At 64.6% G+C, this 57,068-nt stretch carries 51 protein-coding genes, 1 tRNA gene and 3 pseudogenes (1 of these 55 running past the window's edge); 31 read left to right on the forward strand and 24 right to left on the reverse strand.

Annotated elements, in window-relative coordinates; genetic code table 11:
* The 3 genes from nhaD to AC54T3_RS08950 all read right to left on the reverse strand — a co-directional run.
* On the reverse strand, positions 1-413 hold a 413-nt coding region (nhaD, locus tag AC54T3_RS08940; protein ID WP_496624103.1), incomplete at its 3' end, for a sodium:proton antiporter NhaD.
* Between the two features lie 472 nt (positions 414-885).
* Positions 886-1,767: a universal stress protein gene (locus tag AC54T3_RS08945; RefSeq protein ID WP_496624104.1), complete on the reverse strand. Its 882-nt coding sequence runs from the start codon at positions 1,765-1,767 to the stop codon at positions 886-888.
* A gap of 73 nt (positions 1,768-1,840) precedes the next feature.
* The gene (locus tag AC54T3_RS08950) at positions 1,841-3,322 is read right to left on the reverse strand and encodes a SulP family inorganic anion transporter (RefSeq protein ID WP_496624105.1); all 1,482 of its coding nucleotides are present in this window, start codon (positions 3,320-3,322) and stop codon (positions 1,841-1,843) included.
* 306 nt (positions 3,323-3,628) lie between these two features.
* Between AC54T3_RS08950 and AC54T3_RS08955 the strand changes: the two are divergent.
* From AC54T3_RS08955 to ilvC, 4 genes and pseudogenes are all read left to right on the forward strand, one after another.
* Positions 3,629-3,757 (forward strand): annotated as a pseudogene (locus tag AC54T3_RS08955) (metal-independent carbonic anhydrase family protein); the annotation flags it as partial.
* Positions 3,758-4,107: 350 nt separating this feature from the next.
* Entirely contained in the window at positions 4,108-5,868 is a 1,761-nt protein-coding gene (locus AC54T3_RS08960; protein ID WP_496624178.1) for an acetolactate synthase 3 large subunit, read from the forward strand.
* Between the two features lie 15 nt (positions 5,869-5,883).
* Positions 5,884-6,375, forward strand: a complete 492-nt coding sequence (gene ilvN, locus AC54T3_RS08965) for an acetolactate synthase small subunit (RefSeq protein ID WP_496624106.1) — start codon at positions 5,884-5,886, stop codon at positions 6,373-6,375.
* A 35-nt stretch (positions 6,376-6,410) separates the two neighbouring features.
* Complete coding sequence (ilvC, locus tag AC54T3_RS08970) at positions 6,411-7,427, forward strand: ketol-acid reductoisomerase (protein ID WP_496624179.1); 1,017 nt, start codon at positions 6,411-6,413, stop codon at positions 7,425-7,427.
* A gap of 102 nt (positions 7,428-7,529) precedes the next feature.
* Here ilvC and AC54T3_RS08975 read toward each other — a convergent pair whose 3' ends face one another.
* The 6 genes from AC54T3_RS08975 to argA form a co-directional block, all read right to left on the reverse strand.
* Positions 7,530-8,183 (reverse strand): cytochrome b/b6 domain-containing protein, encoded by a 654-nt coding sequence (locus tag AC54T3_RS08975; RefSeq protein WP_496624107.1) that lies wholly within the window; start codon positions 8,181-8,183, stop codon positions 7,530-7,532.
* Positions 8,183-9,841 (reverse strand): tetrathionate reductase family octaheme c-type cytochrome, encoded by a 1,659-nt coding sequence (locus AC54T3_RS08980; protein WP_496624108.1) that lies wholly within the window; start codon positions 9,839-9,841, stop codon positions 8,183-8,185. Before AC54T3_RS08980 ends, AC54T3_RS08975 begins: the two co-directional genes overlap by 1 nt.
* A 316-nt stretch (positions 9,842-10,157) precedes the next feature.
* On the reverse strand, positions 10,158-10,571 hold the full coding sequence (locus AC54T3_RS08985) for an SCP-2 sterol transfer family protein (protein WP_496624109.1): 414 nt from the start codon (positions 10,569-10,571) through the stop codon (positions 10,158-10,160).
* A 184-nt stretch (positions 10,572-10,755) separates the two neighbouring features.
* A complete protein-coding gene (locus AC54T3_RS08990) occupies positions 10,756-12,294 on the reverse strand; it encodes a Ppx/GppA phosphatase family protein (protein ID WP_496624110.1) in 1,539 nt (512 codons plus the stop codon).
* Between the two features lie 75 nt (positions 12,295-12,369).
* The gene (locus AC54T3_RS08995) at positions 12,370-15,894 is read right to left on the reverse strand and encodes a mechanosensitive ion channel domain-containing protein (RefSeq protein ID WP_496624111.1); all 3,525 of its coding nucleotides are present in this window, start codon (positions 15,892-15,894) and stop codon (positions 12,370-12,372) included.
* 41 nt (positions 15,895-15,935) lie between these two features.
* Entirely contained in the window at positions 15,936-17,357 is a 1,422-nt protein-coding gene (argA, locus tag AC54T3_RS09000; RefSeq protein ID WP_496624112.1) for an amino-acid N-acetyltransferase, read from the reverse strand.
* Positions 17,358-17,594: 237 nt separating this feature from the next.
* Here argA and sucC point away from each other — a divergent pair, with 237 nt between their 5' ends.
* The 3 genes from sucC (at position 17,595) to AC54T3_RS09015 (ending at position 20,102) form a co-directional block, all read left to right on the forward strand.
* The gene (sucC, locus tag AC54T3_RS09005; RefSeq protein WP_496624113.1) at positions 17,595-18,791 is read left to right on the forward strand and encodes an ADP-forming succinate--CoA ligase subunit beta; all 1,197 of its coding nucleotides are present in this window, start codon (positions 17,595-17,597) and stop codon (positions 18,789-18,791) included.
* The gene (gene sucD / locus AC54T3_RS09010; protein ID WP_496624114.1) at positions 18,788-19,660 is read left to right on the forward strand and encodes a succinate--CoA ligase subunit alpha; all 873 of its coding nucleotides are present in this window, start codon (positions 18,788-18,790) and stop codon (positions 19,658-19,660) included. Before sucC ends, sucD begins: the two co-directional genes overlap by 4 nt.
* A gap of 103 nt (positions 19,661-19,763) precedes the next feature.
* Positions 19,764-20,102 (forward strand): P-II family nitrogen regulator, encoded by a 339-nt coding sequence (locus AC54T3_RS09015; protein WP_496624115.1) that lies wholly within the window; start codon positions 19,764-19,766, stop codon positions 20,100-20,102.
* Between the two features lie 86 nt (positions 20,103-20,188).
* Here AC54T3_RS09015 and AC54T3_RS09020 read toward each other — a convergent pair whose 3' ends face one another.
* Positions 20,189-21,010: an outer membrane protein assembly factor BamD gene (locus AC54T3_RS09020; protein ID WP_496624180.1), complete on the reverse strand. Its 822-nt coding sequence runs from the start codon at positions 21,008-21,010 to the stop codon at positions 20,189-20,191.
* Between the two features lie 175 nt (positions 21,011-21,185).
* On the opposite strand from AC54T3_RS09020, the gene rluD reads away from it, so the two are divergent.
* The 4 genes from rluD to gshA all read left to right on the forward strand — a co-directional run bounded on the left by rluD (position 21,186) and on the right by gshA (position 26,828).
* A complete protein-coding gene (gene rluD / locus AC54T3_RS09025) occupies positions 21,186-22,130 on the forward strand; it encodes a 23S rRNA pseudouridine(1911/1915/1917) synthase RluD (protein ID WP_496624181.1) in 945 nt (314 codons plus the stop codon).
* Positions 22,111-22,887, forward strand: coding sequence for a peptidoglycan editing factor PgeF (pgeF, locus tag AC54T3_RS09030; RefSeq protein ID WP_496624117.1), 777 nt, complete (start codon positions 22,111-22,113; stop codon positions 22,885-22,887). Before rluD ends, pgeF begins: the two co-directional genes overlap by 20 nt.
* Before the next feature lie 93 nt (positions 22,888-22,980).
* On the forward strand, positions 22,981-25,158 hold the full coding sequence (locus tag AC54T3_RS09035) for a carboxy terminal-processing peptidase (RefSeq protein WP_496624118.1): 2,178 nt from the start codon (positions 22,981-22,983) through the stop codon (positions 25,156-25,158).
* 11 nt (positions 25,159-25,169) lie between these two features.
* Positions 25,170-26,828: a glutamate--cysteine ligase gene (gshA, locus tag AC54T3_RS09040; RefSeq protein WP_496624119.1), complete on the forward strand. Its 1,659-nt coding sequence runs from the start codon at positions 25,170-25,172 to the stop codon at positions 26,826-26,828.
* A gap of 1 nt (position 26,829) precedes the next feature.
* Here the strand turns inward: gshA and AC54T3_RS09045 are convergent, their stop codons facing one another.
* Complete coding sequence (locus tag AC54T3_RS09045; RefSeq protein WP_496624120.1) at positions 26,830-27,678, reverse strand: SDR family oxidoreductase; 849 nt, start codon at positions 27,676-27,678, stop codon at positions 26,830-26,832.
* Positions 27,679-28,192: 514 nt separating this feature from the next.
* On the opposite strand from AC54T3_RS09045, the gene AC54T3_RS09050 reads away from it, so the two are divergent.
* Together AC54T3_RS09050 and AC54T3_RS09055 are read left to right on the forward strand one after the other, a co-directional pair.
* A complete protein-coding gene (locus AC54T3_RS09050; RefSeq protein WP_496624121.1) occupies positions 28,193-28,789 on the forward strand; it encodes a nicotinate-nucleotide--dimethylbenzimidazole phosphoribosyltransferase in 597 nt (198 codons plus the stop codon).
* Positions 28,790-28,798: 9 nt separating this feature from the next.
* A complete protein-coding gene (locus AC54T3_RS09055) occupies positions 28,799-31,033 on the forward strand; it encodes a Tex family protein (protein ID WP_496624122.1) in 2,235 nt (744 codons plus the stop codon).
* On the opposite strand, the gene AC54T3_RS09060 is transcribed toward AC54T3_RS09055, so the two are convergent.
* Positions 31,005-31,190 carry a hypothetical protein gene (locus tag AC54T3_RS09060; protein ID WP_496624123.1) on the reverse strand — a complete coding sequence of 62 codons (186 nt, stop codon included), beginning with the start codon at positions 31,188-31,190 and terminating at the stop codon, positions 31,005-31,007. The genes AC54T3_RS09055 and AC54T3_RS09060 overlap by 29 nt on opposite strands.
* An 81-nt stretch (positions 31,191-31,271) precedes the next feature.
* Entirely contained in the window at positions 31,272-31,961 is a 690-nt protein-coding gene (locus tag AC54T3_RS09065) for a Bax inhibitor-1/YccA family protein (protein WP_496624124.1), read from the reverse strand.
* A gap of 363 nt (positions 31,962-32,324) precedes the next feature.
* On the opposite strand from AC54T3_RS09065, the gene AC54T3_RS09070 reads away from it, so the two are divergent.
* From AC54T3_RS09070 to AC54T3_RS09080, 3 genes are all read left to right on the forward strand, one after another.
* Positions 32,325-32,414, forward strand: a tRNA-Ser gene (locus tag AC54T3_RS09070).
* A 51-nt stretch (positions 32,415-32,465) separates the two neighbouring features.
* Entirely contained in the window at positions 32,466-32,627 is a 162-nt protein-coding gene (locus tag AC54T3_RS09075) for a hypothetical protein (RefSeq protein WP_496624125.1), read from the forward strand.
* A gap of 164 nt (positions 32,628-32,791) precedes the next feature.
* On the forward strand, positions 32,792-33,829 hold the full coding sequence (locus tag AC54T3_RS09080) for a 7TM diverse intracellular signaling domain-containing protein (RefSeq protein ID WP_496624182.1): 1,038 nt from the start codon (positions 32,792-32,794) through the stop codon (positions 33,827-33,829).
* Here the strand turns inward: AC54T3_RS09080 and AC54T3_RS09085 are convergent.
* On the reverse strand, positions 33,782-34,363 hold the full coding sequence (locus tag AC54T3_RS09085; protein ID WP_496624127.1) for a Uma2 family endonuclease: 582 nt from the start codon (positions 34,361-34,363) through the stop codon (positions 33,782-33,784). The two genes, AC54T3_RS09080 and AC54T3_RS09085, sit on opposite strands and share 48 nt — an antisense overlap.
* Before the next feature lie 224 nt (positions 34,364-34,587).
* A complete protein-coding gene (locus tag AC54T3_RS09090) occupies positions 34,588-36,141 on the reverse strand; it encodes an ATP-binding protein (protein WP_496624128.1) in 1,554 nt (517 codons plus the stop codon).
* Between the two features lie 283 nt (positions 36,142-36,424).
* On the opposite strand from AC54T3_RS09090, the gene AC54T3_RS09095 reads away from it, so the two are divergent.
* The 10 genes from AC54T3_RS09095 to AC54T3_RS09140 all read left to right on the forward strand — a co-directional run bounded on the left by AC54T3_RS09095 (position 36,425) and on the right by AC54T3_RS09140 (position 46,591).
* Entirely contained in the window at positions 36,425-36,733 is a 309-nt protein-coding gene (locus AC54T3_RS09095) for a PepSY domain-containing protein (RefSeq protein WP_496624129.1), read from the forward strand.
* 92 nt (positions 36,734-36,825) lie between these two features.
* Positions 36,826-37,488: a response regulator transcription factor gene (locus AC54T3_RS09100; RefSeq protein WP_496624131.1), complete on the forward strand. Its 663-nt coding sequence runs from the start codon at positions 36,826-36,828 to the stop codon at positions 37,486-37,488.
* Positions 37,485-38,825, forward strand: coding sequence for an ATP-binding protein (locus AC54T3_RS09105; protein WP_496624132.1), 1,341 nt, complete (start codon positions 37,485-37,487; stop codon positions 38,823-38,825). The genes AC54T3_RS09100 and AC54T3_RS09105 overlap by 4 nt, the downstream gene beginning before the upstream one ends.
* Before the next feature lie 196 nt (positions 38,826-39,021).
* The gene (locus AC54T3_RS09110; RefSeq protein WP_496624133.1) at positions 39,022-40,437 is read left to right on the forward strand and encodes a TolC family protein; all 1,416 of its coding nucleotides are present in this window, start codon (positions 39,022-39,024) and stop codon (positions 40,435-40,437) included.
* A 194-nt stretch (positions 40,438-40,631) separates the two neighbouring features.
* Entirely contained in the window at positions 40,632-41,795 is a 1,164-nt protein-coding gene (locus AC54T3_RS09115) for an efflux RND transporter periplasmic adaptor subunit (RefSeq protein ID WP_496624135.1), read from the forward strand.
* Positions 41,795-44,986, forward strand: coding sequence for an efflux RND transporter permease subunit (locus AC54T3_RS09120; RefSeq protein ID WP_496624136.1), 3,192 nt, complete (start codon positions 41,795-41,797; stop codon positions 44,984-44,986). Before AC54T3_RS09115 ends, AC54T3_RS09120 begins: the two co-directional genes overlap by 1 nt.
* A gap of 39 nt (positions 44,987-45,025) precedes the next feature.
* The gene (locus AC54T3_RS09125; protein ID WP_496624138.1) at positions 45,026-45,328 is read left to right on the forward strand and encodes a DUF3240 family protein; all 303 of its coding nucleotides are present in this window, start codon (positions 45,026-45,028) and stop codon (positions 45,326-45,328) included.
* A 73-nt stretch (positions 45,329-45,401) separates the two neighbouring features.
* Positions 45,402-45,809, forward strand: coding sequence for a hypothetical protein (locus AC54T3_RS09130; RefSeq protein ID WP_496624140.1), 408 nt, complete (start codon positions 45,402-45,404; stop codon positions 45,807-45,809).
* 96 nt (positions 45,810-45,905) lie between these two features.
* Positions 45,906-46,184 (forward strand): hypothetical protein, encoded by a 279-nt coding sequence (locus AC54T3_RS09135; RefSeq protein WP_496624141.1) that lies wholly within the window; start codon positions 45,906-45,908, stop codon positions 46,182-46,184.
* A complete protein-coding gene (locus tag AC54T3_RS09140; protein WP_496624143.1) occupies positions 46,181-46,591 on the forward strand; it encodes a hypothetical protein in 411 nt (136 codons plus the stop codon). The genes AC54T3_RS09135 and AC54T3_RS09140 overlap by 4 nt, the downstream gene beginning before the upstream one ends.
* On the opposite strand, the gene AC54T3_RS09145 is transcribed toward AC54T3_RS09140, so the two are convergent.
* Positions 46,497-47,075 carry a cytochrome C gene (locus AC54T3_RS09145; RefSeq protein WP_496624145.1) on the reverse strand — a complete coding sequence of 193 codons (579 nt, stop codon included), beginning with the start codon at positions 47,073-47,075 and terminating at the stop codon, positions 46,497-46,499. The genes AC54T3_RS09140 and AC54T3_RS09145 overlap by 95 nt on opposite strands.
* A 39-nt stretch (positions 47,076-47,114) precedes the next feature.
* Positions 47,115-47,741 carry a cytochrome b/b6 domain-containing protein gene (locus tag AC54T3_RS09150; protein WP_496624146.1) on the reverse strand — a complete coding sequence of 209 codons (627 nt, stop codon included), beginning with the start codon at positions 47,739-47,741 and terminating at the stop codon, positions 47,115-47,117.
* Between the two features lie 231 nt (positions 47,742-47,972).
* Between AC54T3_RS09150 and AC54T3_RS09155 the strand changes: the two genes are divergently transcribed.
* The 5 genes from AC54T3_RS09155 to AC54T3_RS09175 all read left to right on the forward strand — a co-directional run bounded on the left by AC54T3_RS09155 (position 47,973) and on the right by AC54T3_RS09175 (position 51,460).
* Positions 47,973-48,341 carry a DUF1924 domain-containing protein gene (locus AC54T3_RS09155; protein WP_496624147.1) on the forward strand — a complete coding sequence of 123 codons (369 nt, stop codon included), beginning with the start codon at positions 47,973-47,975 and terminating at the stop codon, positions 48,339-48,341.
* Positions 48,342-48,414: 73 nt separating this feature from the next.
* Positions 48,415-48,945: a cytochrome C gene (locus AC54T3_RS09160; RefSeq protein ID WP_496624149.1), complete on the forward strand. Its 531-nt coding sequence runs from the start codon at positions 48,415-48,417 to the stop codon at positions 48,943-48,945.
* 79 nt (positions 48,946-49,024) lie between these two features.
* Entirely contained in the window at positions 49,025-49,390 is a 366-nt protein-coding gene (locus tag AC54T3_RS09165) for a PepSY domain-containing protein (protein WP_496624150.1), read from the forward strand.
* Entirely contained in the window at positions 49,390-50,067 is a 678-nt protein-coding gene (locus tag AC54T3_RS09170; RefSeq protein WP_496624151.1) for a response regulator transcription factor, read from the forward strand. The genes AC54T3_RS09165 and AC54T3_RS09170 overlap by 1 nt, the downstream gene beginning before the upstream one ends.
* 25 nt (positions 50,068-50,092) lie before the next feature.
* A complete protein-coding gene (locus tag AC54T3_RS09175) occupies positions 50,093-51,460 on the forward strand; it encodes a sensor histidine kinase (RefSeq protein WP_496624152.1) in 1,368 nt (455 codons plus the stop codon).
* Positions 51,461-51,691: 231 nt separating this feature from the next.
* On the opposite strand, the gene AC54T3_RS09180 is transcribed toward AC54T3_RS09175, so the two are convergent.
* From AC54T3_RS09180 to AC54T3_RS09210, 7 genes and pseudogenes are all read right to left on the reverse strand, one after another.
* On the reverse strand, positions 51,692-51,925 hold the full coding sequence (locus AC54T3_RS09180; protein ID WP_496624153.1) for a thioredoxin family protein: 234 nt from the start codon (positions 51,923-51,925) through the stop codon (positions 51,692-51,694).
* Positions 51,922-52,124, reverse strand: a pseudogene (locus AC54T3_RS09185) (GDCCVxC domain-containing (seleno)protein). The gene AC54T3_RS09180 and the pseudogene AC54T3_RS09185 overlap by 4 nt, the downstream one beginning before the upstream one ends.
* 12 nt (positions 52,125-52,136) lie before the next feature.
* Complete coding sequence (locus tag AC54T3_RS09190; RefSeq protein WP_496624155.1) at positions 52,137-53,099, reverse strand: permease; 963 nt, start codon at positions 53,097-53,099, stop codon at positions 52,137-52,139.
* Positions 53,100-53,895: 796 nt separating this feature from the next.
* Positions 53,896-55,188: pseudogene (gene arsJ, locus AC54T3_RS09195) on the reverse strand (organoarsenical effux MFS transporter ArsJ); the annotation flags it as partial.
* 13 nt (positions 55,189-55,201) lie between these two features.
* Positions 55,202-56,263, reverse strand: coding sequence for an ArsJ-associated glyceraldehyde-3-phosphate dehydrogenase (locus AC54T3_RS09200; RefSeq protein WP_496624156.1), 1,062 nt, complete (start codon positions 56,261-56,263; stop codon positions 55,202-55,204).
* Positions 56,264-56,426: 163 nt separating this feature from the next.
* The gene (locus tag AC54T3_RS09205; protein WP_496624157.1) at positions 56,427-56,810 is read right to left on the reverse strand and encodes a metalloregulator ArsR/SmtB family transcription factor; all 384 of its coding nucleotides are present in this window, start codon (positions 56,808-56,810) and stop codon (positions 56,427-56,429) included.
* A gap of 129 nt (positions 56,811-56,939) precedes the next feature.
* Positions 56,940-57,068, reverse strand: partial view of a LysM peptidoglycan-binding domain-containing protein gene (locus tag AC54T3_RS09210; RefSeq protein WP_496624159.1) — the 3' portion only. Its footprint extends 708 nt past the window's final position; the window shows 129 of its 837 coding nt (coding positions 709-837); the start codon falls outside the window, past its right edge — the gene reads right to left on this strand; the stop codon is at positions 56,940-56,942.

Consider the following 57,068-nt stretch of genomic DNA (forward strand, 5'->3'; position numbering starts at 1 on the left):
CTGTAACCGCCACGGATCAGCCAAGCGCGCAGCGACTCGAAGACCAGCCGTTCCTCCATCGCATTGATATAGGTCATGGCCGCGAGCAGGAACAGGAACAGCTCGGCAAACTCCATGATGTTGTGGTGCACCGCGTCCGCCACGGCGTGCGGGTCGCCGCCATGTCTGGTGTAGAAGTACGCGATGAACACCCAGATCACGCCGGCGGCAAGGACCACCGGTTTCGACTTGCGCAGGTGGGTGAATTCCTCGGCCATGACCAGCCCGTAGGCGACAACGAAGATCAGGATCGCCGTGTAACCGACCCAGTTGCCGGTCAGGTCAATAGGGTTGGACGCGTCGGACGCCAGTGCGAGCGGCGACAGCGAAAGCAGTAGTAGGCCAAACGCGACCTTGAGTGCGGGATGGTGCATGGAGGAGACTCCTTGACGGCTGAGTCGCGTCAGTCGTTACCTTGATAGTGATTTCGCCAGCTCGGTCTCCGAGAGGCGCGTTAAGTGATCGCGCTCGTTGCCGTCAGATCTAAAGGATCTGTCGCAGAAAAGGTGACAGTTGGGATGAGGAGAGAGGCTAAAAAAATGTGTCTATACTCAAATCATTAAAAGATTAAGGCATTGCATGAATGCAAGTCTCTGTTTTTTATCGATTTATAAGTTTAAAAAATCGCAAGTTTATAATTGCATGAGTATAGAAGTCATGGTGAAACCTTAAGTCACAGCATCATGGCGAATGAAGCGAGCTTTGATCTCACGGAAAGTCAAGGAGCACTTTTGGCTCAGTTCATCGACGCTGGATTTAAGGCACCAGGCAACAATCAAACATCCGTTTTTTCTCCTGTTCTTCGATGTGGGCTCTTTAGATGTAGCCAGATTGATGATCGACGGCTCAGCGCAGCAACAGCGTCGGCACCTTCGCCGAGCGCAGCAGGTCGGTAGTCTTGCTGCCGAAGAATAAACTGCGCAGCGGCGAATGCCCATAGGCGCCCATCAGTAGCATGTCGATCGCCTGCTCATGCACGTATTGAGCGATGACCCGCTCGGTATCACCAGGGATCAGGGCAACGCTCACCTCGAAGCTGGCCTCCTCAAGCGTCGCGCGCGCCCAGTCGAGCTGTTTCTCGCTGTCGCGGCGCGCCTTGCCGCTCATCAGCACATGCACCGGCAGGCCACGGAAGAGCGGGCTGCGCGCCACCATTTCGATGCCGCGACGGGTCATGCTGCCGCCGTCGAAGGCGATCAGCACCCGTTTGGGCTCGGTGAACTGGTCGGTGACTGCAAGGATCGGCTTGCTCAGCGAGCGCACCATACGCTCGACATTGCGCCCGAGGTCGCGCTGGGTGGTCTCGGCCGACTCGCCCCGGCGCCCGAGCACGAACAGCCTGACCTGGTCCTGAGCGCCGACCAGCGTCTCCTCGAGATCGCCATAGCGTTGGCGTACATCGGGCGCGGCAACGCCGAGCTTGAGCGCGCGTTCGCGCAAGGCGTTTAGGAATTCGCGGCCACGCTCGCGGTTGGCCTTACTGCGCGACTCATCACGGTCAGCTAATTCGCTCAGCAGGTTTTGCTGCGCGTTGACGCCAATGGCACCGCTGTGGTCCTTGCCAATCGCGACCTCCTTCTCGCGATCGAGGATATGCAGCAGTTCCAGCGGCGCGTCCATCTGCCGGGCCGCCCAGGAGGCGGCATCAGTGACGAAGTCGGCGAAGTGCGACTGATCGACGCAGGCCAACACCTTGGCCTGGCCTTGCATGGGGTCTTCGGGTTGCATCGGCATCGATCCTCGTTCGTGCGCGGGCGGCTTCAGTCAGGCGGGTCAAGCAGGGGATCAAGCGGACTGCCGCTCAATGGCCCATCAGGCTTTCGACGGCCTCGGGCTTGTCGTGCACCGCAAAGCGGTCGACCAGGGTGCGGCTGGCCTGGTTGAGGCCGACCACCACCACTTCGGTGCCCTCGCGGCGGAACTTGAGCACCACCTTGTCGAGCGCAGTAACGGCGGTGATGTCCCAGAAGTGCGCGCGGCTGACGTCGATGCAGACCTTCTCGATGACCTCCTTGTAGTCGAACGCGGCGATGAAGCGATCGGCCGAGGAGAAGAACACCTGACCGACGACGTGATAGACGCGCTCGCGGCCCTCGCGGGTCGGGGTTGAGCCGACATACAGGATGCGGCTGACCTTCTGCGCGAAGAAGAAGCCCGACAGCAAGATCCCGACCAGCACGCCCTGGGCCAGATCATGGGTGAAGACGGTGACCGCGACTGTGGCGATCATGACGATGTTGGCATCCAGCGGATGCTCGCGCAGGTTCTTGAACGAGGCCCAGTTGAAGGTGCCGATCGAGACCATGATCATCACCGCCACCAGCGCCGCCATCGGAATCTGCGCCACCCACTCGTTGGCGAAGACCACCAGGATCAGCAGCACGATGCCGGCGGTGAGGGTCGAGAGCCGCCCGCGGCCGCCGGATTTGATGTTGATCACGGTCTGCCCGATCATCGCGCAGCCGGCCATGCCGCCGAAGAAGCCGGTGACCACATTGGCGGTGCCTTGACCGACGCATTCGCGGTTCTTGTTGCTCTTGGAGTCGGTGAGATCATCGACGATGGTCGCCGTCATCAATGACTCGAGCAGTCCCACCACCGCCAGCGTCGCCGAGACCGGGAAGATGATCTGCAGGGTTTCCAGATTCAGCGGGATATCCGGGATCAGGAACACCGGCAGGGTGTCGGGCATCTGGCCCATGTCGCCGACGGTACGGATGTCGAGGCCCATGTAGATCGCTGCCGCAGTCAGCGCGACGATGGCCACCAGTGGCGAGGGGATGGCCTTGGTGATGTATGGGAGCAAGTAGATGATGCCGAGGCCGGTGGCGAGGACGCCATAGACCTCCCAAGTGAGCTGGGCGCCGGTCAGTTCCGGCAACTGCGCCATGAAGATCAGGATGGCCAGGGCGTTGACGAAGCCGGTGATCACCGAGCGCGAGACGAAGCGCATCAGGTTGCCGAGCTTGAGCCAGCCGGCCAGCACCTGCAGCACGCCGGTCAGCACGGTGGCGGCGAGCAGGTACTGCAGGCCGTGATCGGCGACTAGGTTGACCATGAGCACCGCCATGGCTGCGGTCGCCGCCGAGATCATGCCCGGCCGACCGCCGATGAAGGCGGTGACCACGGCGATGCAGAACGAGGCATAGAGCCCGACCTTGGGATCGACCCCGGCGATGATCGAGAAGGCGATGGCCTCCGGAATCAGCGCCAGCGCCACCACTAGGCCGGCGAGTAGATCATTAGGGATATTGGACAGCCAGTCCTTGCGGAGTGATTTCATGCGTGAAGGGTTCCAGGGCTGACGCGGACCTCAGGGCCAGCGGTGGACGCAATCGCGAAGGCGGCGCGGCTCCCGAGGGGGCGGGAGGGAGCAAGATCAAGTCATTCGACAGGAGAACGCAGGGATCAAGCGCGGCATTGCGGAGAATGTCAACGCGAGTCGGGAGGACTCGGTGGGTCGCTTGGGGCCTACATTGGCAGGGTCTCTCCTGAAAAGGGGGAGCGGTGTCGGGATCTAAGGTGAATGCCAAGTATACAGGCATTGGCGACGTGCTGAAACTGAAACCAAGGCCGGTGGCGAAGTAACGCAGCGTTTCCTCGCAATACCGGCGAAGAGGTCAAGGTCGATTTTACCTTTGGCTACAAGCGGGCCGCCGATGGCCATCTCGTGGTCTTCCTGCACCACTCTTCGCTGCCCTATCTACTAGAAGACTGATGCAAGCGACGCGCTGACGGTCAGCGCCCAAGCCCATCGGTTGCGACTTCACTGGTTGACCGCAGTCTGGGTTCTTTAGTATTTTCGCTCGTTTACCGAGCGCCGCGCTCCATGGTGCGTGGCTCCTTGTCAAGACCCCGGTGACCCCTCAGGTAGTGGCTTTGGCCCGACCACCACTTGTCCGGGGGCTCGGCATGATTGACATCTCACCGGTTGCTGCCTCGGCGACCGTGAGCAGCGGATGCTGTCTCGCGATCGCCGGGTCGATCCGTACGGAGGACGCCTGCGTGCAATCACATTTGGCCGATGGGCCTGACCCTAACGAGACCGCGACGCCCGGGGCGCAAGCTGTGGCAGCGCGCGCCGACGCGAGCGAGCCACCGCTGCTGAGCGGCGCCGAGATCACCATCCAGGCGTTGATCGACGAGGGCGTTGAATACGTCTTTGGCTACCCAGGCGGGGCCGTACTGCATATCTACGATGCGCTGTTCCAGCGCGGCGATGCGATCAAGCATGTCTTGGTCCGCCATGAGCAGGGCGCGACCCATGCTGCGGACGGCTATGCGCGCGCGACGGGCAAATGCGGCGTCTGCCTGGTGACCTCGGGGCCGGGCGCGACCAATGCGGTCACCGGCATCGCCACCGCGCATCTGGACTCGATCCCGCTGGTGGTCATCACCGGCCAGGTGCCGACGCCGGTGATCGGTAGTGATGCCTTTCAGGAGGTCGACACCGTCGGCATTACGCGGCCCTGCGTGAAGCACAACTTCTTGGTCAAGCGGCTCGATGATCTGGCGGAGACCATCCGCAAGGCGTTCTATATCGCGCAGTCCGGGCGTCCCGGGCCGGTGGTGGTCGACATCCCGAAAGACGTGACCGATCCGAATATCAAGATCCCCTACATCTATCCGCGCGACATCAGTATCCGCTCCTACAACCCGGCCAAGCGCGGTCATCTGGGGCAGATTCGTAAGGCGGTCGAGGCGATGCTCGATGCCAAGCGGCCGATCTTCTACACCGGCGGCGGGGCAGTGCTGGATGACGCTGCTGCACCGCTGACCGAGCTGGTGCGCGCGCTCGGCTTCCCGATCACCAGTACCCTGATGGGGCTGGGTGCCTACCCGATGACTGACAAGCAGTTCGTCGGCATGCTCGGGATGCACGGCACCTACGAGGCCAACATGGCCATGCACGAGACCGATTGCCTGATCGCGATCGGCGCGCGCTTCGATGATCGGGTCACCGGCAAGATCGAGCATTTCTGCCCGCACGCCGAGATCATCCATGTCGATATCGATCCCTCATCGATCTCGAAGAATGTGAAGGTGCAGGTGCCGATCGTCGGTCCGGTCGGCAGCGTCGTCACCGACATGCTCAGCATCCTGCGCGAGAGCGGCGGGCGCCCGGATCAGGCCGCGCTCGCAGCCTGGTGGGAACAGATCGACGCCTGGCGCGGCATCGACTGCATGCGCTATGACCGCTCGAGCCCGATGATCAAACCGCAGTTCGCGGTCGAGACGCTCTACAAGGTCACCAACGGCGACCTCTATCTGACCTCGGATGTCGGCCAGCATCAGATGTTCGCGGCCCAGTTCTACCCGTTCGACAAGCCGCGGCGCTGGATCAACTCGGGTGGGCTCGGCACCATGGGCTTTGGCCTGCCGGCGGCGATGGGCGTGCAGCTTGGTCATCCGGACGCACAGGTCGCCTGCATCTCGGGTGAGGCCAGCATCCTGATGTGCATCCAGGAGATGGCGACCTGCAAGCAGTACGGTCTGCCGATCAAGGTCGTGCTGCTGAACAACGGCTACATGGGCATGGTGCGCCAATGGCAGGAGTTCTTCTATGAGAGCCGCTACGCGCATTCCTATGTTGACGCCTTGCCGGATTTCGTCGCGCTGGCAGAGAGCTTTGGCCATGTCGGCATGCGCGTCGAAAAGCCGGATCAGCTCGAGTCGGCGATGCGCGAGGCGTTCGCGATGAAGGATCGCTTCGTGTTCCTCGATGTGATCGTTGATCCGTCCGAGAACGTCTATCCGATGATTTGCGCGGGCAAGGGCCATCACGAGATGGAACTGCCGCCGACCATGTCCGAGCGGGAGCTGGCCTAGGGCCTGAGAGCAGGTATGAGACATATCATTTCGATGCTGGTCGAGAACGAGTCGGGCGCGCTCTCGCGCATCGCCGGGCTGTTCTCGGCCCGCGGCTACAATATCGAATCCTTGACCGTCGCGCCGACCGATGAGCCCTCGCTTTCGCGCATGACCCTGGTGACGAACGGCAACGACGACATTGTCGAGCAGATCAAGAAACAGCTGAACAAGCTGATCGATGTGGTCAAGCTCCAGGATCTCGCCGAGGGCGAGCACATCGAACGCGAGATGATGCTGATCAAGCTCAAGGCCGCTGGGCCCGACCGCGAAGAGCTGAAACGACTGACCGAGATTTTCCGCGCCAAGGTCATCGACGTGACCGATGCGAGCTACATCGTTGAGCTGACTGGCGCCTCGCGCAAGCTCGATGCCTTCATCGGGGCCGTGCCCGAGGGGCTGATCACCGAGGTGGTTCGCTCTGGCCCGACCGGCATCTTGCGCGGCGCCAAGGGCTTGACGCTCTAAACAACAATCCAAATCGACTAGGAGCCATCATGGCCATCAACGTTTACTACGACAAAGACGCCGACCTCTCGCTGCTGCAAGGGAAGCAGGTCGCGATCATCGGCTACGGCTCGCAAGGCCATGCCCACGCGAATAACCTCAAGGACTCGGGCGTCGATGTCGTCGTCGGTCTGCGCTCTGGCTCCAGTTCGGCGGCCAAGGCGGCTGACGCGGGCCTGGCCGTCAAGGAGATCCCGGACGCGGTTAGCGGCGCCGATGTCGTGATGATCCTGGCCCCCGATGAGCACCAAGCCAAGCTCTATCGCGATCAGGTCGCGCCGAATATCAAGCAGGGTGCGGCACTGGCGTTCGCGCATGGCTTTAACATCCATTTTGGTCAGATCGAGCCGCGCGCGGATCTGGACGTGATCATGATCGCGCCCAAGGGGCCCGGCCATTTGGTGCGCTCCACCTATACCCAGGGCGGCGGCGTGCCGAGCCTGATCGCCGTGCATCAGGACGCGAGCGGCAAGGCGCGTGACATCGCCATGGCTTATGCCTCAGCCAATGGCGGCGGCCGTGCTGGCATCATCGAGACCAGCTTCCGCCAGGAATGCGAGACCGATCTCTTCGGTGAGCAGGTCGTGCTCTGCGGTGGCCTGACCGCGCTGATTCAGATGGGCTTCGAGACCCTGGTCGAGGCCGGCTACGAGCCAGAGATGGCCTATTTCGAGTGCCTGCACGAGGTCAAGCTGATCGTCGACCTGATCTACGAGGGCGGCATCGCCAACATGCGCTACTCGATCAGCAACACCGCCGAGTACGGCGACCTGACCCGTGGCCCGCGCATCATCACCGAGGAGACCCGCGAGGAGATGCGCAAGATCCTGCGCGAGATCCAGAACGGTCAGTTCGCCAAGGAATTCACGCTTGAGAATCAGGCAGGTGCGCCGTCGATGAAGGCCATGCGCCGCCTCTCGCAAGAGCACCAGATCGAGCAGGTCGGCAGCCGTCTGCGCGAGATGATGCCTTGGATTCGCGAGAAGCAGTTGGTCGATAAGTCGCGTAACTAATCGCGAGCGCGACCTTGCAGACCTCGGCGCGGCAACCGGCTGCGCTGATGCACGGTAACATAAAGGCTCCGATTCGGGGCCTTTATGCTGTTTAACGCTCTGCTAACGGATCTGCGAGGGCTCGTCCTTGCGCAGATAGGCCTCTTCTTCCGGGGTGAGGTCGACTTCGTCGAAGCCGGTGATCATCGGCATCACATGGTCGCGGAATGAATGGCCAGTGGTGAGCAGATAGACATGGATGAGCACGAACGCGAGGATCGCGAAGGCGGCAGCGGTATGCACCAGCGCGATGTTCTCGAGCCAGACTGGGGCATTGGGCAGATTGCGCCAAGCGTAGTAGGACAGATAAGCCAGGCCGCTGACCCAGATGGCCGGGAAGAGCACGATCTTCAGCACCAGATAGGCGAGAGCCTGCAGCGGGTTGTGCTTGCGCCAGTAGGCCTTGCGGTAGGGGTGGCGCTCGCCCTTGAAGATGCCGTAGACGTAGAAGCGCAGCACACTCCAGAGGCCGCTGCCGGTGGGGATGAAGTGCCGCCAGGCGCCGGTGGTGAAGAGCCAGAAGACGCTGAAGGCCCACAGCAGCAACAAGGCAAACGCGGCCAGGGTGTGCAAGGTCACCGCGTCCTCGAAGCTCAGTAGGCCATGAAAGCCGTGCAGCCCGAAGCCGCTGACCAGCAGCAGCATGATCAGCGCCATCTGGCACCAGTGCCAGAAGCGTTCGAAGATGCTGAAGATCTTGACGTGATGTAGGGCCATCAGTGTTGGTCTCCCTTCGGCGAGAAGAAGCGGATGCCGCCGTGGATGAGGATGCCGCCGAGGGTTCCAGCGACCAGGAGCGTGCCGATGATATCGAGCCAGCGGCTGCGGTCGCGGCCGGGCAGATAGACGCCCTTGACCTCGGCGAGACGGCTGTCCTTGGGGTCGTGACAGTCGCCGCAGGCCAGCGCCTGCTCCTTGGGCGCCACCATGTGCGTGATCGGCCACCAGGAGAGGGTCTCGATGAAGCCGTATTCGCCCGAGTAGTCGAGGCCGAAGTCGGCCATGCCCTTCTCGATCGCGGCGCCCATGTCGTAGTTGCCCCAGTAGGCGGCCTCGTCCTCGCCCCAGAGGTGGGTGTAGACCAGGGTGCCGTTGCCTTTGTCGTAAGGTTGCCAGGTGTGCATGCGCTTGAACGGCCAGATGCGTGAGCGCTCATCCCCGCGCGCGCCGCTGAAACCGTTGATCTCGATCGACTCGGCGTTGGGGTCGAACTGGGTGTCGATGGTGGTGTAGCGCATCTGGCCATCGAACCAGTCGTACTCGGGGACGACGTTCTCGTCGTAGGTGAAGTTGCCCTTGATCGACTTGTAGGTGTAACGGTGGTCGCCGTTGCCCTGGATATAGCCTTCCTCGTGGTAGCCCTCGCCGTCGCGGGTCTTGCCGGCGGTGCGCCAGTCCCAGTCGACCACAGTGGCCACGCCACCCCGCGCGAACTCAGGGATGTGGCAGGTCTGGCAGGCGATGCTCTGCACATGATCGTTGAGCTTGAAGGCGGCGATAGAGTCGACCGGGTGCGGCGCCAGTCCGTGGCAGGACTCACAGGTGGTAACATCACTGCGCTGGCCGGGGAGTCCAGTACCCTGGGTGTCCTTCGAGATGACGTTGTAGCGACTCCCGGCCCAGACGTGCTGGTTGGTGACATGGCAGGCGCTGCAGGCGAAGTTGAGCCCATCGGCGCCCATGTGCACGTCGAGTGTGCGCGGTGGTTTGATCAGCGCGGTCGAGAGATCGCCGTGCTTGACGTTATCGCCACCGCCGCCCTTGAAGTGGCAGGCGCCGCAGTTGGCGCGCTGGGGGAGGTCGATGCTCCGCGCGGCGGCGGCGAGGTCGATCGGCGGCTTGCCCTCGAACATCACCGAACAGGCCGCATGGCCCTCGCTGTTCGGGGTCTTGTAGTAGGTGCCGGTGGTCTCGTGGCAGACCAGGCAGTCGATCTTGGTCTCGTCCGTGAAGTCGAAGCTCTCGTCCTTCCAGCCGTAGCCGGCGTGGCATTGGGCGCACATCCCCTCATTGCCGCGCGAATTGGTGCAGAAATTATTGATCAGGTAGCGTTTGCCGAGCTGCTGGCCGGTGTTTGGGTCCGTGTACGACCAGGTCCAGTGGATATTCTTCATGAAGTGCTCGCCGGTCTCGGTATGGCAGCCGAGACAGGCCTGGGTCACTTCGGGGCCGTTGGCGAACGGTCCCTTGAGTGCCTCGAATTTGGTGTGATCGGCGGTGCCACCGCGCAGCGGCCCGGAGATCTGCGGCCCTGAGGTCTCAGAGGCGGGTGGCGTTGGCCAGCCGCTGGGCTCGGCGTTGGCGAGTTGGCCGAAGAGGCTCATAACAGCAAGCACGCCGACCGTGAGGAATCGGCCGAGGGGGCTGGGCCGCATGGACCGTTTTTCGGCTGGTCGTCGCGTGATCAAGGGGGAGCGGAAGCCAGGGAGACTGCGCATGGATTGCCTCCAGTCAGTAATCGGTGCGAACTCTAGAGGCGCAATCGCCATGAGTCTGACCGATAAGACTGCGCCGAGCGCGGCGATGCGTCCCTGATATGGCGCAAATCCTCGGGCTTGAGGGTTTGCCTAGCTGCGCTAGATCAACTTCGTTGAGTGGCGAATCAAAAAACCCGCCTTGCGGCGGGTTTAAGCGTGGCTCACGCGCGCCGCAAGGACGGCGCGCGTGAGCGCCGGGGTCAGCTGACCTGGATCAACTGAGTTCGTCGGCGCCGATCTGCTTCATCAGGTTGAAGCTCTTGACGAAGGGTCCAGCCATGCGTGGATCCTTGATCATGGCCGAGTAATCGCCGGTCTTGAATTTGAGCTTACCGGTAGCGTAGGCGGTGCCCATGCCGACCATGCCGATGCCTTTCTCGACCCACTTCAACCAATCCTTCATGTCAGCGCGCATGTCCCAGTCGGGCTGCTCGTCGGACCAGTCGCCGGCGCGGACACAGACGCCGTTCTCGACCACGAAGACGCCGCGCGGATCCTTCTCGTCCTTGAAGCCACAGGTGATGATGGAGTTGAAACCGATCTCGGCCAGCTTGCCGCTGACCTCGGGATCGTTGTTCCAGGCATCCTTGAGTTGGTTCATCCATTCGGCGGAAAAGAGTTTGGCCATGAGTAGTGGTCCTCCGTTATGGGTATTGGGATCGGCGTTCTGGATGGATGGTGGTGCGTGCTTGCGGCGAGGTTCGGCTCGACGCTCATCACGCGCGCGCAAACCTCGCACGCCGTTATTCTAACAGCAAGCCAGCTCGGACAGGGTTGCCGAACCGCGCCCTTGGCAGCGGATAGCAACCGATTTAGCCGATCTCGAGGCTGATGCCGGCGGCGGCGAGCCGCTCCGCCTCTGTCTCGAATTCCAGCCGCGTCAGTGGATGGTCATCGAGCCAGCCCGCCGGGAACCGCAGTTGCAGCGTCTCGCCCTCGGCATCGACCTGGGGGTTGGGCTCGGCGGTGGCGGAGCGACCGCGATGCATGAGTACCGCGAGTCGCAGCAGCAGCGCGAGCCGGCGCCCGCACACGCGTGCCGGGCGCGGCAGCGCCGTGAAGACGTCGACGGGAAACTTGCGCCGGTGCCCCAGCACCAACGCCGCAAGCGCATCTTGCTCCTGGCGCGTGAAGCCGGAGAGATCGGCGTTGCGCAGCAGATAGGCGCCGTGCTTCTGGTACTGACTGTGCGAGACGGCGAGCCCGATCTCATGCAGATCCGCCGCCCAACCGAGCATCTTGGGGTAATTATCGTGATGCAGTGCCCAGGTATCGCGCAGTTGCTCGTAGAGTTCGAGGGCCGTGGCGCGCACGCGGCTGGCATGCTCGCGGTCGATATCGAAGCGCCGACAGAGGGTGGCCACCGTGCGTTCGCGCACGTCTTCGTGATGCACGCGCCCGACCATCTCGTAGATCAGGCCCTCGCGCAGCGCCTCGTCCGAGGCCCGCATCTGTTCGATCTCCAATGCCTGGAAGACCGCCCGCAGCACGGCGACACCACCGGCAAACACCGATCGACGCTCCTCGCTCAAGCCCTTGAAGGCGAACGCCGAGGTCTTGCCGTACTCGATCATCGCCGCGCGCAGGTTGGCGAGCCCCTCGGCGGTGATGCCATCGTCGCTCCAGCCCTCGGCGGCGATGACTGCGGCGATGGACTTGATGGTGCCGGAGCTACCGCTCGCCGTGTTCCAGCCGGACTGGCGAAACAGCTCGCGCACGGGGCGGATCTCGAGGGCGCAGGCCAGCTCGGCCTTGTCCATCGTCTTGGCGGTGATCTTGTCGTCCGGCAGGTAGCGGCGCGAGATGTTGACGCAGCCCATGTGCAGGCTCTCGCGCAGCGTGGCCTTGAACCCCTGACCGACGATTAGCTCGGTGCTGCCGCCGCCGATATCGACCACCAGCCGTTTCTCCTCGCCGATGGCGAGCCCGTGGGCCACGCCGAGATAGACTAGGCGGGCCTCCTCGCGGCCGGCGATGACCTCGATCGGGTGGCCGAGCCTCTGCTCGGCCTGCTCGAGGAAACCGGTCTCCGGGCGCAGCTGACGCAGGGTATTGGTGCCGACCGCGCGCACATTGGTCGGCTCGATGCCGCGCAGGCGCTGACCGATGCGCTCGAGACAGGCCAGGGCGCGCTCGCTGACCTCGGGCAGCAGGTCTTTATCCTCGGTGAGCCCCTCGCCGAGGCGTACCATCTCCTTGTAACGGTCAATGACCTGGAGGCTGCCGCCATCGGTGCGGGCGACCAGCAGATGGAAGGAGTTCGAGCCCAGATCCACCGCCGCGAAGCTGTCCGGCGGGGCTGAGCGCGAACGGTCGGCGGCAGAGGCGACGGAGACGGCGGCGTCGACCATACAATTCTCGCAAGCGTTGGCGGCATCGGCGCGAGAGTATAGCCGCTCCACCGGAGCGCCGGACAGCATCGACGGTCAAGCCTGGTCGGCGGAGACCTTCCCGCGCCGCAGACGAAACTCGATTGGCTCGGGCGCGCGCAACTGCACATTCCGCCGGGGCAGGGCGAGCCTGATGCCGGCGGCCAGGAATTTCGTATTGATGGCTTGGTGCAACTCACTGATGACCGGCAGCCGGAAGTCGAGGCTATCGAGGTAGCAGCGCAGCACCAGCGTGAGCGCTTGCTCGCCAAAGCCCTCGAAGGTGATCACCGGCTCCGGCTCATCGAGCACCCGCGGGTGCTCGGCGGCGACCTCGGCGAGCAGGGCGAGCGCCTTGTCGGTATCGCTGCCGTGCTCGACCCCGACCGGAATCACCAAGCGGTTGATCTGGTCGCTCAGGGTCCAGTTCAGCAAGCGCCCGGTGATGAACTCCTTGTTCGGCACCAGCAGCTCCTGTTTGTCCCAGTTGCGGATGGTGGTGGCGCGGATCTGGATGCGGGTCACAGTGCCGGTGATGTCGCCGATGGTGACCGTGTCGCCGACCCGCACCGGTCGCTCGAAGAGGATGATCAGGCCACTGATGAAGTTGGCGACGATCTCCTGCAGCCCGAAGCCGATGCCGACGCTGAGCGCGGCGACCAGCCATTGCACCTGCGACCATTGCAGCCCGAGGGTGCCGACGACCAGCAGGAAACCGATGGCGGTGACCAGGTAGCGCGTCAGCGTGACCAGCGTGTAGCGCGCGCTGGCGCTGATCTCGGTGTTCTTCAGCAGCAGGATCTCGAGCAGTGCCGGGAGGTTCTTGATCGCGATCAGCGCGGCGGTGGCGAGCACCAGGATCATCCCGAGATCACCGAGGGTGACCGGGGCCAGCTCCTCGATGCCATCGATCTCGGCGGTGTAGCTCCAGAGCGTGATGCTGTCGAACAGATTCAGCGCCGGCAGCACGTCCGACCAGATCATCCAGAAGGCCACCGCAGCGATGATGGCGATGCTGCTATTGAGCAACTGCCGCGTCTGGCTATCGAGCGCCGCCAGATCGACCGGATCATCGTTCGCATCGCTCCACTGCGCGCCTTGCTCCAAGGCCTCACGCTGGGCCTCGCGTTGGGCACGGCGCTCGAGCGCAGCCTCCAGCGCCAGCCCGCGCCGGGTCAACACCAGCCAGCGCGCGACCATCTGGTGGAACACGACTAATGCCAGCGCCAGCCAGAGCAGGGCGGCGATCGAGGTCAATAAGGTGCTCGCGGTGTAGATGAAGCCGGTGAGGGCGAGCGCCGCAAGCGCGGCCGGCATCGCCACCGCGAAGGGATACCAGAGCAGCCGCGAACGGCTGAGCCAAGCCCTTGGTCGGGCCGCGAGCAGGTGCTTGAACACGCCCCGGCTGGGGTGCAGCAACCAGGCCGTGAGGGCCGACAAGCCCAGGCAGAGGAGGATCAGCGCGAGTCGCCCCAGGGTGCCATCGAAGGCGGGGTGATGGGCGCGGCCGATGGTCTCGGCGACGAAGCCGATCGGCAGCAGCAGCAGCGCGGCGCCCTTGAATCCACTGCGCAGTTTAGCCAGGTTCTCCGAACTCCAGCGGAAGTGGCGCGCGGCGACGCCCCCGTTCATGCACAGCAGCCGGAACGCGCGCAGATAATAGAAGGGCAGCGCGATCGTGAGGAGTCCCTGACCGACGGCGAGTACAAACGGGGAGGCGCGCGGCGTATTGTGCAGCGCCCATCCCAGCACGGCGACGAGCAAGGGCCAGGGCAGCGCGAGCAACAGAGTCAGACCGAGCGCGGAGAGCGAATAACCGAAGCGATCGGTGCTGATCCGGCGCATCGGTTCGGCATAATCACGGATGCGGCGTCGCAGCAGGGGGCTTGCCGCTAACAGTCCCAGCACGGTGAGAAGGCCGAACCAGAAGCGCGTCGACGCGGCCGCCGCCTGGCGCGTGGCCTGGAGAACGCTGGCCCAGTGCTCCGGTGCCACCAGCCACCAAACCGCTTGGGGAAACGGACCGAATGGCTGCTGGGTGATCGGGGCGGCGTTGCGCACCCAGAGCAGGTTCTCGGCGAGGAAGTCACGATAGCGCTTGACCAGGTCGGCGTATTGGTCGGCGACGAAGTCGATATCGGCGATCGCGCGCTGATAGCTCTCTTTCAGGTGCAGCGCGCGATCGAGCAGGTCGCGCTGACGCAGCAACTGCTCGCGAACCTGCGCCTGGAGCGCTGCCGTGGCGCGTTCTCCGCTCAGCTGCTTGGCGATCGCGGCGTCGAGATCCTCGAGCGCGCGCAGCTCGTCGCGCAGTCGCAGCTGGCTCAGGGTCAGCTGCGCGATCTGTGCGGCGCGCGTGTTCGCCTGCTCGCGCATGCTGCTGGCGTCTGGCAGATCGGTGCGTTCATCGACCAGGATTTGTCCCACCGCTTGGCTCAGCCCGGCAACACTGATGCGCGCGCGCGCCCGTCTGAAATCATTCTCGGTCTCTCGCAGCTGGTCCTCGAGTGTGGACTGTTGCTCGTCGAGCCGAGCGAGTGCTGCGGTGATCTCGCTGATCGTCTCGCTGATCTGACGATTGCGCTGCGCAAGCTCGCGCACCAATGGATCGGCATCGCCGAGTTCGCGCTCCGCAGATTCAGTCTCTTGCCGTGTCTGCTCGGCCTCGATGCGGCGCAGGCGGTCCGCCTCGTTCTCGAGGTAGGTCCGACGCAGGCGCGACCGCTGCAGTTGCGCCGCGCGCTGTGCGCGTTGGGCCTCGGCGAGCTGACGCCGGGCCTCGGCGCTGAGGATCTGTTGCTCGAGCATCAAGATCTCGGCGCGCAGGGCATCGCGCTCGGTCTCGAGCGCCCAGGTCTGGGCTTGGCGGACACCCTCGGGTTGCCCGTCGGGCTGTGGTCGCTTAAGCACGTCTTCCAGCGAGGCCAGCAGCTGTGGTATCTCGCCGAGGCGTCGGCGTGCGCTCATGAGCTGCTCGGATTCTTGCTCGAGGCTGTCGTTGAGCTTGCTGAGCTGCGCTTCGAGCGATGCGGCTTCGGCTTGTTCGCGCGCGAGTCGCTGCTCGATCTGTTTGATGCTGATATCCGTGGGTAGATCAACCGGCGGATCGCGGGGCGTCTCCAGCTCGGCGAGTTCGGCGCGCAGTGCTTCGACCTCGGTCGGCGCCGTCTCCAGGGCCTCAAAGTAGCTCATGGCTTGCGCCTGCGAGGTGCTCAACGTCTCTAGGTTGTTGAGGACGTTGCGATAGCGCTCGCTGAGACGTTGCTTGGTTTCCTCGGGCAGGGTCTTATTGTCAGCGAGTTCGCTGAGCTTGGCCTCGACCTGCTCGCGCGTCACGGTCGCCTGGATGCTCAGGGGCGCCTCTGCCGGGAGAGTTGACTGCGCGGTCGCGGTCGCGATCAACAGGCTGGCGGGATCGGCTAGGGCGACAAGCAGCATCAGCAGGCCGAGCAACAGCGTCGTGGCGGCTTGTGGGTGCTGGCAGCGAATGCGCCGAGCGCGGTGATGATGGGTGGTCGAGTGAGCGGGCGAGCCGGCGAGCGAGTGAACGCGCTGGCGAGCGCGCAATCCGAGACTAGGCATGGGTATTCGACGGCGTTCGAGGTGAGCTGGCGTGCTGAGCGCTAGGGATGCAGTGGCTTGATGTAGACCTGCGAATTGCGTGCGTTGTTGTACTGGCGCCGGCGCTCTTCGGGGAGGTCGTCGACATCGCCGGGCAGGAAGCCGCGTTCGCGGAACCAGTGCGCCGTCTGCGTTGTGAGCACGAAGAGCCGCTCGAGGCCCAGCGCGCGGGCTTGCGCTTCCATGTGCGCGAGCAGGCGATCGCCACGTCCCTGGGCGCGATAGCTTGGGTGTACGGCGACGCAAGCAAGTTCCCCGATCCGCGCGCGCGGGCAGGCGGACAGCGAGGCACAAGCGATGATGGTGCCATCGAGTTCGGTGACCTGGAAGCGGTCGATGATCAGCTCCAGCTCCTCGGCCGTGCGCGGCACCAGGATGCCGGCGCGCTCCATCGGCTCGAGCAGGCTGCGGATGCCGGGGATATCGCTGCTGTGTGCCGCGCGCAGGCGTTCGTAGGGCTCGCCGGTCATCAGGGTGCCGGCGCCATCGCGCGTGAACAGTTCGCGCAGGAGCGCGGCGGGGTTCTCCCGGCCGACAATGTGGACGCGGGCGACACCGTGCTCGCAGGCCTCGGCGCCGGCGCGCAGCGCTTGCGCGAGGTCCTCACTGATATCGCCGCGCTGGGCAAGCAGGGTCGCGACCTCGGCGCCGAGCAGGTGCGAGCGGACCCGAGGCGCTTGGTCGGCATCGAGGGGTGCTTGTTCGGCGGCATCGCGGGGTGTTTGGCTTGGTGCCTCGTCGCTGGACGTCTGGCTTGGTGCTTGGCTGGGCGCCTCGCAGAGGCCGCCGCCTTCGACGAGGAAGATCAGTTTGTCCGCTTGCAAGGCAATAGCGGCCGCGCGCGCGACATCGGCCGCAGTGAGGTTGAAGACCTCGCCGGTCGGCGAGTAGCCGATCGGCGGCATCAGTGCGACGGCGCCATCATCGAGCCGCTGGCCGAGTGAGGCGCGGTCGATGCGGCGTACCGCGCCGGTGTGCTTGTAATCGATGCCGTTGAGCACGCCGATCGGCCGCGCGAAAACGAAATTGCCAGAGGCGACTGGGATGCGCACGCCGGCCATCGGCGAGTTCGCCAGGCCCAGTGACAGCAGGGCCTCGATCTCGACGCGCGCGGTGCCGGCGGCCTCCTTGACGCAGGCGAGGGCGGCCTCGTCGGTGACGCGCAGGCCGTTGATGACCTGCAGCGCAGCGCCGCGCTCGGCCAACCGGCGCTCGATCTGGGGGCGGGCGCCATGCACGATCACCAGGCGGATGCCGAGCCCATGTAGGAGCGCGATGTCATGCACCAGCTCGGGCAGGCGGGCATCGTCGAGCGCCTCGCCGCCGACGGCGATGACGAAGGTGCGGCCACGGTGCGCGTGGATATAGGGGGTACAGTGCCGGAACCAGTCAAGGAAGGGGTCGGCGGGTGTGCGGGAGACCATCGGGCGAGTCCGAGCTTGAGTAAACGATCGCGCAGCGAGCGCGGGCTCATGCTCATGCCAAGCCGTTCGCCGCTGCGGTTTGTCTTGTGGCGGAATGGGGTTGGTTGGACGCGGTACTTGGTCGTGGCCCGCGAATCCCGCAGAATACGCCATCACTGTCCGTTTCGGGGAGGCCTTGGCGCTGACGGCGCCGCTTGCCTTGGACTCCCAGGGGCCACGCCGCATGTTGGTTTTTTCATGAATCTGCACGAATATCAAGCGAAACAGCTCTTTACCCGCTTCGCGATCCCGGTGCCCGAGGCGCGCGTGGCCGCGTCGCTTGAGGAGGTGCGGGCGGCGGCGGATGTGCTCGGCGTGCCGACGCTGCTCAAGGCGCAGGTGCATGCCGGTGGCCGGGGTAAGGCCGGCGGCGTGCAACGCTGCGCGTCGGTGGCCGAGCTGGAGGCCCAGGCACAGGCGCTGCTCGGCAGCCGGCTGGTGACGCCACAGACGCCGCCGCAGGGGCTACCGGTCTCGCGGTTGCTGTTGGAGACGCCGGTCGCGATCGCGCGCGAACTCTATCTGGCGCTGCTGGTGGACCGCGCGGCCGAGCGCATCGCCATCATGGCCTCGGCCGCCGGGGGCATGGACATTGAGGCGGTGGCGGCCGCTCAGCCCGAGGCGGTGCGGGTCTTGCACATCGAGCCGGCGATGGGTCTGCGCCCCTGGCAATGCCGCCAGATCGGGCTGTTCCTCGGCCTGACAGCGGCGCAGCAGCCGGTCTTTGAGCAACTGCTGAACGGACTGTACCAGTTGTTGATCGGCTGCGATGCGCGCCTGGTCGAGATCAATCCGCTGGTGGTGACCCAGGACGGCGAGCTGATCGCGCTGGATGCGAAGCTGGATCTGGACGACAGCGCCTTGTATCGGCATCCGGAGCTGGCGGCGCTGCATGATCCCAGCCAGGAGGATGCGCGCGAGGTCGCGGCGCGCGCCGAGGGGCTGAGCTACATCAGCCTCGATGGCGATATCGGCTGCATGGTCAATGGTGCCGGACTGGCGATGGCGACCATGGATCTGATTGCGCTGCATGGCGGCGCGCCGGCCAATTTTCTCGATGTCGGCGGCGGTGCCACCGCCGATCGCGTTGCCCGCGCCTTCGCGCTGGTGCTGAGCGATGACAAGGTGGCGGCGGTGCTGGTGAATATCTTCGGTGGTATCGTGCGCTGCGACCTGATCGCCGAGGGCATCCTCGCGGCGGTCCAGCAGGTCGGCGTCAAGGTGCCGGTGGTGGTGCGCCTGGAGGGCACCAATGCCGCCCTCGGGCTGGAACGGCTGGCGCACAGTGGGCTCGCGATCGAGACCGCCGCAACCCTGGTCGACGCGGCCAATAAGGTGGTCAAGGCCGTAGCCGCCCAAGGCGCAACCATCCAGCACGCCGGAGGTGAGGCATGAGTGTGCTCGTCGATGCGAGGACGCGGGTGATCTGTCAGGGTTTCACCGGGCGCCAGGGCAGCTTCCACAGCGAACAGGCGATCGCCTACGGCACGCGCATGGTGGGCGGCGTGACGCCCGGCAAGGGCGGGCAACGGCACCTGGGGCTGCCGGTGTTTGATACGGTCCACGCGGCGGTACGCGAGACCGGCGCCGAGGCCACCATGATCTATGTGCCGGCGGCCTATGCGGCCGATGCGATCCTGGAGGCCGCCGATGCCGGCATCCGAGTGATCGTCTGTATCACCGAGGGTATTCCGGTGTTGGAGATGCTCGCGGTGAAGGCGGCGCTGGCGCGCGGCGGGGCCATGCTGATCGGGCCGAATTGCCCGGGGATCATCACGCCTGGGGGGTGTAAGATCGGCATCATGCCAGGCGCTATCCATACACCGGGGCGGGTTGGCATCGTCTCGCGTTCCGGTACCCTGACCTATGAGGCCGTCGAGCAGACCTCTGCCGAGGGGCTTGGTCAGAGCACCTGTATCGGCATTGGCGGCGATCCGATCCATGGGTTGGATTTTGTCGACTGTCTGGCCTTGTTCGAGGCCGATCCGGACACCGACGCGGTGCTAATGGTCGGTGAGATCGGCGGCGGTGCCGAGGAGGCGGCCGCCGAGTTCGTGCGCCGGCGCATGACCAAGCCCGTCGTGGCCTATATCGCCGGCGTGACCGCGCCGCCTGGCAAACGCATGGGACACGCGGGCGCCATCGTCAGTGCCGGCAGTGGAACCGCCGAGGCCAAATATCAGGCGCTGGAGGCCGCCGGTGTTCAGGTGGTGCGTTCGCCCGCGCTGCTTGGCCGGCGTGTCGCCGAGCTGCTTGGTCAGTAAGCCGGCGGGTCAGATGGGTCAGTCAGCCGATGGCTATGGTCAATCCCCGGGCAGGCTCTTATACTCACCCGATTACCAGCCGAAAGGTTGAACGGAGAATCGCATGAAGAAGGTCGAAGCCATTATCAAACCCTTTAAGCTCGACGACGTCCGCGAGGCGCTGTCGCAGGCTGGGATTACCGGCATGACAGCCATCGAAGTCAAGGGCTTCGGCCGTCAGAAGGGTCATACCGAACTCTACCGCGGCGCTGAGTACGTGGTCGATTTCCTGCCCAAGGTCAAGGTGGAACTCGTGGTCGCCGACGACCAGCTCGATACCTGCGTCGAGGCGATCACCAAGGCGGCCCGTACCGGCAAGATCGGCGATGGCAAGATCTTCGTCAGTTCGGTCGATCGGGTGGTGCGTATCCGCACCGGCGAGGAGAACGAGGCCGCGATCTGAGCCCAGGATCTGAGCCCAGGATCTGAGCCCAGGATCTGAGCCCAGGATCTGAGCCCGGCCTCCCGCCTCCTCCGTGTCCTGATCCCTCAGTTTCGATCCAGGCCGAGATAATCCCAGACGCGTCGCGCCAGGCTGACCTCGCTGGGGTCTGGCGTATCGTCGAGGAAGCGGCCCGCCTCGCGGTTCATCACCAAGACCCGGCGCGCATCGGCGGCGAGTTCATCCTCGCCGAGCCGCTGGTAGCCTTCGATCATCAGCTCCAAGGCATCTTCGACGGCGCTGGTGCGCTGGAAGCGCTCGACCACATACTGGCCGCGCGCCACGGCGGCGAGATAAGCCCCTCGCTCCATGTAGTAGCGCCCGACGTGCAATTCCCCTTCGGCCAGCATGTTACGCAGATGTAACATGCGCTGCCGGGCATCGGCGGCATACTTGCTGTTGGGATAGAGACGCACAAGCTCCGAGAAGTCGTTGAAGGCGTCCATCGCCGAGCCGGGGTCGCGCTGCGCGGTGTCGAGCGGGAAGAAGCGGTCGAGGAAACCGATGCTGCGGTTGTAGTTGACGATGCCCTTGAGAAAGTAGGCATAGTCGACGTAGGGGTTTTGCGGATAGAGCTTGATGAAACGGTCCGCAGCGGCGAGCGCCTGCTCGGGCTCTTCGGCCTTGTAATAGGCGTAGGCGATGTCGAGCTGACCCTGCATCGCGAAACGACCGAACGGGTAGCGTGCTTCCAGTTTCCGGTAGAGTTCGATGGCGCGCTTGTAATTGGCGGAATCGAGTTCGCGCGCGGCTTTGCTATACAGCTCGTTCGCCGACCAGCCCTCGGTCTCGTCGAATTCCTTGCCGAAGATGCCGCAGCCACTCAAGAGGGTCACAGCGATGAGGGTCGTCACTAGGAGTCGGATCATGGAGAATGCGGCGTCGCTGCGCGTGTTCATGGGTCGAAGAGATGGCGCCTCAGTATACTGAATCGACGTGACAGTCACAGACGCGAGCCCAGATATTGCCGACATCGCCCAACGCGAACCACGGCGCGAACCACAGTGCGAGCAGGCCAGGCTCGAGGAATCCGAGACCCAGTCCTTGCGGCTGCGGCCCGAGCACGCCGGTCGTCGGCTCGATCAGGTGCTCGCCGAGCTGCTTCCGGCATTCTCGCGCAGCCGACTGCGGACCTGGATCGAGCAGGGGCGGGTGTCGCTCGACGGGCATCAGCCACGGCCGAAAGACCGCGTGCGCGGGGCCGAGCAGGTGCTGGTCCGGCCCTTGATTGAGTCCTCCGGAGATTGTCTGCCGCAGCCGATTCCGTTGCGAGTCGTGTTCAAGGATGCACATCTGTTGGTGATCGATAAACCGGCGGGTCTGGTCGTGCATCCGGCTGCCGGGCATCCAGACGGCACATTACAGAACGCGCTCTTACATTATGACCCGCGCCTCGGTGAGCTGCCGCGCTGCGGGATCGTCCATCGCTTGGACAAGGACACCACGGGGCTGATGGTGGTCGCACGCAGCCTGCTGGCGCATCGCTCGCTGGTCGCGCAGCTCAAGGCGCGCAGCGTCAAGCGCGATTACCGGGCCTTGGTGGTCGGACAGCCCAAGGCCAGTGGCCGCGTCGATGCGCCGATTGGGCGGCATCCAACGCGGCGCACGGCCATGGCCGTGGTCGCTGGTGGCCGGCCGGCGGTGAGCGAATACCTGGTGTTGGAGCGTTATCGCGACCACAGCCTGCTTGGCGTGCGGCTGCAGACCGGGCGTACGCATCAGATTCGCGTCCACATGGCCCATCTGCGCTATCCGTTGGTGGGTGATCCACTTTACGGAGCCGGCACGCGCTCCGCCGCTGCCGCTCGTCCCGAGTTGGCCGCAGCGCTGCGTGGCTTTCCGCGCCAGGCCTTGCATGCCATCGGGCTTGGGCTGATCCATCCGGCGAGCGCAGAGCCCATGCACTGGCAGGTGCCGATGGCCGCCGATCTGGCCGCGCTCCGTGCCCTTTTGCAACAGGATAGCGATGATGCGGCTACTGAGACCTGATTGGCCAGCACCCCATTGGCCAGCACCCCCGGCGGTGCGCGCGCTGAGCACGACGCGCGAGGGTGGCGTGAGCACGGGGCCTTACGCCAGTCTGAATCTGGGCGACCATGTCGGCGATGATCCGGTGGCGGTGCAGCGCAACCGCGCGCTGTTGCGCGCGCAGGCGGGGCTGCCGGTGGAGCCAGACTGGCTGCAACAGGTGCATGGCTGCACGGTCAGCGCGTTGCCACGCGCGACGGGTGGAGGGTGCGCCGCCGATGCCTCGGTCGCGTTCGGGCCGGGCTCGGTTTGTGTGGTCATGACCGCCGACTGTCTCCCGGTCCTACTCTGTGATGAGGCCGGCAGCGTGGTCGCGGCGGCCCATGCCGGTTGGCGCGGCTTGGCGGCCGGTGTCCTTGAGGCCACGGTGCGGCGCATGGAGCGCCCGGGCGAGCAGTTGCTGGCCTGGCTGGGGCCGGCGATCGGTCCGGCGCATTTCGAGGTCGGCGACGAGGTGCGCGACACCTTCTGCGCGGCGCGCACCGAGGCGACCGCTGCCTTTCGTCGCACCAATGAGGGGCGCTGGCTGGCCGATCTCGGGCTGCTCGCGCGCCAGCGGCTCGCCGAGCTTGGCGTGCGCTGGATAGGCGGGGGGGAGCATTGCACCTTTGCCGAGGCGGACCGATTCTTTTCGTACCGGCGCGATGGGGTGAGCGGGCGCATGGCGAGTCTGATTTGGCTCGAGCCGTGCCCGTTGCCCGACCCCGCACTCGGGTGAAGCCGAGGGCGGCGGAGGTTTGATTGATCTCGAGACCTGGTGCCGCTACTCTCTTTAATGATCAGATCATTAGGATCCACAAAGCACGAGACCATGAGTAAACGACGCCTCCACTCGGCAGCCCCGATCGCGGTTCACAGCCAGGCACCACAGCACGCCTGCCGGCCTCGGGCCATGGCGCTCGGCCGTCTCCTGGCCGTGCTGCTGAGCGCGTTCCTCGCCTTCGGCGCGCTGGCCAAGACCCAAGAGGTCGGCCTCGCCGAGCTGTTCCCCGATGAGCGTCAGGCTCGCACCATGGTGGTGATCAACAAGGTGCTCGAGCGCTTTCACTATCGCGACTTCGCGCTCAGCGATGCCTTCGCCGGTGAGGTCATCGACAACTACTTCAGCGACCTCGACTCGGGCCGACTGTTCTTCCTGGAGCGCGATGTGGAGCGCTTCCAGCGTTCGGCCGCGCGCCTCGATGACGACCTGGCCAAGGGCAAGATCGATACCGCGTTCGATATCTTCCGCGTCTACCGGATGCGGGTCGATTCACGCATCGACTATGCCCTGTCGCTGCTGCAGCGACCGTTCGATTTCGAGCGCGATGAACGCTACCTGTTCAAGCGCGACAAAGCCGACTGGGCCGCCAACGAGGCCGAGCTGAACGAGATCTGGCGCAAGCGGGTCAAGAACGACTACTTGCTGCTGAAGCTTGCCGAGAAGAGCGATGAGGACATCCGCAAGCAACTGCGCGAGCGCTATACCGGCATTACGCGGCGGATTCATCAGTTCACCGCCGATGACGTCTATCAGGCCTTCGTCAACGCCTACACGCGCACGCTCGAGCCGCATACCAGCTATATGTCGCCGAGCACCTCGGAGAACTTCGACATCAGCATGCGCCTCTCGCTCGAGGGCATTGGCGCGGTGCTGCGAGCCGAGAACGAGTACACGGTGATTCAGCGCACCATTCCCGGCGGTCCCGCGCGTCAATCGGGTCAGATCCAAACCGGCGATCGGATCGTCGGCGTTGGCCAAGGGATCGATGGCGAGATGGTGGACGTGGTCGGTTGGCGGCTGCAGGATGTCGTGGACAAGATTCGTGGACCCAAGGGCTCGGTGGTGCGGCTGCAGACCTTGCCGAAGTCCGAGGCGGTCGGCGGGCGCATGCGCGAGGTCTCGCTGGTGCGCAACGAGATCAAGCTCGAGGATCAAGCGGCGCAGCGTTTCCTCATCGAGAGTCCGGAGAATGCGACCGCGCTGCGTATCGGCGTCATCGAGGTGCCAGCCTTCTATCGGGATTTCCGCGCCGAGTCCGCAGGGCGGCGGGATTTCCGCAGCACCACCCGCGACGTGCGCGCCCTGATCGAGGACCTCAAAGCCGATGAGATCGATGGGCTCATCATCGATCTGCGTGGTAATGGCGGTGGTTCGCTGACCGAGGCGCTGGAGTTGACCGGCCTGTTCATCGAGGAGGGGCCGGTGGTGCAGGTCAAGGACTCGTTCGGTAAGATCGAGGTCGAGGTGGACCCGGACCCGGCGATCTTCTACACCGGCCCGCTGGCCGTGCTTGTTGATCGCAACAGCGCCTCCGCTTCCGAGATCTTTGCCGGAGCCATCCAGGACTATGGTCGCGGCATCATCATTGGCGAGCCCACCTTCGGCAAGGGCACGGTGCAGACGCTGATCGATCTCGATCGCTACGTGCCGGGCGATGATACGCAGCTTGGGCGCCTGCGCCTGACCATGGCGGAGTTCTTCCGCATCAGCGGGGCCAGCACGCAGCTGAAGGGGGTTGAGCCCGATATCAGCTTCGAGCTGGGCTTGCAGGGCATCGAGCATGGCGAGCGCTCACTCGACAATGCACTGCCCTGGGGACGGATCCGCCCGGCCAAGTTCGAGGTCAATGCCGGGTTCGATCTTGAGACGCTAAAGCGCAAGTCGGCGCAACGCATCATTGAGGATGATGGGTTCAACATGCTCTTCGCCCAGGCCCGCGTGCTCAGCGAGATCGAGGCCCAGGATCAGGTCTCGCTGAGCGAGCGCGAGCGGCGTGCCGAGTCCAACCGCCGCGATCAAGTGCTGAAAGAGCGCAAGGCGGCGTTCCTGCGCGCCCATGGGATCGAACCCGTCGATGAGGATGCCGATCATGTCGACGAGGACGCGTTGGAGAAACAGCAGGAGGTCATCGATCGCATCCTGACACGAGAGGCGGCTCGCATCCTGGCCGATATGATCGTTCCACGGGATGCCGGTGAGCGGCCACGCGCGGCCATGAGCGACTGAGACCGCGACCTATGTCCGAACCCATGTCGTTCGCCGCGCTACCGGCGCGGCGCCTGCGGATTGTCGCTGATCCAGCGGTCCGCGCCTTGCTTGCCAACGCGCTGATCGGGTTGGAGAAAGAGACCCTACGCGTGACCCCAGAGGGGCGCGTGGCGCCGACCCCGCATCCAGCAGCGCTGGGCTCGGCCTTGACTCATCCGCATATCACCACCGACTTCTCGGAGGCCTTGGTCGAGCTGGTGACGCCGGCCTTGTCGGATCCTCGGGCGGTGCTCGATTTCCTGCGCGATCTGCATCTATTCGTCTATCAGCACATCGGTGATGAGCGTCTGTGGGCCGCGAGTATGCCCTGCGTGATCGGCGGCGGGGCCGATATCCCGCTCGCGCGCTATGGCCGCTCGAATGCCGCCGAGATGAAGACCGTCTACCGGCGGGGGCTTGGCAATCGCTACGGCCGAGTGATGCAGATCATCGCCGGCGTGCATTTCAATTTCTCGCTCCCGGAGGCCTTTTGGGGCCCGTTCCAGGCCGAGGTTGGCGGTAGCCAGGACGGGTTATCCGGGGTCCGCAACACCGGCTACATGGGCATGGTGCGCAACCTTCAGCGCCTGGGTTGGATGGTGCCCTATCTATTCGGTGCCTCACCGGCGGTCTGTAAGAGCTTCGTGCAGGACGCGACCACCGACCTGGACGCGTTCGATACCAACACCTTCTATTATCCCTATGCGACCTCGCTGCGGATGGGTGATATCGGCTACCAGAATCGCCAGGAGGAGGGCACCGGCCTCAAGGCCAACTACGACACGCTCGACGCTTATACCCGCAGCCTGACCTGGGCGATCCGCACACCCTGCCCGCACTATGAGTCGATCGGCACCAAGGTCAACGGTCGCTGGGAGCAGCTGAACGATCATGTGCTGCAGATCGAGAACGAATACTACAGCACCGTGCGCCCGAAGCAGCTCACCGACTGGATGGAATTCCCGACCTTGGCGCTGCGCCGGCGTGGGATTCGCTATGTCGAACTGCGCTCGGTGGATGTCAATCTGTTCGAGCCGCTCGGGGTCGAGCTTGAGCAGATGCACTTCCTGTCGCTGTTCATGCTCTATTGCTTGCTGCTGCCGAGCCCGACGATCTCCCCGCGCGAGCGCCGCTGGATCGACAGCAACGAGGTGCTCGCCGCGCATCGCGGGCGCGAGCCGGGCTTGATGCTGGAACGCTCGGCGGGTCCGATCGTGTTACGCGACTGGGGCCAGCAGGTGCTGGCGGCGATGGAGCCGCTCGCCGAGCTGATGGACGCTGGCGGTGACGGCGTATTCAAGGCCGCGCTCCGCGCGCAGCAGTTCAAGATGGCCGAGCCAGAGGCGACGCCATCGGCGCGGGTCTTGGCCGAGATGCGCGCTCGGGGCGAGGGCTTCGCTGAATGTGCGTGCCGACTCACGCAGCAGCATTGGGAGGGCTTTCGCCAGCTCGAACTCGCCCCGGAGCGCGCGACGTTGTTTGAGCGGCTCGCGGCTGACTCGCGCGCGCGGCAGGCACAGGTCGAGGCCTATGACGATTGTGATTTCGATACCTTCCTCGCGCGGTACTTCGCGCAAACCGAGGCGCAGCCGGTCGCGCTGCGCTCGCCTTTTGCGCCGGCGGGCGCGCCAAGCGAGGAGACCGCCTAGCCTAGCCGCGACCACCGCGCGAGGCCCGGCGTAGGACCCAGTCCATGGCTCGGCTCGGCAACAAGCGGCGCAGCACAGCGAGCACATGGGTTGGAACGGTGACGGCGTAGCGCGCGCGCGGGCGTGGGTTCTCCAATGCGTGCACGAGCCGGCGCAGCACCGCCTCGGGCGACAGCGTGAAGGGTTGCGCCGCACCGACCTTGCGCAAACGCTCTTCCATCTTCCGATAGGTCTCGCGGTGCGGGCTGTGGCTCGGGTCGATGTGGCGCTGATAGGCGTCGAAGGCGTTCTCGCGAAAGCGGCTCAGGATCGGTCCGGGCTCGATCAAGGCCACCGCGATACCGCTGCCGCGCAGCTCCAGGCGCAGACAGTCGGTGAGCCCTTCGAGCGCGAACTTGCTGGCGACATAGGCGCCGCGAAAAGGCAGCGCCACGAAGCCGAGCACCGAGCTGTTATACACGATGCGCCCCTGGCCCTGGGCGCGCATGATCGGGATCACCCGCCGGGTCAGGTCGTGGCAGCCGAACAGGTTGGTCTCGAACTGGGCGCGCAGCGCCTCGCGCGTCAGATCCTCGACCGCCCCAGGCAGTCCGTAGGCGCCGTTGTTGAACAGGGCATCCAAGCGTTGATCGGTGAGTGCCAAGACCTCGTCCAGACCGGTGGCGATGCTCTCGGGCTCGCTCAGGTCGAGGCGCACGGCCAGCAAGCCCTCGGCCCGCAGGCGCTCGACGTCGGCCTGCTGGCGGGCCGAGGCAACCACCTTCCAGCCGCGCTTCGCCAGCCCGTGGGCACAGTGGTGGCCGATGCCGCTCGAACAGCCGGTGATGAGGATGCAGCGTTGCGGGTTCATTGTGAGCGTTTGCAGAGCGTTCGGTGTGGATTGCGAGTCGCCCTCACTCCCGGAGCCAACATGCTTAGGCTCCCTGAGCTTTTTAGGCCGATCGTGTCTGGCGATTCGGGTGAACGGCGATAGTATGAGGACTCATTCCGCATGGCCGCAATGGCTATTGGTTCCCGCAGCGCCGGTTCGAGACGGCGCTGGCTATGGTTTTGACTATGGTGCTGGGGACGACGCTGGACAGGCTGGTGTGCTGCAGGTTCGGCTGCTCGACATGGTCGCCGATCATGGAGCCGCTCAACCTGATCGCTGGACAGAATCGAGCGTCACGCTTAGGGACCATGGAGCCTCGGGTTTGGGAGTCAGGGCTAACAACCCTATCGCGTGTGCGGTCAATGGCGTTGGGGGAGATTCTGAGTCGATTGGCTCTGGCGCGCCGAAGTCGCGCGAGGTGCTGCTGCCGCGCTGCATGTGCCTGGGAGCACTTTTCTGTCCCGCGCCGCGAGACTGCGATCTCGCCGCTTCAGTGACCGAGGCTAGGCTTGATCTCGGGCGTCATGATGCGGTGCGGGTCGATCCCCAGGCACAATGCTTCGATCTGGGGCCGGGCACGCTTGACAGCCGCTTGGGGGCGGCGATGGATGGCCATCAGCTCGATCGGGCACTGAGTGCCGGGCGACAGGCGGTCGAGCGGGCGAAGCTGGATGGCGTCGCTTTGATCTTGGCTCGAGGCGACGAGGCCGGGGTGGGTGCGTGCATCACCAATCGGGCCTGGCGTCATCTGCTGCACGACGGCGGTTTGGTCGAGCACGAAGACCCGGACGCCACGCTCATCGGCAAGCGCCATGCCGAGACCCTGGATCGCGCTGACCCCTATCAGGCATTGCGCTGCCTGGGCGGTTTCGAGCACGCGGCGCTGGTTGGCTCGGCGTTGGCGGCGGCCCAGCTCGGGCTGTCGTGGCGGGCCGTTGGCACGAGCGCCCGCATTGCGTTGTTGCTGGCGTTGCGCATGAATCCGTCCGCGCGCTCTTGGCTCGGCGTCACCTCCGCCATGCGGCAATTGCAGGTCGGGTCTGGCTTTTGTCTACAATATGCAGCCTTGTTGGCATCAATGGAGACGTGACATAGCCTCATGGGCGCGATTATTCCCGTTATCTCGCAAGAGCTGGACTGTCATCCCCGGCAGGTGCAGGCCGCTGTTGATCTGCTCGACGATGGCGCCACGGTGCCGTTCATCGCTCGCTATCGCAAGGAGGCGACCGGCGGGCTCGATGATATCCAGTTGCGGCATCTGGCACAGCGTCTGGGCTATCTGCGCGAGCTTGAGGAGCGGCGCGCGACGGTGTTGGCCAGCATCGACGAGCAGAGCAAGCTGAGCGATGAGCTGCGCGCCGAGATCGAGGCTGCGGAGACCAAGCAGCGGCTCGAGGATCTGTATCTGCCGTTCAAGCCGAAGCGCCGCACCAAGGCGCAGATCGCGCGTAAGGCCGGGCTTGAGCCGCTGGCGGATGCACTGCTCGCAGACCGAGCGCAGGCGCCTGAACAGCAAGCTGCAGCCTATGTCGATGCGGGCAAGGGGGTGGCCGATGTTGCGGCGGCGCTGGAGGGGGCGCGTCAGATCCTGATGGAGCGCTTCGCCGAGGACGCCGAGCTGGCCGGGCAGCTGCGCGAGCGGCTGTGGGAGGTTGGCATCCTGGTGTCGCGGGTAATCGCCGGCAAGGAGGCCGAAGGCGCGAAGTTCTCCGATTACTTCGACTACGCCGAGCCGATCGCCAAGGTACCCTCGCATCGGGCGTTGGCGCTGTTCCGGGGCCGCAATCAGGGCATCCTGGCATTGGAGCTGTTGGCTGGCGAAGGCGAGGACCCAGATGCTGCCTTCCGTGGGCGGATTGCACAGCGCTTCGGCATTCGCGATCAAGGCCAGTCGGGCGATGCTTGGCTGATCGAGACGGTGCGCAAGACCTGGCGCATCAAGTTGATGACGCGCCTCGACCTGGATCTCAAGCATCGGCTGCTGGAGGCGGCAGAGACGGAGGCGATCCGGGTCTTCGCCAAAAATCTGAAGGCGCTGCTGCTGGCCGCGCCGGCTGGGCGGCTGCCGACCATTGGACTCGATCCGGGGTTGCGGACCGGGATCAAGGTCGCGGTGGTGGATGCGACAGGGCGGGTGGTCGAGACCGGCACATTCTATCCGCATGCGCCGAGGAACCAATGGGATGCCTCGATCGCGGCGCTCGCCAAGCTGGCCGCGACCCATGGCGCCAAGCTGATCAGCATTGGCAACGGCACCGCCTCGCGCGAGACCGATAAGCTGGCGCGTGAGCTGATCCACCGCCATCCGGAGCTGGGCCTGCAATCGCTGGTGGTCAGCGAGGCTGGCGCCTCGGTCTATTCGGCCTCGGAGTATGCGTCGCGCGAGCTGCCGGAGCTGGATGTCTCGCTGCGCGGGGCGGTGTCGATCGCGCGCCGGCTGCAGGACCCGCTGGCCGAGTTGGTGAAGATCGATCCAAAGGCGATCGGCGTGGGCCAGTATCAGCATGATGTGAATCAGAGCGGGTTGGCACGCACCCTCGATGCGGTGGTGGAGGACTGCGTGAACGCGGTTGGCGTGGACCTGAACACGGCTTCGGCGCCTCTGCTGGCGCAGGTCTCGGGCCTGACGCAAACGCTGGCTGAGAATGTCGTGCGCTTTCGCGAGGAGCAGGGCGCCTTTCGCAGTCGCGCGCAGTTGAAGAAGGTGCCGCGCCTGGGCGAGAAGACCTTTCAGCAGTGCGCGGGCTTCTTGCGCATCAACGATGGCGATGAGCCGTTGGATGGCTCGGCGGTGCATCCGGAGGCCTATCCGGTGGTGCGGCGGATGCTCAAGGAGGTCGGGCGGGATATTCGGGCCTTGATCGGCGATCGCGCGGCCTTGAGTGGACTGCAGCCGGCGCGGTTTGCCGATGAGCGTTTCGGTGAGCCGACGGTGCGCGACATCATCGCCGAGTTGGAGAAGCCGGGGCGTGATCCGCGCCCGGAGTTCAAGGCGGCGCGCTTCATGGAGGGGGTCGAGACGCTGTCGGATCTACGACCGGGGATGGTGCTGGAGGGCACGGTGACCAATGTGACCAACTTCGGCGCCTTCGTCGATGTCGGCGTGCATCAGGATGGGCTGGTGCATATCTCGCGCTTGGCGGATCGGTTTGTGAAAGATCCCTATGAGGTAGTCAGCACCGGGCAGTTGGTGAAGGTCAAGGTGCTAGAGGTGGATCTGCCGCGCAAGCGGGTGTCGCTGAGTATGCGATTGGATGATGCGCCGGCATCGGGTGGCACCCGCCGGGCGTCACCCGAGACCCCTGTCAGCGCACGAACAGGATCAGCACGATGACGAGGCCGACCACAGCGGCAAGCGGCAGGATCGCGGCTTGCCAGTCGCCTTTTTCGGCCTTGGGGCCGTTCTCCTGCCAGGCCTTGAAGGCCGGCCAGAGAAAGAACAGCATCATGATCAGGACGCCGGCGACGGCGATCTTCAGAAACAGGTCCATGGGGCCTCCGTGAGTAAGCGTCTTGTCAACAAAAACCCCGGCCGGAGCCGGGGTCGCGTGAGCCTAATCGGGGATCAGCGATCAGTCATCGCCCATGATGCCTAGGATCTGGAGCAGGCTGATGAAGATGTTGAAGATGGCGAGGTAGATACCGTAGGTCGCCATGATGTAGTTGGTCTCGGCACCGCTCTTGATGCGGCTGGTGTCGAACAGGATGAAGCCGCTCATCAGCAGGATGATCGCCGCAGAGACAGCCAGTGCGAGGGCCGGCATGTTCAGGAAGATGTTGGCGATCATCGCGACGACGGCGACCATCATGCCGGCGAACAGGAAGCCGCCAAGGAAGCTGAAGTCACGCTTGCTGGTCAGCGCGTAGCCCGAGAGCCCGAGGAAGATCACTGCGGTGCCGCCGAAGGCGGTGGCGACGATGCTTGGGCCGTTTGGCAGCGCGAGGTACATGCTCAGGATCGAGCCGAGGCCGAAGCCGAGCATGCCGGTGATCAGGAAGATGACGCCGACGCCCGAGGCCGATTGCGCGGCGCGCGGCAGTACGAACATGCCGAGCAGCATGGCGCCGATGACCGACACTAGGTAGACCCAGGATGGCATCGCCAGCGCCATCGAGATCGTCGCTGTAATGGCGCTGAAGCCGAGGGTCGCGGCGAGCAGTAGGTAGGTGTTCTTGAGAACCTTGTTGGTCTCGAGCACCGAGCCAGCGCGTGCTGCCGGAACCTCTTGCTGTTTTGAGAGGAAGGAATTGGGGTTAGCCATGGTGGTGATGTCTCCGTTTGGAACGAATACTCTGACAGACTTGACTCTGTCAGATCTGTCAGACTGGATAGTTGAGTGATCGTATCGCGATCCTTACGACCGGTCGGTAGGCCCTAAGGTTTCTGACGCGATGCCTTAGGGCGCAAGCATACCGACAATGGGGGCATTCTTGCATCCTTGGGAGGCCGATATCTGTCTCTGTCTTGCGGTCTTTGCTGGCGGAAACAAGTGGCTTTGGTCGCTGGCTAGCCCTCGTACTGGGGCCTTTGGCTGCAGCGGGCGTTTTCATCTCTCGCATGATGACCCGTTGTTGGGGTATCCTATGCTGCTTGCTTGATCGAGTTCGCTCGGCAACCCTGTTCAGGAGAGGTGGCAGAGCGGTTGAATGCACCGGTCTTGAAAACCGGCGACGGTTAATCCCGTCCGTGGGTTCGAATCCCACCCTCTCCGCCAGATCAATGATTTAGCCGTGTTAAAGCCAGCGGGCAAGTTACCATGGCCGGCATGAAGCCCTTGCTCGCCAGCCAACGTCTTCTGCTCTTCTGGCTCCTCTTCTTGCCCGTCCTCTGGCTCTTGCCGTTCAGTCTGCACGCTCAGGCGACCGAGATCGAGGCCGAGACTGGGACTGAGATTGAGCCTCTGGTCTTGGGACCAGATATTCCCTAAGGTGTGCTGCGCGACGCCAGCGGGCGCCTGACCCATGAAGACGTCGCCGCCCTGCCAGAGAGCGCCTTCGACTGGCGCGATACGCTGCTGTAGGAAAGCTATCGGAAAGAAGCCTACTGGCTGCGGCTGCACCTGCCGGCAGCGGCCTTCAAGGACGGCGAGCGCTGGTTCGAGGTCTTCCCGCCCTTCTCGATGATGTGCGCCTGTTCCATCGCCCCAGCGGCAGCCAGCAGCCGTGGCAGCAAGAACAGGCCGGCGATCGATGGCCTGCCGCCGAGCGCCCCATTCAATACCGCTATTTTGTGTTCGTCCTGCCGCCACCCGGTCCCGGTCCCTGGCCTGATCCCGAACCCAACCCCGGAACCGAACCCGACCCCGAACAGCAACCGGTCGGCATGGACCTGCTCATCCGCATCCAGACCCGCAGCGCCATCTTGCTCGAGGGCAAGTTCTGGACGCCTCAGACCTTCTTCAACCAGGCCAGTCGCAGCACCGCCTACTGGAGTTTTTATCTCGGCCTCGGCGCCTTATCCACCCTGCTGGCCATCGCCATCACGCTGATCCTGCGCACTCGCGCCATGCTGGCCGTCACCAGCTTTTCCGTCAGCTACCTGTTTCTGGCCAGTATCCAGGGCTTCAGTCAGTGGTTGCTGTTCTCGGGCTGGCCGATCTGGTTTGTCGATCATCACACCAGTGTCGCGAATTTCGCCATCAATATCAGCATGCTCTGGGTCGGGCGCGAGGCCCTGCAACTGCCGCGTTTTTATCCCTGGCTAGACCGGGTCTACCTGGCGATGATGGCGCTCATGGCCTTGCTGTTACTCAGCATCCCGTTGGGCTTCTATGGGCAGGCCGCCAAAGTCGGATATGGCTTGTCGGAGCTGGGCAAGATCGGCCTGGTGATCATCGCCTTGCGGCTGTGGGCCAGAGAGGGCTTGGAGTATGGCCTGATTGGGCTGCTGTATGCGCTCTTCACCGCCTCCTCGCTCACCGCGATCCTAACGGTGATCCCGCCCCTGGATCAGGAGGAACTCGATCAGCGCGCCAACAAGATCCAGCGCGCCACCCGGCGGCTGGCGCAGCTCACCGACAACTGTCTGGCCGACGCCCGCCTTGGCAGCCAATTGAAGACCCTGGAACGCCAGCCCTCGATCTCAGCCGGGCAGCAGTCCGGTGTCGAGATAGATCTCGGTGACGGGTAACGCGATATCCAACCCCGAAAGCTCGACCCTGTCGCTTGCCTGATCGTAGAGTCGCGGTGTCCAGACTTCGCTCTCCTTGCGGTAATGCAGCACAGCGACCTCGCTGGAGTCGACCAGCAGATAATCGGTCAGCGATTCAATCGTTTGGTACTGCATGAACTTGGCGCCCTTGTCGTCCTGAGCCGTGCTGGGCGAGAGGATCTCGACGATGAGCGCCGGGTTAAGCAGTGTGCGTAGGCCGTTGATGGTGGTGTAGCGCGGATCGCAGGCGACCGAGACATCGGGATAGAGATAGGGGCTGCCGGCTTGAACCTTGACGCGCTGATCGCTCGAGAAGGTCCGGCAGCTGGAACCGCGCAGCCCCGCGCGTAGTTCGGCACCGACATTGAGGCAGATGATGTTGTGTTCCGGCTGGGCGCCGGTCATGCAATAGACGTCGCCATTGCGCCACTCCCAACGCTCGCGCGCGGTCTCGGAATCCATGGCGAAATAGTCTTGGAGGGGGACGAAGCGATCTTTCAGAAGGGTGGCCATTGGGTTGCTTCCGCTGATCTCTGTGTGATGGCTGACAGTATAGGTTGGCTGCGCCGCCTCAAGTAGATCGTCCCGCTGCTCGAGTCGCTGCGGCGTCGACCGTGTGCTGCAGGTCGATGTTGGGCTTCGCGTCTGCACGCTGACATCGTTTGATCTGTTGCGGGCATTGCTGGCGGCGTTGTCGGTATTGGTACCGGTATCGAAGACGCTTCAGCGTCTCTGGCTCAGCAGTTCTCCACCGCGAAGCCAACCACCGTGCGCTGCTCTCGGCTGAATTCGATGCCGATCAGATGAATCGGCTGACCGAGCGCGCGGTACTTGTCGGCATAGCCGCGCGCCTTGAGTTGGTCCAGCGCCGCGCCCTTGGGCGCAAGCTCCACCACCTTGAACTCGAACAGCCACACCCGCTCATTAAATTTGAGCGCCAGATCGATGCGCCCATGGTTGGTCGCATCCTCTGGCGTCAGATCTAATCCCAGCGCCGCTAGGTGGCTGTAAAACACGCTTGCGTAAAAGCCTTCGTAGCGGGCGATGGGATTGTTGTCGTGCCACTGGTGAGGGATGGCATCGAACAGCGCGGTCACATGCTCGCGCAAGGCGTCGACATCCGCCGCCAGCAGGATATCGAGCAGCCGGCTGGCTAGCTCGCTGGCCCGCCCAGGGGCGCCGATCAGCGCCTTGGCGAGCTGATCGTTCAGCGCGGTGGCCACCTCCAGGTTCGGGTAACCCAGGCTGTACTCCAGCCGGCCGCCGAGCTGACGCGAGCCGCTGAAGGTCAGATAGCCGGTCTGCCACAGCAGGGCTTCGGTGCCCAGATGCTCCACGTCGAAGGTGGACAGCAGCTCATCATCCGCCCGCAGTCCGGCCAGTCTGGGGGTGAAAAACTGCCGCTGGGTCAGCAGATCGATCAGGAAGCTGGGCGTGCCAGTCTCGAACCAATAGGGGCGGAACACACGGTCTTGAAACAGCAACAGCAGATCGAAAGGGTTGTAGACCGCCTCGCCGGTCCAGTTGTAGCCGTTGTACCAGCGGCGGATCATGGCGCGGTCCAGCCCCGGCAGCTCCGGGGCGAAGACGCTCTCCACATCGGCCTCGGTGTAGCCGCATAGGGCCGAGTAGCCCGCCGATACGGTGATGTCGCGCAGGTTATTGAGACCAGAAAAGATGCTGACCTTGCTGAATTTACTCACCCCGGTCAGGAAGGCGAAGCGGATATAGGCGTCGCTGTCCTTGATCACCGAGTAGAGGTTGCGCAGGCCATCGCGCATCTCGCGCGCAACCTCGGGCGCGGTCAGGTTGTCCAGGATCGGCTTGTCGTACTCGTCCACCAGCACGACGACGCGCCGGCCGGCGGCTGCGGCAGCCTTGCGGATCAGCTCTCCAAAACGACCGGGCACATCGAGGTTAGGCGGCAGCGTTACCCCGAGCGTTTCGCCGTTGACCCGCAGCAGATCCTCAACGCGGACATCCAGCGCCGCGCGTGAGTGCAGAACCCCGCCTCCGAAGCTCAAGCGAATCACCGGATAGCGCACCGCCCAGTCCCAGTGCGGATGGATCGTCAGCCCCCTGAACAACGGCTCGTTGCCGGCGAATAGCTCGCCGATGGTATCGAGCAGTAGGGACTTGCCGAAGCGGCGCGGGCGGGAGAGAAAATACTGACTGCCCTCGTCGATCAGTTGCCGGATAAAGCCAGTCTTATCGACGTAATAGCAGCCATCCTCGCGCAGCTTGGCGAAGGTCTGGATACCGATGGGCAGTTTGCGACGCGGTTCGGACATCGGGGCGAGCCTCACGGAGGGCTGAGAGCTGGTGCCACGATGGAGCACCTGTGGGTAGCGGTCAAGCGGCGGCGCGGGGCGAGTGTCCGCGAGAAGATGTTGAGCGAGAAGCCGACCAGGCGCATGACGAATCAGAATGCTGGCCTCATGAGGGCCGATTTTCAGCATCAGTTCAGTTTGCGCCATCAGACTTGCAACCGTTGTTCGAGCAGTCGAGCGGAGCCGTCCGTCATCGACCTGAGCTTGATCGGCACCCAGCAACCCTCTCAAACGGAGCAACCGAATGACACGACATCAATTGATGGCGACCACAGGCCTAGGACTGCTGCTGGCCATGGGCAGTCCCCAAGCCAGTGAGCGACTCGACCACGACGAGATCAAACAACTGCGCGAAACCGGCGCCATCCTGCCGATGGAGCAGGTGATGGCCGGTGCTCAATCCGTGCAGCCGGGTCAGCTCGTGGAGGCCGAGCTGGAGCGAAAAGACGGCGCCTATCGCTACGAGATCGAGATCCTGGCCGCCGACGGCACTATCCACAAGCTCTATCTCGATGCCGCAACCGGCGACGTGATCAAGAGGAAAGAGAAGTAAGCCATGTGGCATCGCGTCGCGTTTCAGCTCTGTCTGCTTTTGCGGGTTTGGCCGCGCAAACAGACGTCGGTTGCCACGCAGGACGCAATTTAATGCGGCTTCTGCTGGTCGAAGACGATGCCGCCTTGGCGGCTGAGCTGCACAAGGCGCTTAAGTCCGCCGGCTTCGTCCTCGACCACGCCAGCGATGGGATCACGGGAGAGGCGCTCGGGGTCGGGGAGTCCTATGACGCCATCCTCCTCGACCTTGGGTTGCCCGGGCGGCCTGGGCTCCAGGTGCTGCGCCATTGGCGTACCCATGGCGTCACGACACCCGTGCTGGTGTTGACCGCGCGCGATGCCTGGCACGAACGTGTCGACGGGCTCAAGGCGGGAGCCGACGACTATCTCGGCAAGCCCTTCCACATGGAGGAACTCATCGCTCGCATCCATGCCTTGACCCGGCGGGCGGCGGGCCATCTACGCTGCGGTCTGGAGGTGGGCGGGCTGTGTCTCGATGAGGATCGGCAGCGGGCGATTCTGGCCGACGGCACCTCCTATGAGCTGACCGGCACCGAGTTTCGCCTGCTCCGTTACCTGATGCTCCATCCCGACCGAATCCTCTCCAAGCCCCAGATCATGGACCATGTGTACGAGCTGGAGGCCGACCGGGGCAGCAACCTGATCGAGGTCTATGTGCGGCGCCTGCGCGAGAAGATCGGCAAGGATCGGATTCGGACCCTGCGCGGCCAGGGCTATCTCTTCCCGCGCCAATGAGATCGCTGGAAAGCCGTTTACAGGTTTGGCTTGGCGCCAGCCTGTTTGTCCTGATTGGCGCAGTCTGGTGGACAGGTCACGAGGCGCTGCATCGCACGGCGGATGCCTTTGTGCTCTCGCGCCTGGAGCACGATGCCGAGGCCCTGATCGGGGCACTGAACCGGCGTGCGGATGGGCGCCTAGAGGTGGGGCATCAGCGCTTGACCCCGGTCTATCACCAGCCCTTTTCGGGGCATTATTTCGTCATCGAAACCGGCGATGGACAACGTATCCGCTCGCGTTCGCTCTGGGATCAGGATCTGGCTGACCGTCCCCTTGCGCCGGGTGCCTCTGAGCACTGGCGCGCGCTCGGTCCGGAGCAACAGCGGCTGCTGGTCTGGGAAGGCGGCTATCACCTGGATGGCCTGGACTTCGCGCTCGCCGTCGCCGAGGACGTCACCGTACTGGACCAGGCGTTGGTGTCCATCGAGCAGCTGTTCGCCGGGCTGGCGCTCGGTGGGTTGATCCTGATGCTGCTGGTGCAACGGCTTGTGGTGCGGCGGGCTTTTGCCGCCCTCAACCCCGTCTATCGGGACATCGAGCGCCTGGAGTCCGGCCAGACGCTCGCTCTGACCGAACAGGTGCCGCGCGAGATCCTGCCCTTGGTGCGCAAGCTCAACCGCCTGCTGTTGTACTTCGCGCAGCGCCTGGAACGCTCGCGCACCGTCGCCGGCAACCTAGCTCATGGCATCAAGGGACCACTGAGCCTCCTGCGTCAGCAATTGCAGGATCCCGAGCTGAACATCGCGCTAGCACCGCGCCAGGCTCTGATCGAACAGGTCGAGCGGCTGCGCCAGCTTGCTGAGCGCCAGCTCAAACGTGCGCGTCTGGCCGGTGCCGGCGGTGCGGCAGTGCGTTTTGACCCGGATGCCGAGCTGCCGACGCTGGCGCGGCTTCTTGGGCGTATTCATGCCCCAAAGAGCCTCGACATTCAACTCAATCTGCGCACCTCGGGGCTGCTCAGCGTCGATCGCGAGGACATGCTGGAACTGCTTGGTAACCTGCTCGACAACGCCTGCAAATGGGCCAGGGGCCAGGTGCGATGCAGCGTGACAGCGCAGGGAGATGAGGTCGTCCTCTGTGTTGAAGACGATGGTCCCGGTTGTTCTGAACACGAAATCTCTGCCATCACCGAGCGCGGCGTGCGACTTGACGAGCAGGTCAGCGGTCACGGACTCGGACTGGCGATCGCCCGGGAGATCGTCGAGAGCTATCAGGGGCGGATCCGCTTTCGTCCCTCCTCGACGCTCGGTGGTCTGTGCGCCGAGATCAGGCTGCCGGTAAGCGATGGGCGATAGTCCCGCAAGGCCGTCATGACGATCTATCTGACCGGCTTTATTGCGCTTTGCGCGATGTCATGTAGGTCCGCTTTTCAGCTTGTTTTCAGCTTCGACCGTTAAGCTCTTGCCATTCAGTGTCCGTTGCGAGTGTTCGCGAGCCCATGCGCTGGTTGGCCAGTAACGCGTCATTCCCTGCGACCGAGCGAGAAGCCCCATGTCCAAGCAACCTGCCTGCGTGCAGGCGTCGACTGTTCGGCGCTTCAGGAGCCTGAGTGCGAGCTTTGGCGCAGCCTGTTTGCTGCTGCTGATGTGGATTCTGACGGCACCCATGACGGCCGATGCTGCCCCGTCTGCCAACGCCGTAGAGCCTACTGATATCGCTGGTGCCGCTGATACGGCTCGTGCCGCTCGTGCCAATGCGGCGTCACCGGCGACCCTCGCTGAGGCCGTCGCTGCCGCATTGGAGCAAGCTGGGCAGCTGATCCGCACGGATGCGCTGCGCGGTGAGGCCGACGCGGTGCGTCGCCAGGCCGGTGCCTGGACCGCCGATGATCCGGCGCTGCGTCTCAAGGGGGTGTCCGATCGCTTGACTGGCGACGACGGTGCCTACGAACTCGAGGCCTTGCTCGACCTACCGCTCTGGCTTCCTGGCCAGCGCCGTGCGCGCCTGGAGCTGGCGAGTTCGCTTGGCCTGCGGGCCGAGGCGCTAGCGAGGCTGTTGCGTTGGGAGGTTGCTGGCACGGTGCGTGATGCGGTGTGGGCAGCCAAGCTTGCCGAGGTCCAGCTGCAGCAAGCAAACGCCGCGTATGAAGCCGCGCGAGGACTCGAGTCAGTGGTGGCCAAACGCTACAACGCCGGCGAGTTGGCGCGACTTGATCTGCTGACGGCACAGCAGGAGACACTCGCTCGCCAGGCCGAACTGACCGCCGCGCGCGCAGACTGGGAGCAGGCGAAAGCGGCCTATGTGCAGCTCACCGGCCGGCTGCGGTTGCCGGAGCCACCGAACTTGCCCAGCGCGCCGCCGATCACTGCTGGCCAGGGGGCTGGCGTCATGAATAGCAACGGAATAGGGAGCAATGGAATAGGCGGGCTGCCTGCCGATCATCCGCTCCTCGCCGAGGCCGATGCCGCACTGGCGCGAGCACGCGCCGAGCGTGAGCAGGTCGTCAGCGATCGCCGTGGTAATCCGATCTTGAGTTTCGGCGGCAAGCGGACACGCGACGCGCGTGCCTTTCCTACCGACGATGCATTGCAGCTCGAGCTGTCGATCCCGTTCGGTCTCGCCAGCCAATCCGCACCTGAGATCGCCGCCAGCGAGCGGCAGGTGACCGAACGCCTAGCCGAGCTGCACCGGATGCGCCGCGAGGCCGAGCGCGAGCTGGTGGCGGCAGTGCTCGGTCGGCGCGGCGCCGCAGATGCCTTGCAGGTCGCCGAACGGCGCGCGAGCGTGGCCGCCGATGCGCTGGCGGTCGCCGAGCGCGCCTTCGATCTTGGCGAGACCGATCTTGCTGAGCGGCTGCGTGCCGAGCGCCGCGCTCGCGCAGCCAATCTCGATCTCGCGCTGCGTCGTGCCGAACAAGGCCAGGCACTGGCGCGGGTCAATCAAGCCCTAGGGATGATCCCGCAATGATCTGCTCCAACCGCAACGGTCGCTTACGCCGGCCGGACGCTGCCAGGCAAATGCTTACCGAATCAGTGTCTTTCGTGCAGACCGGGACGCCCTGCTCGATGAGTAGGCATCAGCGGTGCCCGACGCTGACGCAGACCACAGCCCCGCGCCTAGGCACGGCTCACCGTTGGCCAGGATTGCCTATCAAACGGCGCATGGCTCGATGGCCGATTCAGATCCAGTGCATAGTGCGCGCGCTTGGCTCGCGGCTCGTCCCTAGGCTCGGCCCCGCACTGGGAGCGACCCTGCTGATCTTGGGTGCGGCGAGCACCACGAGTGCAGCCGCCGCCGATTTGATCCCTCTCACGCAGGTCGAGCAGGACCGGTTCGGCATCGAGCTGGCCGCGCCAAAACCGGCCGACACCACCCTCACGCGCCGCTATCCGGCGCGCGTCGCGGTGCCGAATCCGCAGCTGCGGGTGGTGGCCGCACGCAAGGCCGGCGTGGTCGAGACCTTGCTGGTCGCCGAGGGCGAGCGGGTGAGCGCGGGGCAGATCATGGCCCGGCTGCAGAGCCCGGATCTGGTCTCGGCGCAGAGCGATTATCTCGAGTCCCTGACCCGCCTGGCGCTGGCCGAGAGCGAGGTCGCGCGCGATCGCAGGCTGCAGAGGGAAGGCGTGATCGCCGAGCGCCGACTGCTCGAAAGCCAGGCGCGCCGCGACGAGCTTGCGACCATGGTCGAGCAGCGCCGCCAGGTGTTGGCGCTGGCCGGGATGTCCGAGACGGATATGGATGCGCTGGCAAGCAGCCGCACCCTGACCACCAGTCTACCGGTGCGCGCGCCGATCGCCGGTGTGGTGCTGGAGCAGATGGTGAGCACCGGCGAGTCCTTGACGGCGGCCACGCCGCTGTATCGGATCGCCGACCTCAAGCCCTTGTGGGTCGAGGTGCATGTGCCAGTCGATCGAGTCGCGGGCCTCGCGCCCGGCGACCGTGCGCTGCTGCCGATGCTTGGCATCGAGGGGCGCATCATCACCGTCGGTCGTCTGGTCCACGCCCAAGACCAGGGCGTACTGGTGCGCGCCGAGGTGGCCGATGGTGCCGAGCAGTTGCGCCCGGGCCAGTTCATCGAGGTGCAGCTGGCCGCGACCAGCGATGAAGGGGGACGCTGGCGGGTGCCGGCGGCAGCGATCGTGCGCCATGCCGGTGAGGCCATCCTGTTCGTCGCACGCGAGGGCGGTTTCGAGCCCATCTCGTTGCGGCTGATCGCCGAGGAGGAGGGCGAGACCGTGGTCACCGGACCGCTCGCGGCAGCGGATCGGGTCGTGGTCAAGGGCGTGGTCGAACTCAAGGCGGCCTGGCTCGGAGCCGAAGGCTGATGTTTGCTCGCCTGATCGGTTTCGCGCTCACCCAGCGGCTGCTGATGCTGTTGGTCGTCCTGGCCCTGGTCGGCACCGGCTGGCGCGCCTTCCAGCAGACCCCCATCGATGCCTTTCCAGATGTCTCGGTGCCCCAGGTCCAGGTGGTGATGAAGGCGCCGGGGATGACGCCGACGGAGATAGAGACCCGCATCACCAGCCTGATCGAGATCGAGATGCTCGGCATCCCGAATCAGGCCATGCTGCGCTCGATCGCCAAATACGGGCTCACCAGCATCACCGTCGACTTCGAGGAAGGCACCGACATCTACTGGGCGCGCCAACAGGTCGCCGAGCGGCTGGCGGCGATTCGTGGCGATCTGCCGGACGGTCTCGAGGGCGGTCTCGCACCGCTGACCACACCGCTCGGCGAGATGTTCATGTTCAGCATCGAGGGTGACGCGCTGACGCTCGCCGAGAAGCGCGATCTGCTCGACTGGACCATCCGCCCGGCCTTGCGCTCGGTGACCGGTGTCGCCGATGTCAATTCCCTGGGCGGCTTCGTGACCACCTTCGAGGTCGAACCCGACAACGCCCGCATGAGCGCCTACGGCATCAGTCTCGGACAGCTCCGCGCGGCGATCGAGGCCAACAATCGCAACGACGGCGCCGGGCGCCTCGATGACGGCGAGGAGGTCCTGCTGGTGCGCAGCGAGGGCGCGATCCAGACCCTGGATGACCTGGCCGCAATCGTGGTCGGCGGCGATGCCGGCCAGCCGGTGCGCGTCGCCGATGTCGCCAAGGTGCGGCGTGCGGCGCTGACCCGCTACGGCGCGGTGACCCGTAATGGCGAAGGCGAAACCGTCGAGGGGTTGGTGCTCGGCCTGCGCGGTGCCAATGCGCGCACGCTGGTCGCGAGCGTCCAGACCAAGCTCGACGAGCTTGAGGCCGGGCTGCCCGAGGGCATCCGCATCGAGGTCTTCTATGATCGCGGCGTGCTGGTGGACCGCGCGGTCTCGACGGTGAGCATGGCCTTGCTTCAGGCTGTGGTGCTAGTTGTGCTGCTATTGGTGCTCTTTCTCGGCGACCTGCGCGCGGCGCTGACGGTGGCCTTGATCCTACCGCTGGCGGCGCTGGCGACCTTCGTGCTGATGCGGGTTTTCGGGCTGTCGGCCAACCTGATGTCACTCGGCGGCCTGGCGATCGCGATCGGCATGCTGGTCGACTCGGCCGTGGTCGTGGTCGAGAACGTGGTCACGCAGCTCGCGCGTCATGGCACCAAGGGGAATGGCGGCGGGAACGGCGGCGGTCATGGCGTGGGTGACGGGCCGAAGGCTGAGGCTGGTGCTGACACCAGTGCCGAAGCAGGCGCTGAAGAAGGGGCTGAAGGGGTCGCTGCAGTCAGCGCCGGCGTGCGCCGGCTGCCGCGACTGCATCTGATCTATCGGGCGACGCGCGAGGTGGCCGTCCCGGTCGCGTCCGGCACCCTGATCATCGTCATCGTGTTCCTGCCATTGCTCACATTGCAGGGCCTGGAGGGCAAGCTCTTCGTGCCGGTGGCGCTGACCATCGTCTTCGCGCTGGCGAGTGCGCTACTGCTGTCGCTGACGGTGATCCCGGTGCTGGCCTCCTATCTGCTCGGCAAGGGTGGCGCTCAGGAACCCTGGGTCGTGCGCCAGTTGCTCAAGGTCTATGGCCCCTCGCTGACGTGGGCGCTGAAGCGCGAATGGCTGATCGTCGGACTCGCAGCGGCGCTGCTGGTCGGCGCCGGCGCGCTCTATCTGCGCGTCGGTAAGACCTTCATGCCGACCATGGACGAAGGCGATCTGATCGTGCAGCTGGAGAAGCTGCCATCGATCAATCTGGAGCAATCCCTCGACATCGACCTGCGCGTGCAGCAGGCGATCATGGAGGCGGTACCCGAGGTGCGTGGCATCGTGGCGCGTACCGGCTCCGATGAGCTAGGGCTGGACCCGATGGGGCTGAATGAGACCGACAGCTTCCTGGTGCTGGCACCGCGCGAGGAGTGGCGCTTCGACACCAAGGATGCGCTGATCGATGCCATCCGCCGCGTGATCGAGGGCTTCCCGGGGCTGAACTATGCCTTTACTCAGCCGATCGAGATGCGAGTCTCGGAGATGCTCACCGGCGTGCGCGGCGATCTGGCGGTCAAGGTCTTCGGTGGCGATCAGGACGAGCTGAATCGGATCACCGAGGAGATCGTCGCGGTCATCGAGCAGCTCGACGGCGCCGAGGATGTCTACACGCCCAAGAACGAAGGCGCGCAATACCTGAATCTGGTCGTCGATCGGCTTGAGGCCGGCCGCCTCGGCGTCGATGCCGAGGCGCTGGCGGCGATGCTGCGCGCCCAGATCGAGGGGCTCGAGATCGGCACCATCTATCGCGCGGGCAAGCGCCGGCCGTTGGTGATCCGTGGCTCCGAGGCGCTGCGCACCTCGCCGGCGCGCTTTCGCGGGCTGCAATTGGCGCTGCCCGACGGGCGCTCGGTGCCGGTTGACAACCTGGTGCGCATCGAGCGCGTGACCGGCCCGGTGGTGCTCTCGCGTGAGCTTGGTAACCGCATGGCGACGGCGATCGCCAATGTCGGCGGCGGCCGGGATCTGGTCGGCTTCGTCGAGGAGGCACGCGCGGCCGTTGCCGAGCAGGTCGAGCTGCCGGTGGGCTATTGGATCGAGTGGGGCGGCGAGTTCGAGAACCAGCAGCGCGCTGCGACACGGCTGGCGCTGGTGGTGCCGATTGCGCTGGTGCTGATCTTCCTGGTGCTGTTCTCGACCTTCGGCTCGCTGCGCCAGTCGCTGCTGGTGCTCTCCAATATCCCGTTCGCGCTGATCGGCGGCGTGGTGGCGCTGGCGGTGACCGGCGAATACCTGTCGGTGCCGGCCTCGGTCGGCTTCATCGCGCTGCTCGGTATCGCCGTGCTCAACGGCGTGATGCTGGTGACCTGGTTCAACCAGCTGCGCGCGCTTGGGCGGCCGATGCAGGAGGTGGTGGTCGAGGGCGCCAAGCGCCGCTTGCGCCCGGTGCTGATGACCGCGACCACGGCGGCGTTCGGGTTGGCGCCGTTGCTGTTCGCGACCGGCCCAGGCTCCGAGATCCAACGCCCGTTGGCGATCGTCGTCATCGGCGGACTCGTCTCGTCGACGCTACTGACGCTGGTGCTGCTGCCGATTCTGTATCGGCGCTTTGGTTGATCAGCTTCGGTTGATCACAGGCCTGACTGGAGACCGCTGATGGCCAATTGTCTGCTGCATCTGATCTGCTCGCCGAAGGTCGAGGACAGCCTCGCCGAATGGCTGCTCGAGCGCGCCGAGGTTCCCGGCTTTACCAGCCTGCCGATCGCCGGTCATGGCTCCTCCGAGCAGTCGATGAGCCTGGCCGAGCAGGTGGCTGGACGCAGCCGACGGGTGATGTTTCTGCTCGAGCTGCCGGAGCCGACGGCGCGCGCACTGCTCGAGGCCGTGCGCGCCGACTTCAGCGGCAGCGGGCTGCACTACTGGCTGCTGCCGATGCTCGCGGCTGGACACGTTGATTGATCAGCTAAGCGGCGCGCGATGCCGTGCCGTTTCAACGTCCCTACTGAAACCCCCATCCATTGGAGACGACCTGATGTCCGACAATTGCACTCGCTGGTATCGACTCGCACTGCTGATCGCGCTCAGCAGCGGCCTTGGTTCGGCCTGGGCTAGCCAGCCGCTCGGCGATCGCGCCGATGCCGATAGGCTCACCATTGAGCGTGTCACATCGAGTCGCTACGAGTTCAGCCGTGTCCGGGTGGAGTCCGGTGCCGAGTCGATCCGCGTCAGCGGCGAGGTCGCGCGCGTGATCCTTCAGCGCGGTCTGATTCCGGGCAAGGTACGCATTTCGTTGTTCGGGGCCAATGGCGAGTTGCTCGAGCAGACTGAGGTCAAGCCGATGCGTCGCAATCGGCAAGATCGCTCCGCGCATTTTTATGCGCGCTTGGCGATGCCGGCGACAGCGGGCAACACGCTGGTGATTGAGCATGGCGGCAGCTGAATGGTCGGTCAGCGATCGGCCAAGAGTTCGGGGTCGAGCGGCGTGAATTAAACATTGAACCAATCATTCCACCAATCAATGGGGGTTCAGACGATTGTGAACATCTATCTCACCGGCTTCATTGCGCTGCTCGTCCTGGCCTGGGCGGGCGCACTCGTTGTCAGTGGTCCGGGGACCCACTCCCTGCCCTGGGCCATTCACAGCCAAGCGTTCTACCTCAGCGGCCTGCTCGCGATCGGGCTGATGTCGTTGGCGATGGTATTGGCGACACGTCCGACTTGGCTGGAGCGCCCACTCGGCGGCATGGATCGCGTCTACCCTGTCAGTTGGAATCCCGTTGGCGTGGACATCGCGCCGGACAGTTCGCCTTCGTGAGTTTTGATCGCTGGGAAGGGCATCATCCCTTCACCATCGCCAGCGCCGATCACGGGGACCGCCACGTGACCTTTCTGATCAAGGCGCTGGGCGATTTTACCCGCGCGCTGCCACAGCGAATTGCCGTCGGGCAGAGGGTAAGGGTCGAGGGGCCTTACGGCTTCTTTGAACTCCCCCGCCGGGATCCCCAGGCGCAGCAGATCTGGGTGGCCGGCGGCATCGGTATCACGCATCACCGAGGCCCCGGTTGCCAGCCGCAGCAGTCGGGCTGTGCCTGCGATGAGGTCGATTCGTGTGGTTCGATGGGCATACTCAGTCTTTCCAAGGCCCGAAACCTGGGATGTCGATCTGGCTCTCATCGAAGACGCCCGTGTCGGCACCAATGTGGCAGCGATTGCACTGACTAAAGCTGCCGACCTCGGGATTGTCCGTGATCAGGCGTGCGGGAATCCCGTCATGCTTGCGCACGAAATAGGGCGTCTCGGTGATTCGCGGCAGACTGGACTCGGATTGGCCCTCACCGGGCACGGCGAAGGCGCGCTCGCGGATACGCGCTGATCCGTCAGCCGCGTTGGACATCAGATAGGCTCGCAATTCGGCAACCAGCGCCTCTGGCAGCCAGGCATCATCGCCATAGTGATCGGCGAGCGCCTCGGGCGCCAGAATGCGGCTCCAGGACTCTGCCGGCAGGACTCCGGGCGGATAGGCCAGATGACAGGAACCGCATTCTTCGATATAGGCCGGATGGCTGGCTGGCGCGATGTTCGGAATCACCTGCAGCCAACTCCGCCAATCCCGGCCCTCACCGCCTGCGGCCACCACGGCGGTTCCGGCCGTCACGAGCAGCAGAGCCGTCAGCGCAAGCAGGGAGATGTAAAGGCGTTTCGGCATGGTGTCGGCTCTCCAATTCGAGTGTGTCGCACGCGGTGTTCATTCCTGCTCTTGGCGCTTGTCGCCGCTGATCATGCCGCCGATCAGATTCTCGCGATGCAGCAGACTGGAGGCGAGCACCCCAACCACATGGATCAGGATCAGAGCGAGCGTGAGGTTGGCGAACACCTCATGGGTCTCTTCCAGGACATCGCCCCAGGCTGAGGGCACACCGCGCATTACCCCGGCCAGTGGACCGGCGAATTCCTCCGCGCCATAGAGCGCCAGACCGCTGATTCCGGTGGCGGCGAGACCGATCAGGAGCAGCACGATCATGGCCCCGCCCGCCGGGTTGTGACCCAGGTAACGCGGCGCCCGCAAGCGCATCACATCACGCAGATACGCCAGCACCTCGCCTGGACTGCGCACAAAGTCACTGAAGCGCGCATGGCGCGTGCCGATCAGGCCCCACACTAGGCGCACACTGATGAGCGTGAGCACCAGATAACCGGCCCAGACATGGACGCCGAGTAGGTCGTCCTCGACGATGAAGGCGGTGGCGAAGCCGGCCACCAGTGACCAATGAAAGATCCTTACCAGCGGATCCCAAACGCGAACCTGCTTCGGGTTTTCGACTCCGGGGCTATGAGCAAGGGTGGCGGTGTCATTCGGGTCGTCGTTCGACATGGCTTGGTTCTCCGGTAACAGCTTGATGATCAGTTCGTTGGTTCAGGCGTGTCGACGCCTTGGATAGGGAGATTAACCAAGCGCGCCTGAGCGAAGGCTGACAAGGGCTGTCAGTCTTTTGTCAGGTTGTCCTCGGTACGCTGTCGCCACAGCCTGCAAGGACCATCGGAAACCCCGACCGGAGCCGGGCTGACAGCCAACCATGACTGCCAACCAACGGAGAACCAACCAATGAAACGACACCTGAATCAACATCTGGCCACAGCCCTGCTCAGTGCCTGCACCCTGATCCTGCCAGCCACGCCCTGGGCGGCCGATCCAGCCGCTGGAGCAGCGGGCTGGATCAAGGAGTATCCACAGACCGATGGTTCCAAGCCGCGTAGTTGCGTGACCTGTCATGGCCGCGATCTGACCCAGCCGGGACGGCATGCCAACACCGGCAAGGTCATCGAACCTCTCGCCACTTCGGTCAATCCGCAGCGCCTCACGGATTCAGCCAAGATCGAGAAATGGTTGGGGCGCAACTGCCGCTGGACCCTGGGCCGCGAGTGCACCGCCGGCGAAAAGGCCGACTTCATCGCCTACATCAAGACTCAATGAGCTGGAGGATCGACACATGAGCCCGTATCCAATCAAATCTGTCCTAACGCTCCTGATCACCGGCACGCTGGCCATGGGCACGGTCCACCTGGCGTTCGCCGACGATGACGACGACGACGACAAGCACAAAGGCAACAAAAGCGGCTGGTTCGAGTCGCGTCAGGCGCCGGTCGACAATGCCACCTACAGTGAGGAGTGCGGTGCCTGCCACATGGCTTACCAGCCCGGTCTGCTCCCGCCGCAGGCCTGGGCTCAGATCATGGAGCCGGACGCGCTGATCAATCATTACGGTGACGATGCCAGCCTGTCTGAAGAACTGCGCGCCGAGATCAGCGCCTTTTTGGGGGCCAACACCACTGATGTGGCGCTGCAGATGGTTCTGAGCGGCGTCAGTCACGCGGGTGCGGCTACTGGTGATCTGCCCCGCATCACCGAAAGCGCCGATTTCAAGGATGAGCACGACGAGATACCGGCCCGCCTGGTGGCTGACAATCCCGAGGTCAGGAGTTTCAGTCAGTGTAGCGCTTGCCATCAAAAAGCCGCCGAAGGTAATTATGATGAACGCTGGATTGACATTCCGGGCCATGGTCCCTGGGAGGATTGAACACATAATTCGCCGCTTTAATGAAGAGCAGCCACCGCAGCTTTATCGCGGTGGAGCCTGATGATTGGAGTGTCCATCCATGCGCCATGCCATCCTCATTGGCCTCCTGAGCCTGTTCCCCCTGCAGGCTGGCGCCGATGATCATGTGGATGCCGGCGGGTCCGCTAGGCATGAGTCGCCACGGGATCACGAGCGCGCGCACGATCATGATCGCGCGCGTGCGGCCCGTCTGCGTGGTGATATCCAGCCGATCGCCGAGATACTGCGTCACATTGGCTTACAGGCGCCGGGGGAAGTGATCAGCATCGAACTCGAACGCGAGAAGCATGACGGCCAGCGGGTCTGGGTCTACGAACTCAAGATACTGACCCCAGACGGGCGTCGGTTGGAAGTCGAGGTCGACGCCCGTGATGGACGAATCCTGGAACTGGAGGACGAGGACTGATGCGCCTGCTCTTGGTGGAAGACGATGATCAGGTTGCCGAGACGGTGACGGCTGGTCTGACAGCCGCCGGCTTTCTGGTCGAGCGCGCGCGCGACGGGCGCGATGCCTGGTTCATGGGCGACACCGAACCCTATGCCGCCGCTATCCTCGATCTCGGGCTGCCGGGACTCGATGGACTCTCGGTGCTGCGCCAGTGGCGCGCCGCCGGTCAGCGGCTGCCGGTGCTGATCCTGAGCGCGCGCGGTGACTGGACCGAGCGCGTCGAGGGCATCGAGGCTGGCGCCGATGACTATCTGCCCAAACCCTTTCGGCTCGAAGAACTGCTTGCGCGCGTGCAGGCCCTGATCCGCCGCGCCGCCGGACAACCGGCGCCCGTCCTCGTCCAGGGTCCCTTCCGGCTCGATACCCGGCGCCAGACTTTGAGTCGCGATGGTCTGCCCATCCATCTCTCGCTCCAGGAATACCGTCTGCTCAGCTATCTGATGCAGCAGGCCGGGCGCGTCGTCTCGCAACAGGAGCTGACCGAGCAACTCTATGCGCAGGATTTCGAGCGCGACTCCAATTCGGTGGAGGTGCTGGTCGGGCGGGTTAGGCGCAAGCTCGGCGCCGAGCTGATCCAAACCCGGCGCGGTTTCGGCTATTTGATCGAGTCCGATGACACCTCGAACGCTCCATAACCCCAAAGCTTGGGTCCGCCGTCGCATGAAGCCCCCATCCCTTCGGGCGCGACTCTGGATCGGCGCGCTGATCTCGATATCGGTGGCCCTGCTGATCGCCTGGCTGGGGTTGGCGAATCTGTTCGAGCGTCATGTCGAGCGTCATCTCGGCGCGGAATTGGAGGTGCAGCTCAACCAACTCGCCGCCGCCGTTGAGATCGCACCCGATGGTTCGCTGCGTCTGACCCAGGACCTGCACGACCCGGTATTTACACAACCCTTGAGCGGGCGTTATTGGCAGATCGACCGCCCCGGACAAGCCGGTGTTCTGCGTTCACGTTCGCTCTGGGACGAGGTGCTGACACTGCCAGAGGACGAACTCACCCCAGGCCTGGTGCATGCCCATCGCCTGCCGGGGCCGGATGGACAGTTGCTCCTGGTGCGCGAGCGACGTATCCGGGTCGTGGCGGCGGACACCGCGCCGGTCGAACTGCGGTTGATTCTGGCTCAGGATCGCGCCGAACTGATCGCAGCACGCGCCACCTTCGCTGCCGACATGCGCCCCTATCTGGGGCTGATCGCGCTCCTGCTCGCCTTGGCCACGCTGATCCAGATCCAGACGGGTCTCGCGCCCCTGGAAGCGCTGCGCCGCGAGATCGGCGCCATCCGTGCCGGTCGCGCCTCACGGCTCGCCGCAAAGGCTCCTGATGAGGTCCGTCCGCTGATCGCCGAGGTCAACGCCCTGCTGGAAGCGCGCGAAGGCTCCGTTGAGCGGGCGCGCGCCTGGACCGCCGATCTCGCCCACGGACTCAAGACCCCGCTTAGCGTCCTGGCGACCGATGCCGAGCGGCTGCGTCAGGCTGGTCATCCGGACCTGGCCGAGGACTTGGATCAACTCGCCCTGACGATCCGTCGGCGCGTCGAGCGCGAGCTGATCCGCGCCCGTGTGCGTTCCGGTCATCCGCCGCATGCCGCGCGCGCTGAGGTCGTCGAGCATCTTGCACGCCTGCTCCGCACCTTGGAGCGCACGCCTGATGGTGAGCGGATCGACTGGCGGATCGCGGCCCTGGAGCGGGTTGCCGTGGCGCTGATGGCGGACGATCTGCTCGAACTGCTCGGCAATCTGCTGGAGAACGCCGCGAAATGGGCCGCCGAACAGGTCGATATCCAGGTATCGACCTCAGCGGATGGACAGATCGAGATTCGGATTGCTGACGACGGCCCTGGCGTTGCGCCCGCACACTGGCCGCGACTCGGCGAGCGCGGCCTGCGACTCGACGAGCGTCAGGCAGGGACCGGGTTGGGGCTGGCCATCGTGCGCGATGTGGTCGAGGCCTATGGCGGCACGCTCGGCTTTGGTCGCGCCGAGGCGGGCGGTCTGCTGGTGTGGGTCAGACTGCCCGAAGCCTGTTGAGACGAATGAGCCGCGCACCGGACTCGAGAGGTCGAATTGCCTCCGGCTCAGCAGGTCTCCACCGCAAAGCCGACCACCGTGCGCTGCTCCCGGCTGAATTCGATGCCGACCAGGTGAATGGGCTGACCGATGCGACGATACCAAACGCCTCTTCGAACGCGTGCGCGTGAAGCGCTTCCTTCGTGAACATCGAGGCCCCGGCGCTGACGATTAACCGACGCTGTCGGCGTTCTAGCGAACCCAGTCACGCGCCTGATCCGGCCCCGGCACGCCGCCGGAGTGCACGACGACGCCATCGACGACCACGCCGGGGGTCGACATCACGCCGTAGCCCATGATCGCGGCGATATCGGTGACTTTTTCAAGTTCGATTTCGACACCCACCTCGGCAGCGGCCTGGTTGATGACCTTGGCGGTGATCTCGCAGTTGCGGCAGCCGGAGCCCAGGACTTTGATCTGTTTCATGATGGATTGACCTCGTCGTTGGATTGACAGCAGCCCCCGCAGCCGTCGGTCTGCACCGGCGGGCAGGGCGTTTCGCCGTAGGAACAATAGACGCAGCAGTCACCGGGCTTGGGTTTCAGCAGGCGTCGGTGGGCATCTGCTCCGTGCGACTGAAATCGCAATCGGGGCAGTGAATCGTGGAGTCGAGCTTGACGTTCATCTCTTGGGTGCCTCAGGTGATCACATTGAAGGTCCAGCCGACCAGCACGAAGGACACCCCGAGCACGCCGGCGAACAGCGCTAGCGCCTGCCAGCGGATGACCTTGCGCAGGATCAGCATCTCCGGCACCGAGAGCGCCGCGATACTCATCATCAACGCCAGCACGGTGCCGACCGCGACGCCCTTGCCGAGCATCGCCTCGGCGACCGGGATAACGCCGGTGGCATTGGAATACAACGGGATGCCGACCAGCACCGCGCCCGGCACGGCCAGCCATTGACCGTCGCCGAGGTTGTCGATCACCCATTGCTCCGGCACGAAGCCATGGAAGAGCGCGCCGACGCCGATACCGATGAACACCCACTTCCAAATCCGGCGCAGGATCTCACGCACCTCGGCGACCGCGAACCGATGCCGACCCCGCAGGCTGGTATCCGGGCGCAGTGCGGCGGTCTCGCCCATCTGGATCTTCCAGACGTAGTCCTCGACCCAGCGCTCGGGCTTGAAGTGCTGCATGATGATGCCACCGAACCAGGCGACGACCAGCCCGGCGGCGATGTAGAGCAGCGCCAGCTTCCAGCCGAGGATGCCGATCAGCAGCACCGCAGCGACCTCGTTGATCATCGGCGAGGCGATCAGGAACGAGAAGGTCACCCCGAGCGGGATGCCGGCCTCGACGAAGCCGATGAACAGCGGCACCGAGGAGCAGGAGCAGAACGGCGTCATCGCGCCCAGACCCACGGCCAGACCGCGCGCCTGCCAGTCGGGGCGACCGCGCACGAACTCGCGCACCCGCTCCGGCGAGACCAGCGCGCGCAGCAGGCCCATGATGTAGATGATGATGACCAAGAGCGCGAAGATCTTGGCCACGTCCATGACGAAGAAGTGCAGCGCCGCACCGGCGGCGGAATCGGGGCTCAGGCCGAAGAGCGAATAGGCGATTAGGTCGCCCAGCGAGGCGAAGGGATCGAGCATGAGGGCTCCAGAATGGGTGGTCGCGGCCAGACTTGCGCCTTGGCGATAGCCGCATCTGGGTACAAGGATAACACATGCGTTTTTTCATATATTTGATTTGCCGCAGACGGCGACCGAGCCCGGACCGGCATGGACCGACCATTGTTCGAGGTCTGTGCACCGCTGGTGGGCGCGTCCGCAGACGCCCTGGGCTGGCGGCGATTTCTTCACGGTCCTAGCGCTAGGTGGGCATGATCTCCAGCGCCGAAGCCGGAAGTTGCCCAGCAACGGCGGACTCGAGGCATACCTGAGCCACCATGCCGATGGCAAAGCCCGCTTGCGCTGGAAGGCGTGCCTCGAACACGCGCTGACCGGTCTCCGGGTCGAGGGCTGGCCAAGCGCGCGTCAGCCTGAGTTCGATGGGGCTGCCCGAGACGCCGTCGAAGCGGGCCTGCAGCCTTTGGCCGATGGCTAGGCCGTGTGCTCGCGACCCGTCGACGGAGAAGCGCAGCACCAGGCTGTTCGGATCGAAGAGTTCGAATAACAGCGTCTGCGCCGCGACCTCGCGTCCTTCGACGCGCACATGCGCGCGCGCGATGGAACCGTCCCAAGGCGCCTGGATGCTGTGCTCGGCGGTGTCGGCTTGGGTCGGCACGATGCGCAGCAGGACCTGTCCGAAGCTGACCGCGTCGCCCTCACGCGCCGAGCAGCCCTGAACCCGACCCGAAATGGGCGCATAGAGTTCGGCTAGCCGCGTCGGCTCGACGACGCCGCTTGCGTCGGCAAGGGCGGGTTGCGGCGGCGCGGCGGGAAGGGCGGCTGCTTGGGGAGCGCGCGGCAGCCAGAGCGAGAGCAGGGCGGCGGCGAGCACGAAGCCGGTCGACCACCAGAGGCAGCCCTCGAGCCCCTGGGTCTGGTAGATCAGGCCCGAGAGGACGGTGCCGGCGAGCCGACCACCGGCATTGGCCATGTAATAGAAGCCAACGTTGAGCGCGACCTTGTCGGCATCGGCATAGGCCAGGATCAGGTAGGAGTGGACGGCGGAGTTGATGGCGAAGACGACGCCAAACAGCATCAGTCCGCCGATCAACACAGCGCCCTGAATCTCGGCCGGCGAGGCCGCCGCGAGCCAGCCAAAGTCCGCGCCGGTGACATCGCTCAGCGTCGTCACCAATTCCGGCGTGAGCCCTGGCCCCTGCGTCATGCCTAGCGCGATGCTGGCCGGGATCAGCGCCAGCACCAGCGCGCCGAGCAGCGCCGTGCGCCCGCCGGGGCCCTGCCCCTGCTTGTTCGGGCGGATCAGTGCCGGGGCGCCCGCCTGGACGACGCCGTAGCCGATGACCCAGAGCGCGAGGAAGGCGCCGACTGCGGTGTAATCCCAGCCGAGCACGTCGTAGAGGAAGACGGGCAGCGCGACCACGAACCAGATATCGCGGGCGCCAAACAGGAAGAAGCGCGCGGACGAGAGCCAGTTGATCGCCGGTGTATTGGAGAACACCTGAGTGAACTTGGCCTTTTCCTTGAGCTTGCCGACGCCGGATGGCAGCAGCGCGATGGTAATGACCATCACCAGGAACAGCGCACCGGCGAGGATGAAGAGTGCGTTGCGGAAGCCGAACGCCTGCAGCAGCGCGGCGCCGACGAAGAACCCCGCGCCCTTGAGCGCATTCTTGGAGCCGGTGAGCACGGCGACGTACTTGAACAGCTTGGACTCGCCGGCCGCCCCTCCACCGGTCAGGGTCTTGACCGTGGCCTTGGCCGACATCTTGTTCAGGTCCTTGGCGATGCCGGAGAGGGCTTGGGCGGCCATCACGTAGACGACGCCGAGCCAGGCATCGGGCACCGTGAGCATCATTAGCGCAAACACCTGTAGGCCCATGCCGATGTGCATGGTGAGGTTCAGGCCGATGCGCGCGCCGAGCCAACCGCCGACCAGGTTGGTGACGATGCCGAAGACCTCGTAGAAGAGGAATAGCATCGCCACCTCGAACGGGGAGTATCCGAGCTGGTGGAAATAAAGCACCACGAGCATCCGGATGGCGCCGTCGGTGATGGTGAAGGCCCAGTAGCCGGCTGTTACCGTCAAATAGTTGCGGGTGTTCTTGTCCATGCGCGTGCTGCCGCTAGAGCGATTCGGCGACCAGCTCAGCGATATCGACCATGCGGTTGACGTAGCCCCACTCGTTGTCGTACCAGGCATAGATCTTCACCTGGGTGTCGTCGATGACCATGGTCGAGAGGGCGTCGATGATCGACGAGCGTGGGTCGTTGAGGTAATCGACCGAGACCAGTGGGCGTTCTTCGTAGCCGAGGATGCCGGCGAGTTCGCCGGCGGCGGCGGCTTTGAGTAGGGCGTTGATCTCCTCGGCGGTGACCTTGCGCGCGGCCTCGAAGACGAAGTCGGTCAGCGAGGCGTTGAGCAGGGGTACGCGCACGGCGTGGCCGTTGAGCTTGCCTTCGAGTTCGGGAAAGATCTTGGTGATGGCCTTGGCGCTGCCGGTGGTGGTCGGGATCAGCGATTCGCTGCAGGCGCGGGCGCGGCGCAGGTCTTTGTGGCCGAGGTCAACAATACGCTGGGTGTTGGTGATGTTGTGGATGGTGGTCATGCTGCCGTGATTGATGCCGACCTGCTCGTGCATGACCTTGACCAACGGCGCCAGGCAGTTGGTGGTGCAGGAGGCGGCGGTGAGGATGCGGTGCTCGGCCGGATTATAGCGGTCGTGATTGACGCCGTAGACGATGTCGAGCGCGCCCTTGGTTGGCGCGGCGACGATGACGGTCTTGACGCCCTGGTCGAGGTAGCCTTGCAGCAGTTCGGGTTGTTTGTGATGTTTGCCGGTGGTTTCGAAGACGATGTCGCAGTCGGACCAGTCGCCTTCGGCGATGGTTTTGTGTTGGCTGTACGCGAGCGTCTGCTCGTCGATGACAAGCTGCTCGCCAGTGCCAGTGCCAGTGCCAGTGCCACCGGTGCTCGCCGTCGTGCCGTTGCAGGCGTGGTTCCAGCGCCCGTGTACCGAGTCGAACTGCAGCAGGTGGGCGGAGCCTGCGGCGTCGCAGGCGATCTCGTTGATGCGGGTGAAGGTCAGGTCCGAGCCAGTGCCTGGACCGGCTGCGCGATCCATGGCGGCCCGCAGTGCGAGCCTACCCATGCGACCAAAGCCGTTGATGCCGATGCGGATGCTCAAGGGGCCCCTCCGAGGGTTGTGGTGTTTGATGCGAGCACGTTGCGCCTGATCGGTGTTGATCCAGGCTAAGGCTAGTTCAACATATATGGATGAACAGATGTTTACGGAACGATGACAGCTGATTGACGTGCATCGCGCGGCGGCACCGAGCGATGAACCGCTGCTAGGACAATACGCTGGGCTTGGGAGCCTGCTGGGCGCAGCGCGGTGCGTCGGGGCGGTTAGGCATGGCGCCCAAGGTATGGACGTCATCGATGAAAGGGGAGGCGCTCCGCAGACCGAGCTTGGTGTCGCGCAGCACCGCTTTGGCCCAGTCGGGCAGAGCCGGATTGATGCGGTAATAGATCCAGGTGCTTGCGCGTCGGTCCGTCACCAATCCCTGCTCGCGCAGTTGCGCCAGATGGCGGGAGAGATGCGGTTGACTCACGCCGATCGCATAGGTGAGTTCGCAGACACAGAGTTCGGAATGCTGGGCCAACAGCATGAGTGTTCGCAGTCTTGTGTCGTGGGCGAGAGCGCCAAACAAGGCGCTAGGAGCGATGGTCATGGGCAAAAGCGTCTTGCATGTCCTGCGGCGAGGTGGGGCAGCCGGATTGTGGATTCGCGCGTTGTTGGACACGGGCTCACGGGTGGATGAACGGCACCCAAACGAGCGAACTGACCGCTAGGGGATGACTTAGGGGATGACCAGGGTAAAACCAGGCAGCACCTGATCGGGATCATCGAGCAGGTGACGGTTGGCCTCGAAGATGCGCTGCCAAGCCTGGGCGTCGCCATAGACGATCGCGCTGATGCGCCCAATCGA

This window comes from Halochromatium sp. NSM3 (assembly GCF_059621085.1).

Coding starts and splice junctions, on each gene's coding strand:
- AC54T3_RS08945 (WP_496624104.1), bottom strand. CDS start 1,767: ATGCAACCCGAAGACCCCATGCAAGGCCAGGCCAAGGTGTTGGCCTGC.
- AC54T3_RS08950 (WP_496624105.1), bottom strand. CDS start 3,322: ATGAAATCACTCCGCAAGGACTGGCTGTCCAATATCCCTAATGATCTA.
- ilvN (WP_496624106.1), top strand. CDS start 5,884: ATGAGACATATCATTTCGATGCTGGTCGAGAACGAGTCGGGCGCGCTC.
- AC54T3_RS08975 (WP_496624107.1), bottom strand. CDS start 8,183: ATGGCCCTACATCACGTCAAGATCTTCAGCATCTTCGAACGCTTCTGG.
- AC54T3_RS08980 (WP_496624108.1), bottom strand. CDS start 9,841: ATGCGGCCCAGCCCCCTCGGCCGATTCCTCACGGTCGGCGTGCTTGCT.
- AC54T3_RS08985 (WP_496624109.1), bottom strand. CDS start 10,571: ATGGCCAAACTCTTTTCCGCCGAATGGATGAACCAACTCAAGGATGCC.
- AC54T3_RS08990 (WP_496624110.1), bottom strand. CDS start 12,294: ATGGTCGACGCCGCCGTCTCCGTCGCCTCTGCCGCCGACCGTTCGCGC.
- AC54T3_RS08995 (WP_496624111.1), bottom strand. CDS start 15,894: ATGCCTAGTCTCGGATTGCGCGCTCGCCAGCGCGTTCACTCGCTCGCC.
- argA (WP_496624112.1), bottom strand. CDS start 17,357: ATGGTCTCCCGCACACCCGCCGACCCCTTCCTTGACTGGTTCCGGCAC.
- sucC (WP_496624113.1), top strand. CDS start 17,595: ATGAATCTGCACGAATATCAAGCGAAACAGCTCTTTACCCGCTTCGCG.
- sucD (WP_496624114.1), top strand. CDS start 18,788: ATGAGTGTGCTCGTCGATGCGAGGACGCGGGTGATCTGTCAGGGTTTC.
- AC54T3_RS09015 (WP_496624115.1), top strand. CDS start 19,764: ATGAAGAAGGTCGAAGCCATTATCAAACCCTTTAAGCTCGACGACGTC.
- AC54T3_RS09020 (WP_496624180.1), bottom strand. CDS start 21,010: ATGATCCGACTCCTAGTGACGACCCTCATCGCTGTGACCCTCTTGAGT.
- pgeF (WP_496624117.1), top strand. CDS start 22,111: ATGCGGCTACTGAGACCTGATTGGCCAGCACCCCATTGGCCAGCACCC.
- AC54T3_RS09035 (WP_496624118.1), top strand. CDS start 22,981: ATGAGTAAACGACGCCTCCACTCGGCAGCCCCGATCGCGGTTCACAGC.
- gshA (WP_496624119.1), top strand. CDS start 25,170: ATGTCCGAACCCATGTCGTTCGCCGCGCTACCGGCGCGGCGCCTGCGG.
- AC54T3_RS09045 (WP_496624120.1), bottom strand. CDS start 27,678: ATGAACCCGCAACGCTGCATCCTCATCACCGGCTGTTCGAGCGGCATC.
- AC54T3_RS09055 (WP_496624122.1), top strand. CDS start 28,799: ATGGGCGCGATTATTCCCGTTATCTCGCAAGAGCTGGACTGTCATCCC.
- AC54T3_RS09060 (WP_496624123.1), bottom strand. CDS start 31,190: ATGGACCTGTTTCTGAAGATCGCCGTCGCCGGCGTCCTGATCATGATG.
- AC54T3_RS09065 (WP_496624124.1), bottom strand. CDS start 31,961: ATGGCTAACCCCAATTCCTTCCTCTCAAAACAGCAAGAGGTTCCGGCA.
- AC54T3_RS09075 (WP_496624125.1), top strand. CDS start 32,466: ATGAAGCCCTTGCTCGCCAGCCAACGTCTTCTGCTCTTCTGGCTCCTC.
- AC54T3_RS09085 (WP_496624127.1), bottom strand. CDS start 34,363: ATGGCCACCCTTCTGAAAGATCGCTTCGTCCCCCTCCAAGACTATTTC.
- AC54T3_RS09090 (WP_496624128.1), bottom strand. CDS start 36,141: ATGTCCGAACCGCGTCGCAAACTGCCCATCGGTATCCAGACCTTCGCC.
- AC54T3_RS09095 (WP_496624129.1), top strand. CDS start 36,425: ATGACACGACATCAATTGATGGCGACCACAGGCCTAGGACTGCTGCTG.
- AC54T3_RS09100 (WP_496624131.1), top strand. CDS start 36,826: ATGCGGCTTCTGCTGGTCGAAGACGATGCCGCCTTGGCGGCTGAGCTG.
- AC54T3_RS09105 (WP_496624132.1), top strand. CDS start 37,485: ATGAGATCGCTGGAAAGCCGTTTACAGGTTTGGCTTGGCGCCAGCCTG.
- AC54T3_RS09110 (WP_496624133.1), top strand. CDS start 39,022: ATGTCCAAGCAACCTGCCTGCGTGCAGGCGTCGACTGTTCGGCGCTTC.
- AC54T3_RS09115 (WP_496624135.1), top strand. CDS start 40,632: ATGGCTCGATGGCCGATTCAGATCCAGTGCATAGTGCGCGCGCTTGGC.
- AC54T3_RS09120 (WP_496624136.1), top strand. CDS start 41,795: ATGTTTGCTCGCCTGATCGGTTTCGCGCTCACCCAGCGGCTGCTGATG.
- AC54T3_RS09125 (WP_496624138.1), top strand. CDS start 45,026: ATGGCCAATTGTCTGCTGCATCTGATCTGCTCGCCGAAGGTCGAGGAC.
- AC54T3_RS09130 (WP_496624140.1), top strand. CDS start 45,402: ATGTCCGACAATTGCACTCGCTGGTATCGACTCGCACTGCTGATCGCG.
- AC54T3_RS09145 (WP_496624145.1), bottom strand. CDS start 47,075: ATGCCGAAACGCCTTTACATCTCCCTGCTTGCGCTGACGGCTCTGCTG.
- AC54T3_RS09150 (WP_496624146.1), bottom strand. CDS start 47,741: ATGTCGAACGACGACCCGAATGACACCGCCACCCTTGCTCATAGCCCC.
- AC54T3_RS09155 (WP_496624147.1), top strand. CDS start 47,973: ATGAAACGACACCTGAATCAACATCTGGCCACAGCCCTGCTCAGTGCC.
- AC54T3_RS09160 (WP_496624149.1), top strand. CDS start 48,415: ATGGGCACGGTCCACCTGGCGTTCGCCGACGATGACGACGACGACGAC.
- AC54T3_RS09165 (WP_496624150.1), top strand. CDS start 49,025: ATGCGCCATGCCATCCTCATTGGCCTCCTGAGCCTGTTCCCCCTGCAG.
- AC54T3_RS09170 (WP_496624151.1), top strand. CDS start 49,390: ATGCGCCTGCTCTTGGTGGAAGACGATGATCAGGTTGCCGAGACGGTG.
- AC54T3_RS09175 (WP_496624152.1), top strand. CDS start 50,093: ATGAAGCCCCCATCCCTTCGGGCGCGACTCTGGATCGGCGCGCTGATC.
- AC54T3_RS09180 (WP_496624153.1), bottom strand. CDS start 51,925: ATGAAACAGATCAAAGTCCTGGGCTCCGGCTGCCGCAACTGCGAGATC.
- AC54T3_RS09190 (WP_496624155.1), bottom strand. CDS start 53,099: ATGCTCGATCCCTTCGCCTCGCTGGGCGACCTAATCGCCTATTCGCTC.
- AC54T3_RS09205 (WP_496624157.1), bottom strand. CDS start 56,810: ATGACCATCGCTCCTAGCGCCTTGTTTGGCGCTCTCGCCCACGACACA.